The organism is Bacillus sp. RB3, assembly GCF_030164735.1.
Classification (GTDB): Bacteria; Bacillota; Bacilli; order Bacillales; family Bacillaceae_G; genus Bacillus_A; species Bacillus_A cereus.
Map to the genome: position 1 here is coordinate 1 of NZ_JASNGE010000017.1, position 57,671 is coordinate 57,671.

Sequence of the window (57,671 nt, forward strand, 5' to 3'; positions counted from 1 at the left end):
GGAGATAGACTTTGCATCTAATCTAGTAGCAGAAGCTACCCTGTGGGAATGCGACTTCTTGTCGCACCATATTTTTCGTTATTGGAAGACAACTATTTTTATAAATACAAAAGGCAGAAAAGTATATAGATTCTACAAAATATTTTGATTGTGATACATTTACAGAATCTCTTATTTTATAATTAATGTCTTATTATTTTTTGGAGGGAATTCGATGAAAAAGTTTGTTTTGATATTTGGGCCACAAGCAGTTGGGAAAATGACAGTTGGACAAGAACTAGCAAAGATGACTGATTTAAAATTATTTCATAACCATATGACAATTGATTTATTGGAGCCATTGTATGGATTCTCTTCGGAAATGTGGCGATTAACCCATCTTTTCCGAAAGGAAATATTTCAATCATTTTCAAAGAGTCAACATTATGGAATGATTTTTACATACGTATGGGCGTTTAATGAAAAGAAAGATTGGGATGATGTTGAAAGTATATGTAATATTTTTCGTTCCCAAGGGGTTGATATTTATTTTGTTGAATTAGAAGCTGATGTAGAAGAAAGACTTCAACGAAATAAAACACCTCATCGACTTGAACATAAGCCAACGAAAAGAAAGATTGAACAATCTGAACAAAATTTATTAAGCACATTTGAAAATTTTAGATTAAATTCAAGAGAAGGAGAAATTACAGAGAAAAATTATATAAGGATCAATAATACGAATTTAAATGCTACAGAAGTAGCTGAAATTATAAAGAAAGAATTTCAACTATAGTTTTTTTTAACAAATTGAACAGTTCGGATTTTATGAATATCGTATACATTTCTAATTAACATAACGTCTCATTATCGGTTGCAACAAAAAGGAGGATTCCTTACTCTCAGAAGGAATCCCTTTTTTATTTTCTATCACTCGATTCATCTTTTTATACATTCCTATCCTGTGATGGGTTTTATGGTTCTCGTTTGTTACTGGATTAGCCAAAAAACGTTATAAAATTTTGTATACTCTTTACTTGTTTTTTCAAAAAAGCTGGCGGTATCCCCTCTTTAAGTTTATTAAAATACTTTCCACAATTTTTTCCGAAGCTATTACTTAAAATCACCTTTTATTACGATGCCCCCTCCCGCCTTCTCTCCAAAAAGGTAATACTCTCAATCACAACTTCAGTTCTATATATTCTCTTGCCTTGTTCATCATCGTAATTACTAGTCTGAATACGCCCTGTAATCCCAATGAGTGATCCCTTCTTACAATATTCAGTTACATTCTCAGCCGATTTGCGCCAAACAACACAATTAATAAAATCGACTTGTTGTTCACCTAAACTATTTCGAAATCCTCTATTCACCGCAACACATATTCGTGCATAAGCGACGCCTTGTTTTGTGTAGTATAATTCTGGCTCCTTTGTCAATCTACCGATTAATACAACTCGATTCATCATAAGTTATACCACCTCACATGTTTTTCTTCATTGTAAGGAGAAATGTTTGAATGGTAAAAAGTACAAAATGATATATCCGTAAGTAAAAAGTATTATTTTAGACCTTACAAAACAAAAAAAGAAACCATACATAGTTCAAACATGTATAGTTTCAAAATTTATTACACTTCAGTACAAGATATGTAATATCCTCCGCGAGCCATCTTTATTTCAGCACGGTACATTACATTTTCTAAGTAGAAAGTAATCGGTTTAACTTTACTCTCAAATTTTAGTCTTTCATTGCATTCAGCCGCATATCTCTCTATTGCTGAAGTAATGACTTTTGATGATGGATACGTTAAAGCATCATCTAGTTCTATGAAAAAACTTTTAGAAAATAGCTTTTTCATAATCCCTTTCTTCTCTTTCATCATATTCCATCCCCCCTTAACTCAAGTTACCAATATCCATATTATACCATGAAATCAATTTATCTTTAAAAATAAAAAAATCCTGCATTTCTCATGCAGGATTTTTTTATTAGTCATTTTTCGTAAAGTAAGAAACGAAACGAAGAATTTCTAAGTATAACCATACTAATGTAAGCATTAGTCCCATCGCAGTGTACCACTCCATATATTTCGGAGCTTGACTACGTACACCATTTTCAATTAAATCGAAATCTAGTAATAAGTTTAATGCAGCAACTACAATAACAACTGCACTAATAATAATACCGATTGTACCACCTTGGTGAATGTATGGAACAGTTACGCCAAACATATTTAGTAGGAATACGACTAAATACATAACCATAATTCCAAGTGTTGCTGCCATCACGCCTGTACGGAATTTATCCGTTACTTTTACTACGCGTGTTGCATATAACACTAACATTGCAAATAGAATTGAGATTGTTAGTAATACAGCATTTAAAACGATAGAATCGCCAAATTTCATTGTATAAACTGCTGAAATACTTCCTAACACAACCCCTTCTACCGCTGCATAGATTGGTGCACCAAAAGGTGAAATGCGCGGGAAGAACATAGACGCAAATGCGATGATTGCCGCAACGATTAAAGCACCAATTAATACTGGCATCTTCATCGTCCCCTGCATCATCTGTATGTATGAATAGACAGACGTTGCAAGTAGCAAGATAAGCATAATAAACGTTTTGCCTACTGTTCCGCCAATCGTCATCGCAGAAGCACTTGCTCCCTCTTTACGGAATGCCTCTTTTTTCAACATTGGATTAGATGTTCTCATTTTTTCCCTCCTAAAATAGGTTCTACCAATAGTGTAAAGTTTTTCTCTTTACTTTTCAATATATGCAGCTTGTTTTTATTTTAATCCTTCAACGATGTCTGATAGTTCACTCCATCTTTCCATCTTTTTTTCTAGCTCTTCTTCTGTTTTCTGCTGTGCTTCAGATAATTCTTGTGCCTTTGTGAAGTCAGATCCAACTTTCGCAAGTTCTTCTCCAATTGACTCAATTTTTTCTTCAAGTTCGGCAATTGTATCTTCAATTGTTTCCCATTCACGCTGCTCATTGTATGAAAGTTTACGTTTACGTTGTTGTTTTGGAGCTTCTTCTACTACTTTTTTCTCTTTTTGAACTTCCGCTTTCTCCATAAGTTCTCTCGTTTTTTCCATTTCTAAATAATCTGTATAACTACCTAGGAATTCACGCACTTCGCCTCCGCCAGTAAAGATGAACAGTTCATCTACTACTTTATCTAAGAAGTAACGGTCATGCGATACAGTTAAAACGACACCTGGGAAATCTTCTAAATAATCTTCTAGTACTGTTAATGTTTGTGTATCTAGATCATTCGTAGGTTCATCAAGTAAAAGTACGTTTGGTTCTCCCATTAAAATACGTAATAAATATAAACGTCTTCTTTCACCACCAGATAGTTTACCAAGCGGTGTACCATGTGAATGCGTCGGGAATAAGAAACGTTCTAACATTTGAGATGCACCAATTACTTTTCCATCTGTCGTATGAATAACTTCTGCAATCTCTTTAATGTATTCAATCATACGCTGATTTAAATTCATCTCTTCATTTTCTTGCGTATAATAAGCAACTTTTACAGTTTGCCCAACTTCAATTTCACCACTATCAGGAGATAACTTACCTGCAAGCATATTTAATAGCGAAGATTTCCCGCTTCCATTCGCTCCAATAATTCCGATGCGATCGCCTGGTTTCACGATATGATTAAAGTTGTTTAATACCGTTTTATCACCAAATTTTTTCGTTACATCTTTTAACTCAAGTACTTTTTTCCCAAGACGGCTACCGCTAAGTGCAATATCAACTGACTGTTTTGCAGCTGGTCCTTCTAGTTCCTTTAGCTCATCAAAACGCTGAATACGCGCCTTTTGTTTCGTAGAACGGGCTTTTGCACCACGACGAATCCAAGCAAGTTCACGACGATATAAATTTTGGCGTTTCGATTCTTGTGCCAATTCTTGCTCTTCACGAAGTGCTTTCGCTTCTAAAAATGTACTATAGTTTCCTTCGTAGCTATATAATTTACCATTATCTAATTCAAAAATACGGTTCGTCACACGATCTAAGAAATAACGATCATGGGTTACAAGTAATACCGCACCTGTATATCTTGCTAAATATTCTTCTAACCATTCAACTGTCTCATGGTCAAGATGGTTTGTAGGCTCGTCTAAAATTAATAAATCAGGTGTTTCAATAAAACATTGTGCCATTGCGATACGTTTTTTCTGTCCACCAGATAAATTCCCAACAATTGCAGTGAAATCTGTAATTCCTAATTTCGTTAAAAGAGATTTCGCACTTGCATTTGCTTCCCATGCACTCATTGCATCCATACGTTGCTGCACTGCAAATAATTGTTCCTGTACTTTTTCATTACTTGGATCTTTTTCAATATTTAATAGTGCTTTTTCATAATCACGAAGAAGACGAATTAAAGGTGTATCACCATGGAACACTTGCTCTAATACTGTTAGTTTTTCATCAAACTCTGGTTGCTGTGATAAATAACTAATTGTATACCCACGTGAATGCGTCATATCACCTGTATCAGGAGTTTCTAATCCTGCAATAATTTTTAATAATGTCGATTTACCAGTTCCGTTTACACCGATAATTCCGACACGTTGTCCTTCTGTAATACTACATGATAATCCATCAAATAACGGCTTTTCCCCATATGATTTTGATAAGTTCTCCACAGTTAACATTTTCATATTTGTGCATTCCACTCTTTCATAAATTGTTCAATAAACTGTTCCATATAACGATGACGAATTTCAGCCTCTTGTTTTGCTGCATTCGTATTCATTAAATCTTTTAATTTCAAAAGTTTTTCATAAAAATGATTTAAAGATGGATCATTATTTTTTCTATATTCTTCTTTCGTCATTTCTTCACGCGGCGGAATAGTTGGGTCATACATTAATCTCCCTTTCGCCCCACCATATGCAAATGTACGAGCAATTCCTATTGCACCAAGAGCATCTAAACGATCCGCATCTTGAACAATTTTCCCTTCAAGTGACTCTACTGTGCCGCCATGGCCACCTTTATAAGACATATTGGCGATGATATGAAGAATATGTTTACTTTCCTCTTCTTCAACCCGTAGCTCTTCTAACCAATCAGAAACTTTTTTCATTCCTGCTTCTTCACTTTCATTTAGCTTTTCATCTGCCACATCGTGAAGTAATGCTGCCATTTCAATTATAAAACGATTTCCACCTTCTTGCTCAGATAAAGAAATCGCCATTTTATGTACACGTTCAATATGATACCAATCATGCCCACTCGCATCTTTTTCTAAAATATGTTTTACAAAAGTAATTGTTTTTTGAATTTTTTCTTGTTTTGTCATTTTATCTTCACCCAGTTACTTATTGTAACACGCCCGCATTTTTTCATCACATATTTTCTTGTCCGCCCATACACTAGGTGGTAGGCATCATCATGAAGGAGGAATAAACATGTTCTATAATAATCAACCGCCTTATCCAAGGCAACCATTGTATCCTCAACAACAAGAACAGAGATACACAGAACAATACGAAGAACAAGAGTTACAACAGCAAGAACCACAATATGACGAAAACCCATATGCAACAACGCAAAACCAAGAAACTGAATTTCAACAAAATCCATATGACACACGTCCAAATTATGAATATCCTCAAAATCCATATGCAGCACCACAAAATCAAGAACAGCGATATCCTCAAAATCCATATGTAATACCACAAAACCAAGAACAACAATATCAACAAAATCCATATGCAGCACCACAAAACCAAGAACAACAATATCAACAAAATCCATATGCAGCACCACAAAACCCATACACAACTCAACCACAACAACCGCAATACCAACAACAAATGTATCAACCAAACTACGACGCACGTGTCTCACCACCTAAACCACCAACAATAGATCCAACTCAACCACAAATCTTACCACCTGGACCAACACTAGACATTACACAACCACAAATCTTACCACCTGGACCAATTACTGAACCAACACAACAACAAATTCAACAAGTTGTCGGTACACAGTTTTTACCTTTCAAGAAACCCGTACTAGATTTCGTAAAACCATGGGTAGATTACGGTTTAAATGAAGCAAAACATACATCACATGAACACGCATTAACAGAAGTTGCTGCGATTATGTTTTTAGTTGGTAAAGGCTTCAATCCGACGATCGCACATTATATCGTTGAATCTTGGGAGAAGAATGAACAGTTTTAGAATTGTTTATTTGATAAAATATAAAAAACACAAAAGTGCCAAACCCCTTATACCACAAGGGTTTTGGCACTTTTTAATATCTAAAACAAATTTTATTGAAATAATTATTTTTATAGATTTTCATACTTTTTTATATAGTACGTGAACATATACAGTACAAAATTACACCTTTGTATACACATTTTTAGAAACATCTTACGTTTATCAAACAATAACCAAAAGACGTACCTGCAACCTCATCATATAAATAATAGATATTAAAAAGAGGACACTATAAGCGCCCTCTTCCTTAGGTTTTAAATATGTTCTCCATGATCCATAAACACTTCAATTGCTTCGTTTTGTGGTATGTCTTTTACATTAGTAAGACCAAAAGTAAAAACAGCGGATAACATCATCATTAATAAGATTGCTTTTTTCATTTTAGCGCCCTTCTTTCTATGCTCTTTTTGTCTGCATCTAAAGCGATGTGCAAATACTTGCTTGCTTTTCTGTGATTTTCTGAACCATAGAATCTTTCACCTAAAAGAGAAGCATATTCTTTTACCCAATCATATAATTCTTCTTTTTCAAAATACGAAATACCTTCTATAACCACATTTTCTAATTCTTCTTGCGGTACATAGTTATGTACTGCTTTTAAAATTCGGAAATGATGACGATAACATAAGTCGCTAATCTTATAGCCATTCTCAATATATTCATTAGCGATATGACTATAACCTAACTTAAAATGTTCTCTTGCTAAAAGAAACATAGTTTTAGCGTTATTTTCTAATGAATCCTCTAAGTGTTTAATTGCTAACTCTGGCATGTTTTGACTTGCGTATAAAAGTCCTAAATTATGCTTAACTCGTTTAATAAGAAGTTCATCATTAGATTTTTGGAAGGTACCTAGTGCTGAAAGTAAATATTCCTCTGCACTTTCGAATTCATTTAGTCGAATGTGTGCCATTCCTAAAGTATTTAAGCATGCTGCAGTTTTTAATTCATACCCTGGACTAATTGAAAATACTTCATTCGCCTTTGTAGCAAATTGAACTGCTAGGATCGGTTTTAATACGTGATAGTAATGGACTGCAAGCCAATAATTAAATTCAGCTTTTTCAATTTCATCATGCATGTACTCTAAAAACGTTTCAGCTTTTTCAAATTGCATTCTTGCTTCACTATGGTTTGCTTTATTAATAGCGTAAATTGCTTTAAATAAATGATGATAGTACTCTAAAAATGTTTCTGTAGACTCTGGTAAAGGCTCGATTTTGTCCAGAATATCTTTTGTACTATCCATATCCCGAATTAGCAGTTTATACCGTGCATTCAATAAAGCGTAGTAGACTAATATTGTTTGGTCTTCCTTAATATTATTGATTTTATTTGCAATATCTTCTTTTATTTTCTGAGACTGTAATACACGTTGTGAAATCATAGCTTGATACCATTCGTTTAATAATTTTGTGATTTCTTCTTTAGAAATAATGTCAACACTCATCTACTTCTACCCCCTTTTGTTAAATGTTATCATGACATGCTTGTTTGCATAAATAAGTTTTTGAATATTCTAACTTGAAAAAATTATTTTTGAATATTCATGTTAACAAAATGGTCCCTTTTCAAACCTTAAAAAAGAACACATGTTTGTTTTTAGTGGCGTTAAAAAAACAAAAGTGAGGTATTACATCATGGGATATAACAGCTTTCCTGTAGTACGTGGAAGAGGTATGGTGAAATGGAATCCGTTTGCTTCAATACCGGAGCAATACGAGGAAATACATAGAATGTTTGAGGAACAATATAAAGTACCTAAACCTTTTTTAACACAAGATACTATGGAACGAATAGAAAGAGCGTTAATGCAATCTTTTCACGAGGAAGAAGAAATACATATCTCATACTATCGTGATGGAATGGTGCAAGACATGTACATAAATGTATTACATATTGAACCGATGACGAAAACTATATATTGTACAGATGCCTTTGGTTTGAATACTAAGTTTAAGTTTAATGAATTGGTGAATATAAATTAAAAGAAGCCGCCCGACAGGACTGAAGTGCACCCCAATTGTTAGACACAGTCTAACAATTGGGGTGCACTTCACATATATAGGTGGCTTTTGTACGACAAAAAAAAAAGAGCTCTGCTATACAGCAGAGCAAAAGAAAAATATATAACCCTATAAAAATAATACAAATTATTGATACTTTCAAAAGACGAAATTTAAATTTCCATCACAATAATAGCTATGTTTAAGTATGAAACATTCTACCTTCACTATAGCTATGAATATTCTTATTTTAGAATTCCATAGTATCCAAATAGCTCTTTGAGAGATACCTCAATACCGAACTTCTTCAAAGAATCTTTTCTTTGTTCAAAGAGAAGTTCTAAAACTTTTTTCTTATCTTTGTCTCTTCCATAATGAATCAACCTATGACAGTTCGGACATATACTAACTATATTTCCAACAACATCTAAACTATTTTCAAAATCATGTTGCATTCTTAACGGTATTAGATGATGGGCCTCCATATAATTTTTTCGGCTGGCTTCCGATACAAATGTTTCATGTGTGTCATCTATTTCACATTTAAATTCTGCCTGTTTAATAGCTTGTTTAGCTTTTTTCGGATCACGAGGCCATACTTCCCTACCAGATTCCATTTTAGTTTTTTTTTCGATTTTCCGGTTTCTCTTCTTCTGCAATCTTTACTTTACTAAAATCCGAATCAATATTAGCCTGATACATATCTTCCTCTTGCTCATCCTCAGAAAGAATAAAGCTCTCATTCAACGCTTTAATAATATTATCAATAGATTTATATTTTGCTAATTTTGTTGAATCAATATATGAATATATAAATTTAAAAGATTAAAATAAAAATAAGTACACATGTTTTATTAGGAGGTATATGTATGTCCAACAGCACTTCATGGCTAGATGAAATTATAGCAATATTAACCGAACTAGATGGAGCAGGAACACTGAATCAAATTAAAACAAAGGTTATGGAGCGTAATAAAATTGACTTGAATAGATACCAACACGAACAGTCTATAGCTGCAAGAATTAGAAAGACCATTTATCAGGTAAACTATCATAAAAACGTTCAATGGCCGCTACTAAAACTAAATCTTCTAAATGAGCAGTTTTAAGGTTGTTTATTTTTAAAAACATCAAAAATGCCAAATCCCTTATATCACAAAGGATTTGGCATTTTTAAGTATCTAGAACACGCGCTAAATTTAAGGAGAAATTAACAGACATGAGTCCGGTATAATGCCGTGTCCACACCCAAGGATCGGTTACATAAAATAGCGTATCTAACCTGGGAAGTCTATTGGCCTTTTTCCCTTATAGTAACGCTCTCTTCTACTAAGACCTTTTCTTTCTAGGGCCTACAATTAATTTAATCGCTGTTCTTTCTTCATTATTGATAGAAATCTCTTGAAACGCTGGAACAAAAGCTAAGTCAATACCACTTGGAGCGACGAACCCTCTTGCAATCGCAATTGCTTTAATCGCTTGATTTATAGCTCCAGCCCCAATCGCTTGAATTTCCACATTACCACTTGTTCTTAGTACTCCTGCTATTGCACCTGCGACTGAATTTGGGCTTGATTTTGAAGATACCTTTAATATATTTTCCATGTAAGTTGCTCCCTCTATTATTTAATCTCTCTTTCGTTACAATTTTAAATATTTTAGCGTATCTTTAATTACTATTCACACCAAAAACAAACGATGCTTCATATGTATATTATTCTATATTTTCTGACTTTCCCCTGCTCAGCTACGCAAATAAAAAATAAACTTAATAACCTAATATAAATATATCTAAATATTATAATTTCACCAAATGATAACATCCATACAGCTAAAGGTAATATTTCTGTTTTGTCAGACTAAATAAATATAGTAAAGTGAAATTTTAATGAGTGGGGGTTTAATTCATCCCCCACCTAACTTCTTTGCTTTCGCTGAATTTTGAGATGGGAGTCTTACTGCTCGGAAAATAGCGGGATAAACGTTTCCTCGTTACTTCAATCTATTTAGAAATTCCATTTATTTTTCTATCAAATTATAAACCTTATCATCTTCAAAAGGTGTTACAGGTAATACCCAAATACTACACTTCATTATTTGACCACTTTATATTCCAAATCTATTTCCTTTTATAGTACAAGCATACACGCCAATTGTGATTCATCTTCATAAACTACTATGTGGTTTAAATTTATTAAGAATAGGAGGTAATATTTTGGGTTCATACTATCATTCTTCAAACTCGTATAAAAAATGCTCATGCAAATCTTCTTCCAGTTCAAATAAAAAATGTTCATGTGACCATTCACATAAACGAAGCTGTCCTGCATACGGAACTTTTTGGCAAACTGAATTTATAACTGTTCCTTTTGGAGATCCTTTTCCATTTAATCACGTTGGACCTTTAGCAGGAGGTGTTTCCTTACTAAATCCTACTACTATACACTTTAGACAAGCTGGTGATTATAGAGTTTCGTTCATTTCCAGTATTAATACTACTTTAAATCCTGTATTTCCACATATCCCAGTCATAACTATATTTTTAAATAACAATCCACTTGCTAATAGTCAAGGTGACTTCGCTATTCAAATGAATACTTCATCAAATAACGAATGCCTTCAACTCGTTGGCGAAACGATTGTTACAGTGCCTGCTAATTCAACTCTTCAACTTAGAAATAATAGTGGTTTTAATCGTCAAAGTATTGTAACTTGTGACAATGGTATAAATTCAGTTGAATTAACAGTTACAAAACTAAGTTAAAATTATTTCTTCACATTCAGATGCTATTTCAGCATCTTTTTTTATTGAATAACAGTTTTTTCAACTTTTATTATCTCTCCCCACATAAAAAAGTGTAGAATTCTTTCTAACACAAGATTTCTGCACTTTTTTATTATACTTATTTATTCTTCCTTATTTCTCTACATAAACCGACTTAACAATCGTACGATTATATGGTTTTCCTTCTTTATTCATCCCTTTTATATCCATCGTAACGTTATATACTCCCGGTTGTTTTATATCTTTCAAAGCACCTGTAAATGTATTCGTATTAACATTTTGTAATTCATTAAATTCAGAGACTAACTTACCTTCTTTATTAACGACTCTTACTGTTATGGAAAGATCCCCTTTCATTTCAGGTGCTACAGGTGATTTTTTCAGTTTATACTCAGGTTTATTTATTTTAACTTTTGTAGGCATTCGAAGAACAAATGGTGCGTCATCCTTGTAATCGCTTACAACTAAATATGCATCTTTCGACTGCTTCGCCATCATTTTGATTTTCCATTCGCCTACTTCTAATTTATCAAACTTAAACGTTCTAATTGTCGCCCCATTAAAAAAAGATTCGCCTTCACCAGTAGTTATAGCGCTATCTTTATTTGCATAGATTTTTCCTTTTGGAGATACCATTTGTACTTCTACATCAGAAGAAGCAGTTAGTACAGAAACTATTCCTTCAGCCTTTTTATCAACAGAAATACTTTGCTCTATCCACTGATTTTGTGGTAATTCGCCTCCTAAAATATTTTGATTTGAAGTTGTATTTAATTGTTCTAGATTTTCATTTGAACTAGTGCTGGATGCTACTAAAGCTGGTAATCCCACATTTGTCGTACGTAAATATGGTTCAATTCGTGCAAAAACAGCTGATCCTTTTCTTATATTGTCATGATCAAATCTGGAATCTGTAAATAAATGTGTACCGTACGATAGCTTCGCACTCCATTCATTTACTAGTCCATCATTTGAACCGTAAGATGATAAATATAACCCGCCCATAGATAATGCAGAAAATGTTGGCCCCCAGCTAGTTCCAGTAGCCGTATAGTAACGGTTTAATTTGGCTGCTGGGTTGTTATCTATTATTGAACGAAACTTTGCCATTTCACCTATTTGTAACGAATACGTACCATCATCTTTTTGACCTAATATAGAAGCAAGCCACCCTGCCCACCAACTATATGACAAATCTGCTAAATTTGAGCCGTGATGCGGTGTAGCAAGTGTAATAACATTTCCAACAAATCGATTCGCACCATATTCAACTAATGCGGCTTGTGTATCAATACCACCTTTACTATGCGCTACAATATTAACTTTTTTACCGAAATGATTATATATTTCTTCAAGTTTTTGTGCTAACAATTTTCCGTTATCCCACTGACTAGCCGAACCTTTCCCTGCAGCATCATACAATTGTATAAACACTGTTTGATAGCCTGCTTTTAAAGCATAATCATACATATCATTTATATCATGATATACTGTCTTTCCATACCAACTATCAGCATTACCATTTCTTCCTTGTACAAAGAGAATTGGCGGTTTATTCTCATCATAATTAGCAGGTTTTTGGCCTAAAAACCATTCTCCAGGTGTGAATACTTCTGTATCAGGAAACCCCTTTCCAAGCTCTTTTACAACTTCTGCCTGTACATTTGTGCTAATCGTTGGAGCCATGATAAAAAATACAATTAGTAAGGCCACACATCTTCTCATCAGTCGCATATTACTCCCCCCTATTTTTTTGAAAGAAGGTGTTCTTTATAATATTTTATATTTTCCCTTCCTTAATAATAGCTAATCTTTTATTTTAAAAAGATGTTAGCCCTATTTTTAGAAGGTTACTAGTTGTATACCCTCTTCCTTAACTCTCGTTATTCTCTTTGTTTCTACCTCTTCCTTTTGATAGAATACGACAAAAAAGTTTCTCAATAATTGTTAACTTCGCTACACCCAGATATTTTTTAAATCATTATTGTTTATATAAAGCATACAAATCTTGAAAAAATTTTAGTAAAAAAACATTTTATTACTAGTTAGTTATTTAAAATATAATAAAGATATGTACTTTCTTTTCATTAAATACAAACTAATTTTAAAGGAGCTTGTATTATAAGACTTTCCTACGATTAAAAATTAAACTGAAATTTCCGAATAGAAAATCATATTTCCAGAAACATATATTATGATAATTTCCGCACACTTGAATTAACTTTTTAGAAGTACTAACCTATCGGTGAGCAGAAGAAAATTCTGTAAAAAGAAAGGAGAATACTTTATGATGACCAAATTACAAAAGGAGTTTTTTAAACGCTTAGAAATTCCTGCAAAAGAAATAACATTTGATGATTTAGATGAAATTCTCTTAAAAATGGGAATGATTCTCCCCTATGAAAATCTTGATATTATGGCTGGTACTATTAAGAATATCTCAAAAGATAACTTAATAGAAAAGTTACTTATTCAAAAACGAGGTGGACTTTGTTATGAATTAAACTCCCTATTGTATTATTTTTTAATTGATTGTGGGTTTCAAGTATACAAAGTAGCCGGTACTGTTTATGACCTTTACGATAATAAATGGAAACCCGATGATGGTCATGTCATTATCATATTAAGTCATGAGGATAAAGCTTATGTTGTGGATGCAGGTTTTGCATCTCATCTCCCTTTACATCCAGTCCCTTTTAACGGAGAAGTCATCTCCTCTCAAACAGGAGAATATCGAATTCGTAAGCGAAATACTCGAAAAGGTACGCATATTTTAGAAATGAGAAAAGGAGCTAACGGGGAATCTACAAGTTTCTTACAATCTGAACCTTCAAACGAATGGAAAATAGGCTATGCTTTCACTGTAGATCCAATAGATGAGAAAAAAGTGAATAAGATTCAAAAAGTGATTGTAGAGCATAAAGAATCTCCTTTTAATAAAGGAGCTATCACTTGTAAATTAACTACTTATGGTCACATATCATTAACAAATAAAAATTATACAGAAACCTTTAAAGGCACCAAAAATAAACGACCAATAGAATCTAAAGATTATGCTCGCATTCTTCGTGACTCTTTTGGAATAACGCAAGAGAAATATGTAGGAAAAACACTAGAAAGAGGCTAGTTAACTACAAGTATTTCATAATAAAGCAGATTCTATATTTAGAATCTGCTTTATTTTATATTTTGTTATAAATTAATTTAATTTTGTTGTTACCCTTTAATTTTCAATTATATACTCATCATCATATTTATCGTATTGTAGCCCTTTCCCTATCTTTGACTCCGTAACTTGATCTCTTAAAAACGGTGCAGCATCCATTTTACTAGTTGCAATTTCAATTCCATATTTTTTCGTTAAATGAGCTAACTCTATTAAAAACCACTCTCTTCGCAATGTAACTGGAATATCCAATGTTTTTCTTTTCATATATAATAGCACCTCTTTTATTTTCATAGCTTAAAAATATCACTGGATGCACTTATTAAAACTACCTTTCACCGCTAACATCCAATGAAACATTATAGTATATGCATGTCCATTTCAAACGTGCTATCACAAATATGATATTTAAGTTTACATAATTATATTATGTAATAGTAGAAGAGGAAGGCATGTCCCTTCCTCTTCTACTATAGATTTAAATTAAGAACATCTTGGTACACCTAAAGCTAAAAATAAACCTGCTACTCCCGCAGTAATCGGTACTTTTAACGTAATAACATCATCTACCTTCGTTACTAAAAAGTAAGCATTACCTTCTTGTAATATACAAGTTACCAACAATTGAAATTCCATTCAAATCTCCTCCTTTCAATCGATATACTATAATTTATGAAATCTCTTTCAAAAAGTAATAGGAAATATATCCATTTTTCCTTATATATAAAATAAATGTTTATGAGTCTATTAAAAATATTAATTTTCTAAATTTATACAAAACGTGTAATATCCAATAAATTCCTATATAATCAATAAGAAGAATCTTACAAATGGAGGTATGAAAATGTCGATTTTAAGTAATATTGGTGCAGCTTTATTTTTTATTGCTTTTATTCTTTTAATCTTATGTATCATTTCATTCTTTAAGAAAAATGGAAAAGCAAAACAATATGGACGTCCTACCGTTATTCTTTTTATGATTTCTATTATATTAATAACGGCCGGTACAACAAAATCGGAACACCCCGTCGTCGAGTTTTTTTCTACTTTAAGTTTCATTCTATTTATATTCTTCCTTGTTCTAGCAATCTTATCTGTTATTAAGAAAACAGGTGTAGCGAAAAAACAATTTATTATTACAGCTGTATTATTTGTCATTTTTGTTGCGTTATTAGGTATTTCAGCTCCTTCTTCTGAAAAAACGACAGCAACTAGTACAAAAGTTGCCTCTAATAATGAAGAGCCAAAAGATAGCGAACAGAAAAAAGAGCTAGAAAAGAAAGAGGCGGACGAAAAAACTCAAAAGCAAGAAGATGAGAAGCGTCTAGCCGAAGAACAAGCTCGTAAGCAAGAGGATGAAAAACGTCAGGCTGATGAACAAGCTCGTAAGCAAGAGGATGAAAAACGTCAGGCTGATGAACAAGCTCGCAAACAACAAGAAGAACAAAAACGTCAGGCTGATGAACAAGCTCGTAAACAACAAGAAGAACAAAAAGCACAGCAAGCTCAAACACAACCAGCTAATGGTAATACTGATAGTGCATACTACAAAAATTGTGCTGCAGTTAGAGCAGCTGGGAAAGCTCCTTTACATAAAGGGCAACCAGGTTATAGCTCTCATCTTGATCGTGATGGCGATGGAATTGCATGTGAAAAATAGTAATAAAAAAGAAGCTTTTACTAAGCTTCTTTTTTATTAACGTAAAATATTACCACTTATTACTTTCCCCCTTATTTTAATAACATTCTTCTTATTATTCTCAAAAACGACACAGAATAAGTGATTTCAATCACTACATAGATTTTAATTTATCGCTATTCTTAATTCAGATATTACATTAAAATTTTATGGAGGCATTCATATGGAACATACATTTACTGAAACTTCAATTGTTGGTGAGATTGTTACACAATTTCCGAAAGCTAGTGATCTTTTTAAATCATATAGAATAGATTTTTGTTGTGGCGGTAATAAGCCACTTATTGATGCAATTCATGAAAGAAATTTATCAGCTACTGAAGTGCTTACAGAGTTAAATACGCTTTATCATAATACGAAACGATTAAATGAATCGGAAATTGATTGGAAAAATGCTTCTTATCGTGAATTGATTGATTATGTCATAAATAAGCATCACCGCTATTTAAATGAAGAATTACCACAGTTAAGTCCATATGTGACAAAAGTATTACGTGTTCATGGGGCAAGTCAGCCTCATTTTGCTCAAATTCATAAGCTATTTCATGAACTTAGAATGGAATTAGAACAGCATTTAATTAAAGAAGAAATGGAAGATTTTCCATTAATTTTAGAATTTGAACAAAATCCAACTAATGAAAACTATGCTAAGTTACGTAAAGTAGTAAATGAACTAGAAAATGAGCACAATCATGCTGGAAATATTATAAAAGAACTTCGTAAAGTGACAAATGACTTTACTCCTCCAGAAGGTGCTTGCGGTACTTATCGACTTGTTTACCAACGCCTCGAAGCGCTAGAGTCTGATTTATTTGAGCATATTCATTTAGAAAATAATATTTTATTTCCGCGTGCCATTACGAAAGCATAAATCAAGTGCAGGACATGAGTGTAAATACTTATGGCCTGCTTTTTCGTTTCGCGAAAAATATTCACATCCCCTTCACATAAAACCGAATTTTAACAATTTGTGAATCATTATAAAGATGTGATAAATATCACATCTCCCCCTTATTTGATTTTCTATAATAAAAATATAATCCTTTGTTCAATATTTCACATAAAAAGGGGAAACGAAAATGAAAAAACGTTTAGTTATGATCGGAAATGGTATGGCTGGCATTCGCTGTATGGAAGAAATCTTAAAACATGATAGTGATTCATATGAGATTACTATTTTTGGAGATGAACCGCATCCAAACTACAACCGCATTATGCTCTCTCATGTTTTACAAGGCAAAACAAATATACAAGATATCATTATGAATGAATACAGTTGGTATGAAGAAAACGAAATAACTTTGTATACGAATGAAAGAGTTCAACGTATTAACCGAGAAGAAAAAATTATTATTACAGAAAAGAAGCGTACTCTTACATACGACAAGCTCATTATCGCAACAGGTTCTAGTGCTTTTATTTTACCTGTTGAAGGTTCCGCACTTTCTGGTGTAACAGGATTTCGAACTATTGAAGATACACAATTTATGATAGATACCGCTAAAGAAAAGAAAAAGGCCGTTGTCATTGGTGGCGGGTTACTCGGTTTAGAAGCCGCAAGAGGTCTAATTGATTTAAGAATGGACGTACATGTTGTTCATTTAATGCCTAGCTTAATGGAGCAACAACTAGATACGAAAGCAGCTGCTCTTCTGCGTGAAGATTTAGAAGCACAAGGCATGAAGTTTTTAATGGAAAAGAAAACTGTAAAAATTCTTGGTACAGACCATGTTGAGGGCATTCAATTTGAAGACGGTGAAGTTGTAGATTGTGATTTAATCGTAATGGCTGTCGGAATACGGCCAAATACGCAAATAGCAAAAGATGCTGGTCTAATTGTAAATCGCGGTATTGTAGTCAATGACTATATGCTAACAAATGATGAGTCCATTTATGCAGTTGGAGAATGTGCAGAGCATGACGGTATCGCATATGGACTTGTTGCTCCTCTTTATGAACAAGGTGCGATATTAGCAAAACATATAACAAATTTACAAACTGATGGATATTCGGGCAGTATCGTCGGTACACAATTAAAAGTTGCTGGTTGTGATTTATTCTCTGCTGGCCAAATTTATGAAGATGATCAAACGAAAGCAATATCCATCTTTAATGAATGTAAACGTTCCTATAAAAAAGTATTAATTCGTGATAATAAAGTCGTCGGTATCGTTTTATACGGTGATACAGCTGACGGTACCCGCCTCTTTAGCATGTTAAAGAAAGAAGAAGATATACAAGAATATACACCAGCTTCCATTCTTCACAAAGCTGGTGAAGAATGTGAACTTGACGTTGCTACTATGAGTGCGGATGACACAATTTGCGGATGTAATGGTGTTACGAAAGGCACAATCGTTCACGCCATTTTAGAACAGGAGTTAAAGACTTTTGAAGAAGTTAAAGCCTGTACGAAAGCCGCAGGGTCTTGTGGTAAATGTCGTCCGCTTGTAGAACAAGTTTTATCTCATACACTTGGAGATGCTTTTGATGCTTCTGCACAGTCTACCGGTATGTGCGGATGTACACCTTTATCACGTGATGAAGTCGTAGCGGCCATTCATGAGAAAGGTTTAAAATCTCCAAAAGAAGTACGAAACGTTCTTGGTTTTGTACATGAAGATGGATGTTCGAAATGTCGTCCTGCTTTAAACTACTATTTACGTATGGCGATTCCAGAAGAATATGAAGATGATAAATCATCCCGTTTCGTGAATGAAAGAATGAATGGTAACATCCAGCACGATGGTACCTTCTCTGTTATTCCACGTATGTACGGAGGCGTTACAACAGCAGATGATTTAATGAAAATTGCTGAAGTTGCGAAAAAGTACGATGTTCCACTTGTGAAAATTACAGGTGCGAGCCGAATTGGCTTATACGGTGTTAAGAAACAAGATTTACCTAACGTATGGGCTGAATTAAATATGGCTTCTGGATATGCGTATTCAAAATCTCTTCGTAATGTAAAATCATGTGTTGGCTCTCGTTTCTGCCGTTTCGGTACGAAAGATTCATTAGGACTTGGTATGTTGCTTGAACAATCATTAGAAATGGTAGATACACCTCATAAAATGAAGATGGGTGTAACGGGCTGTCCACGTAACTGTGCGGAAGTACTGACGAAAGATTTTGGCGTTGTTTGTGTCGAAAATGGATACCAACTTTATATTGGCGGAAATGGTGGTACGGAAGTACGCGAAGCTGATTTTGTAATGATTGTCCCTACTGAAGATGATGTCCTTCGCATCGCTACAGCTTACATGCAATATTATCGTGAAACTGGTATTTATGGAGAGCGTACTGCCTACTGGACAGAACGATTAGGCTTCGATCACATAAAGGAAATACTGCAAGATGCAAATATGGTCACTAAGTTAAATGAACGTTTCCAAAAAGCTCGTGGCACATATAAAGAAGCATGGGGACAAGCACTAGAAACGAAATCATTAAAAGCGATGTATGAAGTAGAAACTGTGAAATAAGGAGCTGTGATCTATATGATACAAACGAAAGAAAAAATAAAAGTTATGCGTGCAGAAGACCTTCCTATTCAAATCGGTAAAGAGGTGCAAATGAAAGGTATGTCTTTCGCCCTATTCCGCCTTTCAAATGGCGATATTCGAGCTGTAGAAAATCGTTGTCCTCATAAAAAAGGGCCATTAGCGGAAGGTATTGTATCTGGAGAATTCGTCTTTTGTCCCCTACATGATTGGAAAATTTCACTACTAACAGGTGAAGTTCAAAAACCTGATGACGGTTGTATTCAAACGTATGAAGTAGAAGTTATTGACGGGGATATTTATATATACATGTAATTTAAAAAAGGAAGCCTCCCCTGGCTTCCTTTTAAATAAAAATAGACGAGGTGCGAATATGAACGGATATGTATATTTAGTTGGTGCAGGACCAGGTGATGAAGGGCTTATTACAAAAAAAGCGATAGAGTGCTTAAATCGTGCAGATATCGTCTTATATGACCGCTTATTAAACCCTTCCTTTCTTAATTATACAAAAGAAACATGTGAACTTATTTATTGCGGAAAAATGCCAAAGAATCATACTATGCGTCAAGAAATGATTAACTCACACCTCCTTCAATTTGCGAAAGAAGGAAAAATCATAGTCCGCTTAAAAGGCGGAGATCCATCTATTTTTGGCCGTGTTGGTGAAGAAGCAGAAACTTTAGCATCAGCAAATATTCCATATGAAATTGTACCAGGTATTACATCTAGCATCGCCGCTAGTATCTATGCAGGTATTCCCCTCACCCACCGTGACTACAGTAATAGTGTCACTTTATTAACCGGACATGCAAAAGGTCCTTTAACCGATCATGGAAAATATAATTCATCTTACAATAGCGACACGATTGCCTACTACATGGGTATAAAAAACTTACCTACAATTTGTGAAAACTTACTACAAGCAGGAAAAAAAGAAGATACGCCAGTAGCAGTCATTGAATGGGGTACAACTGGTAAACAGCGCGTTGTCACAGGGACACTGTCTACCATTGTTTCTATTGTCAAAAACGAAAATATTTCTAATCCTTCTATGACAATTGTTGGTGATGTCGTTTCCTTACGGGATCAAATCTCTTGGAAAGAACGCAAGCCATTGCACGGCAAGAAAGTTTTATTTGCATCTGCAACAAATAAAAAAAGCGCAATAAAGCAAATGTTACAAGAGTCCGGTGCAGAAATATATCAAATTCCAACTTTCAAAAAGAAAGAATACACATTAACCTCTGAACAAATCAATATGATTTTTACCGTTGATCGTCTTGTATTTTGTTCCGCTGACAGTGTAGACATCTTAATGCAATCATGCAGTAAATATCATAAAGATATTCGTTCCTTACAGGCAGAACTTCAGTATATGAATCTTTCTATTCAAGAAAAGCTCATGCAATATGGATTGTTAAGTAAACCTGCGCAATTTTCTTCGAATTCAACGATTTATTTAGGACGAAACATTAACCGAATTGCTGTTATTCAAGAAAAAATTGGTGCCGGTTCTTATATGATGACTCATGCGTATACTATTGACGATCGCTTCGATGAAGTTCATTCTCGTATGCTTTCTGAATTCTCATGGGGAAGCATTGTGTTTGAAGGGCGTGCCTCAATTGATACATTTTTATCAGAAATAAAACGACTTGGCTTTATCGATATCCTTACTCTCCCTTTCTCGTATACCGACGTTCCAACTTTACACTATGCGAATAAAGTTGGATTTCATCATGTAGATGAGCAATTACAAAACATGATTATGAAGAAAGATTTGGTGCTGCGATGAAAGGAATTATATATGTTGGGCATGGGAGCCGGCTACAAGAAGGTAATGAACAATTCATTCATTTTGTTCAATCTGTTATAAAAGAACGTAACGAAAGAATTCAAAAAATTGCTTTCCTAGAACTAACGACACCTACCATTTCGGATGCAGTTACAGAAACATTACTAGAGGGCGCAACTGAAATAATGATTGTACCTGTTTTATTATTTGCAGCAGCTCACTATAAACGTGATATTCCTTTTGAAATAGAACAACTACAAAAGAAATATCCACAAATAACATTTTCAGTTGTACCTCCTTTTAGTACACATCCACATATGGTGGAACTTGTAGTGAAAAGAATACGTGAAGCTATGCCAATGCAAAATAGTAGTATTTTACTCGTAGGACGAGGCAGTAGTGATACACAACCGATACATGAGTTACAACAAATCGGAGCAGCCATCGAACGAAAACTTGGTATGCCAGTATCCTGTTCCTTTTTAACGAAAGGAACTCCCTCTTTTGCTGTTGAGCTCAAGGATATAACATCGACTGCGTCCCATGTATATGTCATGCCATACCTTCTCTTTACCGGATTATTACTTCAAAAAATTGAATTGCATACAAAAAAATACAATCATGTTACGACTTGTAATTGTCTTCAGTTTGATACATATATGAAACTAACATTGTTAGAACGAATGGAGGAATGCATATATGTATAACATGTACCCTCTTATGTTTAATCTACAAAATAAAGTGGTTGTTATCATTGGTGGAGGTAAAATTGCATATCGAAAAGCGTCTGGATTAAAAGATACAGGCGCTTTCGTCACTGTTGTCAGTCCAGAAATTTGCGAGGAAATGAAGGAACTTTCTTATATTACTTGGAAGCAAAAAGCTTTTAGTAATGATGATATTAAAGATGCTCACCTTATTTATGCAGCTACAAATCAACACGCTGTAAATATGATGGTCAAACAGGCCGCTCATGATTTCCAGTGGGTTAACGTTGTAAGTGATGGTACAGAATCATCTTTTCACACACCTGGCGTTATAAGAAATAATGAATATGTTGTCACTATTTCAACTTCTGGTAAAGATCCATCATTTACGAAGCGTTTGAAGCAAGAACTAACATCTATATTGCCTAAACTTATAAAAAAGATTTCTCGTACACATAAATTGTAATCTATTTCTTAGTTAAAATAGTAATTACCTTTGGACAAACGTTTTTTAGGGGACGTTTGTTCTTTTTGTTGTAGTTCCGTTCTTTTATTTCACAAGCAATCTATGAAGAAAATAAATGGTGTTTGCAACTTGTAAACAAATAAATTTCATGACAAGTGTAACATTACGAGCAACTCTTTCTATTCAGTTTTTATATTGGATATTCATTCAACCAAATTAGCGCTTGTTCATAATCATCAAAAAACTCCACGGATTCTTTTGTATTGGATTGTTGCAAATACTTCAGTATCTCTCCTTCTTCAAGAAGAAATGCAATTGCCTTACTATGATTCAAAATGGTTTCATTGAAGAACTTATCTTTCCATACTTTTTGAACAGAAAAATGATTTGGGGTATACCCTTTTCTATCCACCAACAATTTGTATTTCCGACCCTCAGAAATAAATTGCTGACAAACCTGCTCAAAATCATTAAACCATTCATACACATCCTCTGTATTAATCTGGCCAATTAGATGGGTAACAATCAAATCTCCTGAAACTATTGTGCTGATATTCTGTTTACTCAACTTTTAATCATCTCCCTTAGTGGCAATTATGCATAAAATTCTTACTTGACACTCCCACCCCATCGCTATCACCCTAAGCTCATATAACTTTAATTATAAGCGAGATTGTGTCTTTTTTTCGCAAGTCTATATGTAAATACTTTAAAGATTTCCATACGAAATAAACCCTAATAAGTTTCTTTTTTTGAATTAAGTCACTAGATTTTGAAACATGGTACAATTGTAAACGACACCCAATATATGAAAGACTGCTTTCTTCTCATATCTATAGGACTTCTGTCCATCATTTACCGCCTCAAATCTTTTCGTTTTTGCACGTATATTCAAAACAAAATATATGATAAATAAATAACGACAGTTACTGTAATAATGCTGAAAATTGTTGAAAATAAAACGATTTGTGCATGTAATTCAGGCTCTATTTGATATTCCATAGCAATGGTTGATGTATTTCTTGAAGTAGGAAAAGAACTTGCAATAAATAACGATTGTGCAACAATACCATCGATGTTTAGTATGTATATTACAGCAAGTGCTAATAATGGTCCCATCAGTAACCTTCCAATTAAAGCCCATGTTATGACTCGATGGAAAAAATTAAGTTTAATGTTGGATAATTGCGCCCCTAGCAATATGAGTGCTATTGCAACAAAACCATTCGCAAGCTGATTAAGAGGTAGCAAGATAGAATTAGGTATTTGAATTTTAAAAGATTGAAAGAGAACCCCTAATACGAGCGCATGAAATACAGGCAGTCTTAGAAATGATTGAATAATACCTCCGATTGTTTTTGTTGCTGATAGTAAGTTATATATCCCATATGAATAAGTTAAAAGATTCTGGAAAATCACAATAAAAATCTGAATGGAAACCCCCACTGGATTGTGACTGAAAATCAATTGACTTACTGGTAACCCATAATTACCGGAATTCATTAACGAAATGCTATTTTTTAGAGCTGCACTTTCTCCTTTTTCTAACTTTAATGTTTTTGAAATGAAATGACTTACTATGATCAGACTCAGACTATAAAGCATTAAATAGTATATTATTTGGAGCAACAAACCTGTCTCTATACTAATATCATATATATTCACAAATACAGCCGCTGGCATTAAGCAATAAGTAATAAGTGTAGAAAGCTGCTTTAAGTTAAATTGGAACTTTCTTTGTAAGATTGCACCAATCAGCATTAATATTAATATTGGTAATATTACGTCTAGTATAATAAAAACAAACATTTAAAACCTCATTCTAAATATATTTTAGTTGGATTAAACACTTTACTAAATATGAATCACATTTAATTAGTCGGAAACCCCTTCAATTCTCAATAATCAGAAAACTTAAACCAATAATATGAAAATGTGCATCAAAAATTCTTATTTCATTTCCCCTCTCCTCTCTTTTCTTTAACATACCAAATATAACTCAGAAAGAAAATTATGGATTATTTATACAAATTCATAATTTTATCTTATTGACCTAAACTATCTTCTTTATTTTAAGTATACTTTTTCACAATATCCATTAACCTTACCAAAAAATTTGCCCCTAAAAAAATCTGATAATGCAGTTACTATGCGAAGGATACTTGCATCAATCCTATACTTGTCGCTTAAACTACCTAACACACCTGATACTTGTTTATCTTGAGTGGACTTATATTTTTTTCATCTAAACATCCCGATTCAATTAAATATTTGCATTCTAAAAATGAGTTCGATCTTTAGAATAGATTTAAGATTTCCTTAACTAATCTGCCCTTTAATTGAATAACTTTTGACATCTTCATTTTAAAAGCACATTCTTATAGAAAATAAGCGTTTATTGAGAGATCAATAAAAACATGTTGAAGCCTATTACTAAAAGAACCATCCCAAAATACTTTGGGATGGTTCTTTTTCCTTATTAATGATTCTTTAACATCACTAACAGCTTTTCTTGACTATACATCCACACTGTAATGATTAAACAAGCAAGTGCGACTTCTGATAATGCCATAAATCCAATTGCATAATGGCCTGTTAGTTGGAATAGTAATGTTAAAATTAGGGGCGGGAAGAACCCTCCTAGTCCACCTAAAGCTGAAACGAGTCCATTTACAATACCTGCTTGTTCTGAGAAGTACATTGGAACGAGTTTAAAGATTGTACCATTACCAATGCCTGCACAAAATGCGACTAGTAAGCAACCAAATGTATACACGTTCATACTAGGCATGAATGATAAAATAATACCTGAAAGTGTTAAACCGATAAATACGAAGATTAATATTTTAAATGGATTAAACTTATCGCCGAGCCAACCACCAATCGGACGCATAATTGTTGCGAGTACGATGAATCCTGCAGTTCGCATACCAGCATCTACTTTCTCTAATCCGAAGTGAGATACTAAAAAGTTTGGTAAGTATACTGTAAATGCGACAAATGATCCGAATGTTAAAAAGTAAAAGATACATAAAAACCAAAGTTTCTCATTTTTATATACACCTTTTATTTGTTCCATTAATGGTGTATTCACCTTTTTCTCCCTACGATCACCTAATAAAAAGTTCATAAGTGCAAATGCTGCAAGTAAAACTAAATAACATTGTACTGTCGTTCTCCAGCCAACTGAAGTTGCGATAACAGGCGCTAAAAATGAAGTAATTGCTGTTCCGGCGTTACCGACACCGTAAATACCATTTACAAAACCATGACTCTCTTTCGGAAAGTATTTTGGTAAAGAAGTTACTCCTACAGAGAATACAGCACCACCGATTCCTACAAATAATCCACCAATAATTAAATCCATCATAGAATTGGCAACACTAATATAAAAGACAGGAAGTAATAATAGAATAAAACTAATAAAGAATAATTTTCTTGCTCCGAAACGATTTGTCCAATAACCAATTGGAATGCGAAGAACAGAACCTAAAATAACGGGTACTGCTGTGACCATAGAAATTTGCCCCGCAGTTAATGGGATATCCACTTTAATATAAGGCATTAATGATGATAAAATGACCCATACCATAAAACCTATAATTAGATTAGAAGTTTGTAAACTTAATTGAAAATTAGGACTTTTCATCCTGTTCCCTCCTATGTATGCATAGTTATATTCATTCTCTCCAGCCTAATCACGTCGTAACATGATTAGGTCGAAAAGAATCAACCACCACTTACTGGCGGAATCATCGCCACAGTATCACCAGTTTGAATGATGTCATTCTCATTTGCATACTCTTCATTTATAGCCACCATGATTTCATTTGAAATCGCTACGTTGTATTTCTTAATGAGTACCTTCTTTAGTTCAGCAACTGTAATATTTTCACAATCGATTTGTAATGCTGGCTTACTTACTTCTTCTTGTAAATGTGCAAATAATAGTACTTCAATCATATTCTCATCTCCTCTTCAGGCTCACCATTCTCATATGCTACATTCTCTAACTGATCACCAACCCATGATTCACCATCTTCCCAAAATTCTTTCTTCCAAATTGGAACGATTTGTTTTATACGCTCCATAATATATTCGTTCGCCTCATAGGCTGCTTTCCGATGTGGTGTAGAAACAGCGACGACAACAGCAAGATCAGAAATTTGTAATGTACCAATGCGATGTGTAATGGCGACAAATGTCCCAGGCCACCTCTCTCCTACTTCAGTACCAATTCTCTCAAGTTGTTTTTCTACCATTGTTTTATATGCTACATACTCTAAATGTAGCGTACGACGCCCTTTCGTAAATTCTCTAACAGTACCAACGAAAGTAGTAACTGCGCCACACTCACGACGAATTACTTTGTTTGTAACTTCCTCAATTGAAATAGGTGTATCAATTACTTCATAATACGTATGTGTCATTTTGCACCTCTTATCTTTGTATAAGTTAGCAATCTATTTTCTATTATTTATATGATCGAAGCGGTTCATCCCACGGCCACTCACTTCCGACGTTTGATTCTAATAACAGTACCGAAACGATTATTCCGGCTTCAAATCCTCTCGTTCCCCCCGGCAAAACGATAAATGCATTCGCTTCTGCAAGTGAAGAAATTGCGCTAGATTTATCTAAACCAACTGGTGTAACTTGTAATTGACCATCTACAAATTCCACTCTCCCTCTTACAAAACGAGTAAACGGATTTGCTTTCGAAAAGTCTTTTTGTAAAATTGCTTCTGCACGATAAATGTGTGGATCTTTCCTATGCAAATATGTTCCAATGACTGGTCGAACATATAACTCACATCCGACATAACAAGCAGAAGGATTACCAGATAAACCAAATAGTAGTTTTCCTTCTACCTCAGCTACAGTTGTCACACTTCCTGGTCGCATCGCTATTTTGTTAAAAAGTATATTAGCTTGTAACCTCTTATGAATAGCAGGTAAATAGTCATAATCTCCTACCGAAACGCCACCAGTTGTAATTAAAATATCGACTTCTTTCATCGCTTTTTTTACAGTGTTATAACACGTCTCTAAATCGTCAGCGAATTGCCCATAATACTGTACAACTCCGCCGGCTCGTTCAATTTGAGCAGCAATCATATAAGAGTTACTATTTCGAATCTTCCCTAGCTTTAATTGTTCATGTACTTCAAGCAGTTCGCTTCCTGTTGTTACAATTCCAATAACCGGCTGTTTTATAACATGTACGGAACTATAACCAAACGTAGCAAGAAGCGCTGCTACTCCAGGATTAATAACAGTCCCTTTTTTCACAAGGATGCTATTTTGGTTTACATCTTCCCCTTTAAAAGAAATGTTATCGCCAGAAGAGAAAGAGCGTTTTAATACCATATAAATCTTTTCGTTTTCTTCAAATCCTTCCGTTAGCTCTAACATAACAACCGCATTACACCCTTCCGGAATTGCGGCACCTGTCATAATACGGACAGCTTGAAATTCTTTCACTTCTTCTGTAAAAACAAAGCCTGCTCCAATTTCGCCAATTACTTCAAATTGAATGGGGTTACTACTACTCGCTTCTTTTGTATCTTCCGCTCGAATCGCAAACCCGTCGTATGGAGAGCGATCAAAATGCGGAACATCATGATCTGCAATAACATCTTCTCCAAGTGTTCTACCGTAGCTTTCTATAAGAGAAACCTTTTCCATTTCACCTTGGCAGGCATATTTCATTACACGAGCAACTGCTTCTGCTACTGGAATTGGTATACGTTTATCTAACATTCTTTTTCACCTCGTTTTAATAAGGAAAAAACGATTTTTCTGTTCATCCTATATATTTGGCGTATAATCGTTTTGCTATTTTCACATCATTTGTCCCATGAATAAATGCCCTACCGTCTATAAATAAAACAAAACGATATTCATCAACTAGAAATGATAGTAAGTAAGGCGTTTTTTTGACATGTACACTTTTTTGTAATCGTTTTTGAATTTCGGTTAAATTAAGATTTCTCTTTATTCCTGAACGGATTTGAACTGTATTCCGTCCGCATAACACTTCCGTTTTCATTTGCGCTTCAAATATTAAGCTTGGATACGTTCGTGATTTCCCACAAGAAGGACATGTACTTTTCTTCTGTCTATTTACTTTTAATGAGAGATATTGATTGTTCCAAATATCAAATGACAACATCGTCCCTCTTAATGATTCATAATCACCCACCAATATTTTCATCGCCTCTGTAACTTGGTGAGCAACGACCATTTGTACAGCTGGCTGAATGATTCCGGCTGTATCGCATGTTGCACCGCCCATAGGATGATCCATTAGACAGCGAAAACATGGTGTTTTCCCAGGAAGAATTGTATACGTTACACCGTAACTCCCAATACATCCGCCATATATCCAAGGTATATTTTCTTTTTGTGAAATGTCATTTATAAGTAGACGCGTATCGAAATTGTCAGTCGCATCTAATATGAGATCCACATCTTTTGTTAACTCTTCTATTTCTCGCATTGTGACATCTGTTACAACTGGTACAATTTCCACTTCAGAATTAATCTTTCTTACATGTTCTGCTGCTGCAATTGCTTTTAGTTTACACTGCTGCGCATCTTCTTCTGTATATAACTGCTGCCGCTGTAAATTACTCCATTCGACGTAGTCACGATCAGCAATTGTCAATTTCCCAATTCCCATCCTAGCAAGTGCTTCTGCATTCGCAGCTCCTAGCGCACCCGCACCGATTAGGAGCACATGCTTTTCTCTTATTTTTCTTTGTCCCATTTCACCAATTCCAGAAAACAACACTTGTCTTGAATAACGCTCTTGCATAAGAAATCCTCCTTTCACTATCCACCAATGTAAGACATTTCAACTTTTGGACGTTTACTTGTATTCTCAACCGTTCTTTCATCTGAATATCGATCTGTTCTATATCGCCATGTATCATTTAAAATTTTTAATAGTGATGCATCAGAAATATTTTCTCGAAGAAGCGTTCGCAAATCCGTTCCTTTCGCTCCAAATAGGCATGTGAAAAACTTGCCGTCTGCCGAAATACGAGCTCTCGTACAAGAAGAACAAAATGACTCAGAAACAGAAGTAATAAATCCAACTTCTGCATTACTCCCTACATATCGATACAATTTCGCAACCTCTCCAAAATAACGAGGCTGAGCGGGCTCAATTGGATATACACGATTAATTTTCTCTATTAATTGTTCCTTCGTAATGACTTCTTCAAAATTCCATCCGTTTGTACTGCCTACATCCATAAACTCAATGAAACGGAGCTGAATTTCTTTTTCTTTAAAATAACGCGCCATATGAAGAATTTGACTATCATTCATCCCTTTTTTTACGACCATATTTACCTTTACTTCTAATCCAGCAGCATTTGCTGCTTCTATTCCTTTCAGTACAGGTTTTGTACTTACATTTCTTCCGTTAATTTTTTTGAAGACATGGTCCTCTATCGCATCTAAACTAATATTTACACGTTTTAATCCCGCGTCTTTTAGCGCCTTAGCTTGTTTTGCTAAATGAATTCCGTTTGTTGTAAGTCCAATATCTTTTAAGCCTTCTAGATTTGTAAGTCTTACAATTAACTTCGGTAAGTCTTTACGCAATAAAGGTTCACCGCCAGTAAGCCTAATTTTATTAACTCCCATACTTATAAATAATCTCGCTAACCTTTCTATTTCATTAAATGTTAATAAACACTCTTCCTGTAAAAAAGCATAATCAGGTCCGAACACTTCAGCAGGCATACAATATATGCACCTAAAATTACAACGATCAATAACTGAAATGCGTAAATCTTGAAGTGGCCGCTTTAAAGAATCTTTCATATTCTCGTGCATCTCTATCCCTTCTTTTCTGCTGCAATCCTTAGTAAGCTTTCATTTTTTTATTTGCCTTCATTATAAAAAAGAAGCTACATATTCAATGTGACTTTTCTCACATCACTTTCCCCATTCAAAAAATTTTCACAAATCCGTTCGCATTTTGTTCACATCTTTAGCCACTCCTCCTTACGGTCATTGAAATTTCAATTTATTTTTAAATAGCTCTTGCATTTTCATCATACTTACACTCAAAATAGGAAATGTATTGCTTATAAGAAGAAAGGTGATCACTGTGGCAAACAGTATGACATTATCTCAAGATTTAAAAGAATTACTTGCATCTGTTGAATATAAAATGCAGATAAAAAAAGGTAGTTTTATTTTTCAAGAAGGTATGGAGGCAACAGAACTCTATATCATTCACTCAGGGAAAGTACAAATTAGTAAACTTAGTGCTGACGGACAAGAATTAACACTTCGAATTTGTTCGAAATATGACATTATTGGAGAATTAACATTGTTCACGGATAATGCAAAATATTTATTAAACTCAAAATGTCTTGAAGATGTTGAAGTAGGTGTAATAAAACGTGAAGCGTTAGAAAAAGCATTACTCCAAAAACCCGCTCTTGTATTTGAATTTATGAAATGGATTAGTGAACATTTAAGAAGAATGCAAACGAAGTTCCGAGATTTAGTATTACACGGCAAAAAAGGTGCCCTGTACTCTACTCTTATACGAATGACAAATAGTTACGGTGTATTAAAAGAAAATGGTATTCTCATCGATTTACCATTAACGAATCAAGAACTCGCTAATTTCTGTGCAACTTCACGTGAAAGTGTAAATCGAATGTTAAATGAATTAAAAAAGCAAGGTACAATTTCAATTCATAAAGGAAAGATTACAATCCACGATTTACAATTTTTAAAATGTGAAATTGCTTGTGAAGATTGCTCTGCTTCTGTTTGTAGCATTGATTAGCATCTTATTTAGATGCTAATCTTTTTTCAATTTAAACTACTTATTAACGTTTATTGCCTATGTAAACAAAAACGAGGCCTTCCATATTAGACCTCGTTTCGTTTTAACCATTAGCTCCTATCCGTTTACAGCAGTATTATTTTTTCAACTCATTAGGAATACGTCTTCTGTAAATCACATAACTACGGCTTACATATTTAATTGGGGCACTAAATACATGTACAAGTCTTGTAAATGGCCACACTGCGAAAAGCCCCATCCCTGCGAGAATGTGAATTTTAAACCATATTGGTACTTCCATCATATATTCAACTTTCGGTTGGAAAATAAAGAGACTTCGGAACCAAGGGCCAATCGTTGTACGATAATCAAATCCTTTTGAATCGATATTTAAAAATGTTGAAGAAAGTCCTGCTAGCATTACGATAAGTAATAAAATAAGCGCAATATAATCTCCCTTTGTACTCGTTGCAATGATACGTTTTACAGTTACGCGGCGGTACGTTAATATAATTAAACCGATAATAGAAGCAACACCTGCCGGAAGTCCGAAACTAATTGCTACTACATGGTACACATGCTCAGAAATACCTACTGAACGGTATACAGCTTCTGGAATTAAAATCCCCATAACATGACCGCCAATTACGAACATGATCCCAAAGTGAAATAATAGACTTCCGAGTCGGAGCATTTTCTTTTCTAATAGTTCACTAGATTTTGATGTCCATCCAAATTGATCATAGTTGTATCTAAAAATATGTCCACCGATAAAGATTGCAAAAATGATATAGGGAAACAATACCCATAGAAATTGATCCATCATTTTAACAACTCTCCTTTCTAATTTGTCTGTACACCCCATGTTTCGATAGCGAGTAGAACAGCCGCAAGAATTGGTTCATACATACTGTCTGCTTCTTTTAATTGAACGTGTAACGCTTGTATATTCTCCGTGTATTTACTCATAATTGGTTCACTGTCTATCTCATTTGCATTTGCAAAGAACTCAAGCAATAGCGGTAAATAATCAGGTAATTCTTTATCTGTTACTTCAAAACCAGATTTTTTATAATGCTGTTTTAACTCCAGTAATTCAATACCTCTTTCTCTTTGTTCACCAGTGTTCATATAAGTAAGATACATATTTGTTTTCTTACCAAAATCGAATGTATATACGTAACTATCAATGAGTTGATCATTCGTTTTATCTAGCGCTTGCTTTATAAAGGCTGTAAGTGACGCTTTAACGTCTTCCTGTTCTATTGTTTCAACCTCTTCTTGCAATTCAGTTACAGCTTCTCTCCACCCTAGTTCAGGATAGGAGAGAAGAAAAGAAGAACAAGAAAAAGCTGTTTGTAAACTTTGTCTCATAATTTTCTGCCCCCTTTATTTAAGAAATTGTCATACAAGAGCCTGGACCACCTGTGAATGATAAACCACAGCTTCCTTGTTCGCTATATAAATCTGCCACTTGTTCACGGTGAGATGTCGGGATAACGAAGCGATCTTTATATTTCGCAATGGCAAGAAGACGATACATATCTTCTACATCCTGTTTCGTTAAACCAAGTTCTTTTAATACAGCTTCATTTGGCTCTTTATTAATTTGCAGTGCTCTCATATATGTTCGCATAACAGCCATTTTTTTCAATGTAAGACGAATGTGTGATTCATCCCCTGTAGTGAGTAAATTCGCTAAATATTGAATTGGAATACGCATATTATCAATTGCAGGGAAAACCTCTTCTGCTTGCCAGTTACTACCTTTCCCTTCCACCATGTTCATAATTGGGCTAAGCGGAGGGATATACCAAACCATCGGCATTGTACGATACTCCGGGTGAAGAGGCAGAGCAATTTTCCAATCGATAATCATTTTATAGATAGGTGACTGTTGTGCTGCTTTAATCCATTCTTCAGGAATGCCTTGTTTTTTCGCTTCAGCTGCTATTTCTGGATCATTTGGATCTAGGAAAACAGTAAGCTGCGATTCATATAAATCTTTTTCGTCTTCAACAGAAGCTGCTTCTTTTACTTTATCAGCGTCATATAGCATTACTCCAATATACCTGATACGTCCTACACATGTTTCTGAACAAATTGTTGGCATACCAGCTTCAATACGTGGGAAGCACATTGTACATTTTTCAGCTTTATTCGTTTGCCAGTTAAAATACACTTTTTTATATGGACAAGATGATACGCAGAATCTCCATGCGCGACATGCATTTTGATCTACAAGAACAATTCCATCTTCTTCACGCTTATACATCGCACCAGATGGACAAGATGATACGCAAGATGGATTCATACAATGTTCACATATGCGTGGTAAATACATCATAAAGACGTTTTCAAAATCTGTTTTAATTTCTTCTTCCATTTTCTTTACGTTTGGATCTTGCAATCCAGTTATATGTCCGCCTGCTAAGTCATCTTCCCAGTTTGGACCCCATTCAATTTTGTCGATAAATTCGCCTGTAATTGCTGATTTCGGACGAGCAACTGGCTGATGCTTACGCTGCGGACTATTTGTTAACGTTTCATAATCATAGTTCCAAGGTTCAAAGTAATCATCAATCGTTGGTTGATCTGGATTGTGGAAAATATTCATAAGACGTTTCATTTTCGAACCGGATTTTAGCTGAATTTCACCATTTTTCAATTCCCAGCCGCCTTTATATTTCTCCTGATCTTCCCATTGTTTCGGATAACCAATACCTGGTTTCGTTTCTACGTTATTGAAATACATATATTCAGCACCTGGACGATTTGTCCAGGTGTTTTTGCATGTTACGCTACAAGTATGACAGCCGATGCATTTATCTAGGTTCATTACCATTCCGACTTGTGCTTTAATCTTCAAGCCAATCTACCTCCTTCAGTTTACGGATTACAACATTTAAATCACGCTGGTTCCCAGTTGGACCATAATAGTTAAATCCATAACTTAATTGACCATATCCACCAATCATATGTGTCGGTTTTACGTGAATTCGAGTTGGACTATTATGCGTTCCCCCGCGATTACTTGTTAATTTCGTACCAGGTACGTTAATGTGACGATCTTGCGCATGATGCATAAATGCCATTCCTCTCGGTATACGGTGCGTTACAACAGCACGCGCTACAACAACACCGTTACGATTAAAGCACTCAATCCAATCATTATCTGCAACACCCGCTTCAGCAGCGTCCTCTTTATTCATCCAAACAGTTGGACCACCTCTAAATAGCGTTAACATCGGTAATGAATCGAAGTACATACTATGAATCGACCACTTATTATGCGGTGTTAAATAGTTTAATGTAATTTCTTTCCCTTCTACTTCAGGTCGTGATTTACGGAACGGTTTATGTTGCAGAATTGGTTTAAATGTTGCCATCGTTTCACCAAATTCTTTCATCATGTCATGGTCTAAGTAGAAAGATTGTCGACCAGTTATCGTTCTCCAAGGGATGAGACGTTCCACATTTGTTGTAAACGGTGAGTAACGTCGTCCACCTTTTTCTGAACCTGTAAAGGCCGGAGAAGTAATTACGGTTTTCGGTTGTGCTGTAATTTGTTCGAATGTAAAGCATTCTTCTTCACGTTCTTCTGCTAAATCACGTAGTTTTAAATCTGTTTGTTTTTCAAGTGCTTCCCATGCTTTTACTGCCATATGACCGTTTGTTGTAGAAGATAGTGTTAATACCGCTTCAGCAGCATTGATTGCTTCTTTGATGTCTGGACAACCTTTCGCGATAGAATCCGTTCGAACGACTCCTAATTTGCTCTTTAATTGCTCATACTCTTTTTCTGCTGACCAAGAGATCCCTTTCGTACCAATCGGTTGTTTTCCGGCATTTGGTCCAAGCGCAGTCATTTTGTCATAAATCGTTTTATAATCCCTTTCAACAACGTGAATTTGTGGCATCGTTTTACCCGGGATTGGTTCACATTCACCTTTACTCCAATCTTTAATCTTGCCAAGTGGTTGCGCTAATTCTTGCGGTGTATCATGAAGAAGTGGTGTTGCAACAACTTCTTTCATTGGTTCAAGATCAATTTTCTTCGCTAAATCTGACACAGCTTTAGAAAGTGAAGTGAAAATATCCCAGTCAGAGCGCGCTTCCCACGGTGAACCGATTGCCGGATTAAATGGATGTACAAATGGATGCATATCTGTACTGCTTAAATCGTGTTTTTCGTACCAAGTTGAAGCAGGTAAGACGATATCAGAATACAGTGCTGTTCCAGCCATACGGAAATCTAAATTAATGAGTAAATCAAGCTTCCCTTCTGGCGCTTCTTCATGCCACTTTATTTCTTCTGGTCGTAATGAATCACTGTCGTCATTCATTAACCCGTTTGTTGTACCTAATAAATGTTTTAAGAAATATTCATGTCCTTTACCAGAACTCGAAATTAAATTCGCACGCCATACGAATAAATTGCGCGGGAAGTTGTTATTGTTATCTGGATCTTCAATCGCAAATTTCAGTTCTTTTTCTTTTAATTTTTGTGCAACATATTTTCCGATTTCTTCTTGCGTTGTTGCACCAGCAGCAACAGCCTCTTTATATAATTCAATTCCATTTTTCTCGAATGTTGGATAAGAAGGTAACCAGCCAAGTCGTGCAGCTAATACGTTGTAATCACCGTGATGTTGATAACGAGAGTTACCTTCAACTGGTGATGCTAAATGTCCAACAGGTGTATCTTCATAACGCCATTGATCTGTTACGAAATAGAAGAAGGATGTACCGTTTTGTAATTTCGGTGGACCTTGCCAATCTTTTGCCATCGCGATTGTTTGCCATCCTTCTGCTGGTCTTAATTTTTCTTGACCAACATAATGAGCCCAACCACCGCCGTTTACACCTTGTGCTCCAACGAGAAGAACAAGATTTAAAACGGCGCGATAAATCGTATCAGAGTTAAACCAATGGTTAATACCCGCTCCGACAATTATCATTGAGCGACCATTCGTATCAACAGCATTTTGTGCGAACTCACGAGCGATTTGAATAATAAGCTCACGTTTTACTCCTGTCATTTTCTCTTGCCATGCAGGTGTAAACGGTATGTCATCATTGAAGTCTTTCGGTTCTTGTCCGCCAAGCCCGCGGTTCACACCGTAATTTGCTAACGTTAAGTCGTATACAGTTGTAACGAACAATTCGCCCTCTTCTGTCATAACCTTTTTCACTGGAATCGTACGTTCTAATATTTTGTTTCCATCATCAGAGAAGTACGGAATTTGTACAGTTTGAACACTATCCTCCATTCCAAGTAAAGAAAGACGTGGATCAATCTTTTCACCTGTTTCTTCATCTTCTAAACGCAAGTTCCATTTCTTTTCATTATCCCAACGTGACCCCATTGTGCCGTGAGGTGTTGCAAAATCATTCGTATTCTCGTTCCAAAGAACAGGTTTCCATTCCCCTAACTTCGTTTCTCGTCCAATATCAGAAGCATTTAAGAACCGATCAGCAACGAATTGATCTCCTTTTTGTTTCAATGTGACAAAGAAAGGAAAATCAGTATATTGCTTCGCATACTTTGTGAAATATTCCACTTGATTATCTACGTAAAATTCTTGTAAGATTACATGCCCCATTGCCATCGCAAGTGCACCGTCTGTACCTTGTTTCACACTAATCCAATCATCCGCAAACTTTGTTGATTCAGCGAAATCAGGACTGACAGAAACGACTTTCGTTCCTTTATATCGAACCTCTGCTAAAAAGTGTGCATCTGGTGTTCTCGTCATTGGTACATTTGAACCCCATGTCATAATGTACCCAGAGTTATACCAGTCACTACTTTCCGGTACATCTGTTTGATCGCCCCAAATTTGAGGAGAAGCTGGTGGTAAATCCGCATACCAATCATAGAAGCTAAGCATCGGTCCACCCATAAGTTGCATAAAGCGACTACCAGCAGCATGACTTAACATCGACATAGCTGGAATTGGTGAAAAGCCAACATTTCGATCTGGCCCGTATTTAATTACTGTATAAAGTAGAGAGGCTGAAACGAGTTGTAATACTTCATCCCAATTCGCACGAATGAATCCCCCTTTACCACGCGCCTGCTTATACGTACGTGCCTTTTCACGGTTTTCCACAATGCTTTTCCAAGCCTCTAATGGTGACTCGTTATTTTGCAATTCTTCTTGCCACATATTCCAAAGAACACCACGTACATACGGGTATTTCACACGAAGTGGACTATAAATGTACCAAGAAAAACTTGCTCCACGTGGGCATCCTCGCGGTTCAAAATCTGGCATATCAGGACCTGTAGTCGGATAGTTAAGCTCCTGCCCTTCCCAAGTTACAATTCCATCTTTCACATATATATTCCAGCTACATGAACCAGTACAGTTCACGCCGTGTGTAGAACGAATTACTTTATCATGCTGCCAACGCTTTCTGTACACATTTTCCCATTCGCGATCTTCATATGTTTCTTGTGTATGATTATCGTTATAACGATCTATTGGTGAAAAATATTTTAAACGTCTCATTAGTGCTGAAGTTTTTTTCTTCATACTGTTCACTCCTTTAATACGTCTCTCTTACATACCCTTACTATAAGAGAGGTTGTAAAATACAGATGTGACATTTCGCACAGTTCAAGAGATTGTCAAAAATTTATTAGAGAATAAGTTTGTGAGAAAACCTTTTGTTCCGTTGTGAAGGTTATGGTTAATCGTGATTATTAGGAGAATGGTATTTTGAGGTATCGACTATTTTGCAAAAGAAAAAGAGTTTTGATATTATTTCAAAACTGCTATAAGGAAAAGAGTATAAATTGTATGTAAAAAAATTTTTCCCAATGTTATTATTTTATATCGAGTCTGATTTTACATAAAACTACAAATCATTATTTACTGTATTGCCCTTAGTTACGGAAACAATTATACTAGATGTAATCGAAATAAATAATCTGAATATTCTCAGAATTTAAGGTAGACCTTTACTGTCTACATATAGAATTAGAAATATGTCCACTAAATTGATTAGAAAACGATAATAACATTAGGAGGATTACGATGCCCCAGCTTGATTCATTACATCCCACTGTAGAAAAAATAATCAATAATATTGAAAAAATAATGGTCGGAAAACGAAAAGAAACCATCTTAGTTTTGACAGCTCTCTTAGCTGAAGGTCATGTGCTATTAGAAGATGTTCCTGGTGTCGGGAAAACAATGCTAGTACGTGCTCTTTCTAAATCCATTGATGCTGATTATAAGCGAATTCAATTTACACCTGATTTATTGCCGTCAGATGTAACAGGAGTTTCTATTTATAATCCGAAAGAGCTCCAATTTGAGTTCAAGCCTGGACCAATTATGGGGAATTTTGTACTTGCTGATGAAATTAATCGTACATCTCCAAAGACACAATCTGCTTTACTTGAATGTATGGAAGAAGGCAATATTACAATAGATGGCATTACAAAGCCTTTACCAAAGCCGTTCTTTGTCATGGCTACACAAAATCCGGTCGAATATGAAGGAACATATTCTCTACCAGAAGCTCAGCTCGATCGTTTCTTATTGAAACTAAAAATGGGATATCCTACACCAGAGGAAGAATTTGAAATTTTAAACCGGATGAAAAAAACAAATCCACTCTCTCAATTACAGACCATTACTACAATAGAAGAATTACTTTATTTACAACAAAGCGTACGGGTAGTAAGTATGGACAAAGCAATTAAGCATTACATTGTAAAGCTTGTTAATCAGACTCGTACGTACAGTTCTATACAGTTAGGTGTAAGTCCACGTGGTTCGATTGCTTTAATGAAAGCTTCACAAGCTTATGCATTTATCCATGGCAGGAATTATGTTATTCCAGACGATGTTAAACTTTTAGCCCCTTACGTTTTAGCACATAGACTCATTATAAAAATGGAAGCAAAATTTGAAGGAATAACTGGCGAACAAGTTATCGCAAAAATCGTTGCACGAACTACCGTGCCTACTCAAAGGACGATGAACCCTTGATGAAACGAATGCTGCGAGCGCTATATCACGTTATGAAGTTATTGCTACTCCCTTTATGCCTAGTCTTAACATTTGTGTACGCTATGTTTCAAGGAGGGTTTGTAAGTTGGTTTTTATTTTACAGCATAATTCCCATTGCTCTTTATTCACTACTACTCCCCTTCTACGCTTTACGGGACGCTGAAGTAAAGCGAATAACAAACCAAAATGGATATGTAGTAGGAGAACAATTTGTAAGCACGATTACAATAAAAAGAAAATTTCCTTTTCCCTTACTTTATTTAGTTATAGAAGATGAACTGCCACCACAATTTATAAGTTGTAAACAAATAAAGATGAATAAGGTAGTACTCTTCCCAGGATTGAAACGAAATATTTCGTTTCAATATGTTATTGACACAATCCCTAGAGGCGAGCACACTTTTTCAAGCGTTCGTGTCAAAACTGGCGATTTATTCGGCATGATGGAGAAAGAAGTAACTTTTTCAGTTCCAGATACATTTTTAGTCTATCCCCAGTATGTAGATATAGCGTATCGACAATTGGAAAATCATTTCGAACAAGGAGCGCTTTCAGCAAATATAAATTCAGCAAAAGACTCTACAATCTCGGTCGGTGTCAGAGACTATAAACCTGGCGATCGCTTTTCATGGATCGATTGGAAAGCAACTGCACGAACAAACAATATTATGACAAAAGAGTTTGAACAACAGCGCAGCCATAATATCATGATATTCATAGACAGAACCGAGTCTCCTCTATTCGAATCAGTCGTCACATTTACTGCCTCTATCGTAAGGGCTGTCTTGAAACAAAATTCACCAGCATCATTCGTGTCTATCGGAAAAGAACAAACTATTTTCCCTTTAGACAATGGAGATACGCAGTTACAACAAATCCTTTGTCATTTAGCAAAAGTACAAGCAGACAGTGTATTTCCGCTCTCCCAGTGTGTAGACATGGAACTAAGAAAAATTTATGAGCCCGTCACGGTTATACTCGTGACCAGTAATCTTTCTCCCGATATTCAAAAGGCGGCTGATTGTGCTGCTATAAGAAATAGAAAATGTATGGTTTTTGTCGTGAAAGAAAAAGCGAATCAACTTTCACACCGAGAACTCAGTATACTAGAAACTCTAAAAAAACGACAAATATTTGTAAACACGGTTTATGAAAACCGGTATACAAACGTGTTTTTTGAGGTGAGCAAATGATGATATTACAAGCAAAATACAAGTGGGATACGAACAGATTCTTCATGCATGCATGTGTATTTCTTCTTTTACTAGAATGGCTAAGACCTCTTATAGGTATTACAAATGTAGGTAGATTAGATATTTTCGTAACATTTATAGGAATTTGCTTCGCTCTCTCTTTTTTTCAAACGAGGTGGCAGATTCCTATAAAAATTGTCACAGTCTTATTTATCATTCATTCCCTATATTATAAAAATGCTTTTATAAATCCATCTTGGCTAACAACATTCTTTTCTGATATGTTTCGAAATTCCTCCCTGTTTTTCCAAAGGAATTTACTAGATATTTCTCCAGTTTTTCCGACGGTTTTATTTTTTCTCTCATTTTGGTTTTTGAGTTCTTTCACTTCATTTTGGATTATTCATAAAAAACGTGGGTTTCTATTCCTTGTATTGACTATTATTTATATCGCAACTTTTCATAACTTACATTTATACAATGCAAACTACGCTATTATTCGTACTGTTGTCATCGGCTTTTTTATGCTTAGTCTTCTTCAAGTAGAACGAATAAAAGAACGTGAACACTTACAAAATTATGCTAGAGAAATCTCAAAATTACTTAGACCACTTACAATATTTATCGTATTATTAGCAACCATTGCATACTTTGCTCCAAAATTTGGCCCTCAATGGCCAAACCCAATGGATTTTTTAAAATTCAACACATCTGAAGCAAGTAAAGAACAAAAAGTTTCTACAATTGGGTATGGTTTAGATGACTCGCGATTAGGCGGTCCTTTTAAGGCGGATCCTACAATTGTTTTCACAGCACGAACGCAAAACAAACAATATTGGAGAGTAGAAACAAAAGATTTTTATACAGGAAAAGGCTGGGAAATTTCTGAAAATCCGAAAAAGATTTCTTTTAAAAATAAAAACGACGTCGTAAGCTGGTACGAACAAAATACAAAAACGAAAACGACTGAGGCAACAATTACCATGCAAAAAAGTTACCCTCACCTTACCTATCCAGCAGGATTAGTATCAGTTGAGGCTGCTTCTGATGTATCATACAGTGTTGACCCGTTTTCAGAAAAAATTTATACAATGAATGGAGACTCTTCTACTACTTTACATTCGTATAAAGTAACATATGAGATCCCTGAGTTTTCCATAGAAAACTTGAAAGCTGTAAAAACAAATGAAGGTCAAGAAACAAATCCTTATTTTATGACAAAGTACACACAACTTCCCAAGTCATTACCACAGCGCGTAAAAGACTTGGCTGTCAATCTTACAAATGATAAAGACAACCGATATGATAAAGTATTAGCTATTGAAAATTACTTTACAGACAACTCTTTTACATACGAATCAACGAATGTCTTATTCCCTGCCAAAAGCCAAGATTATGTAGATCAATTCCTTTTCGATACAAAAAGCGGCTACTGTAATAATTTTTCGACGTCTATGATTGTACTACTTCGTTCTGCCGGGATTCCTGCTCGCTGGGTAAAAGGCTATACAGAAGGAACTCTTGACAATACACTTGCCTCTGCAGAAGGTGAGGATGTTTATACAATCACGAACGATAACGCACACTCTTGGGTCGAAGTATATTTCCCAGGATACGGATGGATTCCATTCGAACCAACAAAAGGATTTACTAATCCCTATAATTTTATAAATAATACGCCTGCTCCTATTTCACAAAATAGCGAAGCAAATAATTCTAATAACACGCAAATACAACAACGAAATAATGAAGCAAAACTTAAAAGTTTAATAGAAAATACAGAAGAAGCTTCTACTAAAAAGGTCACAAATTCTCAAACTAGTTTTTCTTGGTGGTACGTATTCCTCTCTACGATACTAATTAGTATTATGGGATACATTCTCTTCACCACTAGAATGATATGGAGGACATTTCTTATTATTCATTTCTATAAATACCGAAAAGATGATGCTGTTTATCAAAAAGCTTACGGTGCACTTTTAAAACAATTTGCGAGAATTGGCATGCCACGGGGTGAAAGTCAAACATTCCGAGAATACGCTCTCCATATCGATACACTTTACAACTCGGCCGATATGCAACAACTTACTGCCAGTTATGAGAATGCTATGTATAAACAGGGGCAGGCTGCAGCAGAATGGAAGAAATCCGTACACTTATGGGAAGTGCTTATGAAAAAAGCAGCTTCTCTACCTAAATCAGATGGCTTTGATACAGTAATTTAATCTTGAAAATGTGAGTTTAAAGAAAACGTCTCAAAGAACTACATTGTTCTTTGAGACGTTTTTTAATAAAGTGAAACTCCTAATTATTCTCCAAGTACCTTCTCAATCTCAACCTCTAAATCTACCGGCTTCGTCTGCGGCGCAAAACGCCCTACTACTTTCCCGTCTTTTCCAATTAAAAACTTCGTAAAATTCCATTTCACTGCTTTCATACCGAGTAAACCTGGTGCTTGTTCTGTCATGTATGTATATAAAGGATGAGCCTTATCACCTTTCACATCAACCTTTGCAAACATTGGGAAGTTTACACCGTAGTTTAATTCACAAAAACTAGTAATGTCCGCTTCTGTACCTGGTTCTTGTCCTCCGAATTGGTTACAAGGGAATCCGAGTATTTCAAGTCCTTGGTCTTTATATTTATCATACACCTCTTGTAATCCTTTATATTGCGGTGTGAAACCACATTTACTAGCTACATTTACAATAAGAAGTGCTTTTCCTTCGTAATCTTTTAACGATTTTTCTTCACCGGTAATTGTTTTAGCTGAAAAATCATAAACTGTCATTATCTTTGCCCCTCTCTTCACTATCATTCTATGTTTATACTATACTACATTCGTGAATATACATCTCTTATTACGTACTTATAAGATATAATGATAGCGCTTTATTTCCGTTCAAAATTCGACACATACTACTAGACTTTTATGATGGAAAGTTTTACAATTGAAATATGAACAAAATGTGACAGTTTATATTCCATTATAAAAGAAAAGGATGGTGTCCATTATGAAAACTGCACAACATGAAACGATTTCAAATCGCGAGTTTTATTTCGTACTATATATGATGTTATTGTATGTTACTGGCTGGGTAATCGATGTAAATGGTTTATTCTTAAGCTCCTACTTTAATTTAGCAGGAGAAATTATGCTTCCATTAGTAGGCGGGATTGTTGGACTGTTCATTATGTCTATTAATAAACAACAAACGAAATAATAATATTACAAAAAGGCAGAAGACGAGCTTCGTTTTCTGCCTTTTTTCTATTTTAGCGTATAATAGAAACATGCAGTATATAAGGAGTGGTAAATATGAAAAAAGTAGAGCAATTATCTTCTCACCTATATCTGATTGATGATTTCGATTTACAACATAATGAACGAACTGGTACGTACGTTTTATTAGGTGACGATATTACTTTAATTGAAACTTGTGCAGCCCCTTCTCTTCCGTATATTTTAGAAGGCTTACAACAATTACATATTGATTTAAACGCAGTTAAAAACATTATCGTTACACACGTTCATTTAGATCACGCAGGGGCTGCTGGTTTAATGATGGAAAAGTGCCCAAATGCTACGTTATATGTGCATTCTCGTGGTGCTCGTCATATGATTGATCCAACAAAACTTATTTCGGGTGCAAAAGCTGTCTACAAAGAAGATTTCGATAAACTCTTCGATCCAATTCTTCCAATTGAAGAAGAACGTGTTCATATTGTACAACATGGTGATACGTTAAAAATTGCAAAAGACCGCACCCTTACATTTTATGATACACCAGGACATGCGAAGCACCATATTAGCATTCATGATTCATTAACAAACGGGATTTTTACTGGCGATACAATTGGAATTTATTATAGAGAACTCGCAGACGTTGATGTAGAATTATATCTACCATCAACGTCCCCTTCACAATTCCAACCAGATGCGATGATTACTTCTAAAAATCACATTCAAAGTATGAATGTAGATACTATTTATTTCGGTCATTACGGCGCATCCTCTCATGTTACAGAAGTATATAATCAACTGGAATATTGGCTACCTATTTTCGTTCATACTGGTAAGGAAGTCTTTGAAAAGTATAATGATTTCGATGAAGCAACTAAAGCTTTACAAACTTTGTTAATGGATAAAATATCTTCTCATCTTACAAAGTTAAACGTTCCATCAGATCATTCTGTTTACAACATTTTACATCTAGATATAGAAATTAGCGCAATGGGCATTATTGATTATTTCACGAAGCAAGAAAAAGCAAACTCCACTATTAACTAACAGTAAAAGAAGAGATATACAACAGTAGTTATTGTATATCTCTTCTTTTTTTGAATATATTTTGAGTAAAGGATGGTGGAATATAATGCAAAAAGTGATGCTATACCTCTGCTTTACATTATTTATCGTCTTATTATTATTTGTAGGAGTAAAAATTCAATTTTATTTAGATACAGACACGCAAGTGAACTTTAACGTTTATCCAAGATTATTCTACTTTACACTCTTCCCTCTTATAGTTGGCATTTTATTACGATTCCTTCAATCTATTAATCGCGAAACAAGTAAACAAAACTGGAGCTTTCAACCGGATAAATTTATTGCTATTACAGTACCTACACTATTCATTTCCTTTTCCCCAGCACTACTCTTTTCACCACTTGCAGAATACCTACCTTATTTAGTTAATATTATTCTAATAAATACAACTTTTGTTACGATAATTAGTTTAATAGCTGGTTATTCCCTTTTAGATTGTTTTATACAAAAAGATAATGCAAATATGAAAAAGTATAATTGAACACTCTTTTTTGTTTCAATAAAAAAGCTCAAAGCTAAGGCTATGAGCTTTTCTAATTATTGCACCTTTTCATTTACATATTCCATAAACTGCTCTGCTTTAATAAATCTTTCTTTGTACGCTTCAGGTACTTCTTCTATTGTTATCCCCCCACTCGATTTCGTTTTTACTAAAACGGTTTGATATGACATTAATGCTTCCATATATTGTTCATACTCTTCAGGAGTTAATACCTCTTTACTAGACTTATGGCCATTTAATTTATCAAAATACGGATGAAGCTCCATTACCACCTTTTTCAATTCCTCTTTTTTAGCCGGTAATAATTGATCATAATCAATATTACCGTTCGAATCTCCGTACGTAAGTTTTGCATTTGTTAATTTTTTTAGTTCTTTTGTAAACTCTTCATATTCCTTCGTACCCATTTCATCTTTCGCCTCTGATAATTTTGCACTAAAACGCATATACGCCTCTAATGTCATCGTTCCGGCATGTTTTTTTAAATTCTCGAAAGATCCGTATATACCATCCGCCATAATAGATTGATACGCAAAACCAGTCGTCGGGATTAAAAGAGCTGCTGCAAGCACTCCTGCAATAAGACGCTTCTTCCTTTTGTTCCCTCCGCGATTCATTTTAATCTGAACAATTACTTTTTCTTTTAACTCCGGCGGGGCAACAATTCCCTTCGATTCTTCTTGTATAGATTCTCTAACTCTACAATCTAAACTCATTTCACATTCCCTACCTCTCCTAAAAAGATTTCTTCTACTTGCTCTTTTTGACGTAGTTTCTTTAATGCCGCATGAATTCTAGATTTCACAGTACCAATTGGAATATGTAATATTTGTGCTACTTCTTCTTGTGAATAATCATGTAAGTATCTTAAGATAATAACTTGTTTCAATTTATACGGTAATTTATGAATGAGTTCAATTAGTTTTTGGTTTGATATTTTACTTACAACATCGTTAGAAAAATCAATTTGTACTGACTTTCTTTGCTCTTCTGCTTTTTTTATAATTCGTAGTCGTATCCACCTCTTTCTTCTATAAGAGTGAATTTGTTTAATCGCAAGTCCAATTAGCCAAGGACGAAATGGCTTCTCGCTATCATACTTACGAAGCGATTCATATAGTTGTATGTATATTTCTTGAACGACATCATCTACATCCGTTTTATCCTCTATTAAAAAATGTGCTGTTTTATATATTTCTTGAATCGTTTTATCATACAACTTGCTATATGCTTCTTTATTTCCTGATAAAGTTAATTGGATTAAATGTGCGTAATCTATTTCACCCTTCATATTCCAGCCCTCCTTTGTCTTACACTATATATTGGCAGGTAATTCATATTTCGTTCGATTTTTTTAAAGTTTTTTTATATAAATTAATATTATGATTCATTGAGTTCATAAGCTTCACTTATAACCACACATAACTATTATATATTTTTCCAATTTCTGATAAAGATTTAAAATAATTTATATAGTCAAATTTAGGAGGATATATGATGAAAGCTATCGTTGTAACGTCGTTCGGTGGTCCTGAAGTGATGAAATATACAGATTTGGATATACCGTCTATTTCAGAAGATCAAGTTTTAATTCGCGTTGTTGCTACTAGTGTAAATTTCGCTGATATTAAATCACGTTATGGTAAAAAAGGAAATAAAGCACTACCTTTTATTCCAGGTATAGATGCCACTGGTATTGTAGAACGTGTCGGTTCTCATGTGAAAAATATTCACCCTGGACAACGTGTCATTGCTTTTCCTCAAAATGGATCTTACGCAGAATACGTTGTTGCAAATGAAAATCTTACTTTCGTATTACCCCATGAAGTTGACTTTCAAACTGCAGCCGCTTGTCCAATCGTATCTTTTACAAGCTATAATTTACTCGCAAATGTTGCAAGGCTTCAACAAGGTGAATCTCTACTCATTCATGCGGCTGCTGGCGGAATTGGCACTACTGCTATTCAACTTGCTAAACTATTAGAGGCTGGAACAGTTATAGGCACTGTCGGAAGTGAAGCAAAAAAAGAAATTGCTTTAGATGCTGGAGCTGATTATGTTATTTGTCATCAAGATGAAGATTTTGTAGAGAAAGTCAATGAACTGACAAATGGTGAAGGGGTTGATGTAATTTTAGACTCTATTTCTGGAACGGTTTCTGAAAGAAGTTTAAACTGCCTTGCTTATTACGGTCGCCTCGTTCATTTCGGTAATGCTAGCGGTGAAATTGGTAACTTTCAAACGAAAGATTTACATGCAAGTTGCCGCTCTATACTCGGTTTTAGCTTTGGAACCACACGAAAAAAGCGTCCTGAACTGCTCCAAGAAACTGCAAATGAAGTTTTCCGTTATTTGCGTGACGGACGTTTACAAATTAAGGCTACGAAATCTTTTCCACTTCAAAATGCAGGGAAAGCACATGAATGGGTCGAAAGTAGAAAAAGTACAGGGAAAGTAATACTAACTGTTTAGTCCTCTTCCTGAAATGAATACTGGAAACAGAGGTGGCATTCATGGGATCACGAATTATGCATGTTATTATCGCTAGTGGTATTGCTGAGAAACTATCAATTCACGATAAGACTTCTTTCTTACTTGGAGCTGTAGCCCCTGATGCTGTTCATTCAAAAAAAGAAAAAGGAACCTCACATTTTTATGCCGGTACAACGAAGAACTATACGAGAAGAATAGATTATGATTCATTTTTTCATAAATATGAATCACATATAGATTCCCCATTTATTTTAGGCTATTATACCCACCTCATTGCCGATGATAATTGGCTAAGTGGATTTTTTCTACCTTGGCTAAAAAATAGAATAGAGAATGACGAAACTATCGCACCCCTGTACTATAACGATTTTAAATTGTTAAATGCAAAGTTGCTTCATCATTACGATCAAGAACAACAGCTTTTCTCTCTTCTCAATCAAGAGGCTCACATTGTGGATATTGAAGAGGTTTCTAAAGAAAACGTTTTAGCTTTTCGAAAGTATCTTTTTGAAGATATGTTGTATCCAAAGCAACATTTGCATGAAGACTTACAAGTATTTACGTTTGATCAAATCGTTGGCTATATTGAGACAGCTATTGAAAAAGGAGTATTTTTTATTAAACAACTCTCTAATGAAAAATCCACTTCAAAAATTTAATCCCCCTCAAATATATTTGAGGGGGATTTTCACATAGCAATATTATTATTGGTTCTTCTCCATAACCGCAAAATAATTCCCTTCGCTATCAGCAAAGTTAAACACTTTACCAGAAGGCATAGTTACCATTTCTCCAACAGTAACATTTTTATTTGTTAAATCTGTATATAGTTGATCAAGATTTTCTGAGAAGAACATTAAAGACGGTGTACCAAGATTCAATTCTGGGCTCATTTTCGAAATAACTTCTTTATTATGTAATATAATGCTCGTTTCCGCACCGCTTTTCGGAGCGATTTCAATCCATCTCATTCCTTGCTTATTATCTTCCTCTGCAACTACATGAAACCCTACCTTCTCCGTCCAAAAATTTACTGCCTCATCTTGATTATTTACATATAACATAATTTGTCCTACTTTATGGATCATTACATTTCCCCCTAATGGTTTTTATATTCTATGTAGCTTTCTACAAATACTATCGTTATTCCTTTTGAGTTGGTATGTACTTCTTTGCAAAATTTATCGACTGACTCATCCCATCCAGTTCATCAAAATAATCATTTCTTTCAATCATGTTATATCCGTCGAATCCAATTTTATCTAATACTTTGAAGAATATATCGAAATCTACTTCACCATTCCCTGCTGCGACTTCTATATACTTAGTTGAACGATCACTTTTCACTTCTTTACAATCTTTAATATGAGTTTGTACTATATAATCTTTTAATAGTAATAAACCTTCTCCCGGATTTTCATTTACATCACTTATTAAATTTGCTGGGTCAAAGTTAACAGCTAGTCCTTTCGAGTTTGCAGTTTCTAAAAATCGTTTTAATACTATTGCTTTTTCAGATCCCGTCTCAATGGCGAAGAATCCTCCAAATCTGAACGCTAAGTCCCCTATTTCATTACAAACACGTAGCATTTTATCATAGTACTCACTATTTTCATCATCAGGGATTTTCCCAATATGGGCTGTTACTATGTTAGCTCCTAACCTTAACCCTTTATCAGTAATATATTTAAAACTCTCTATTACACATTCAGCTTCAGTTCCTATTATTCCATTTTCTCCGAAGCTAATTGCTAATGACGGGACTTGAATCTCATTAAAAGATAAGTTTTCTTTTAATGTATTCCATTGTATCTTTGAGATGTTAGCTAAGTTGAAAGTCGGATTCATAGCATATAATTGAATATATTCTAAATCCCATTCCCTTGCTTTTTGTATTCCTTCGTTTACTTCAATATATTTTGTATTCAAAAACATTCCTAATTTCCTATCCATATGTGTACCTTCTTTTTATTATTTCGCATCATTTTAATATTCGACTTTTTTATATTATTTCCTCGTATAAACCAAATAAATAAACTACCCTTTTTTCGATACTCCCAGTAGAAGCATATATATGATAGGCACATTAAAAACACTAATATAATTCCCATTATCACTTGTTTACAAACAAAAAAGACGTAACTACAAATAGTTACGCCTTCTCCATCATTTATCTAGGCTTTTTCTTCCCAGTAAATGCTGGTTTCTTTTTCTTTGGTGCTTTCGGTTTCGTTTCTACGAATGATCCTTTGAACATTTCTTGCTTCGTAAATACGATGCCTAGTTTTTTCGCAAATTGCAGTAATTTGCGCTCTTCTTGTGGAGTTACAAGAGATACGACAGTTCCTTCTTTACCCATACGTCCAGTACGTCCTGAGCGGTGAATGTATTGGTCTACTGTGTCTGGTAATTCTAAGTGAATTACATGTGTTAAATCGTCAATGTCGATACCGCGCGCTGCAATATCAGTAGCAAGTAGAATTTCTAATTTCCCTCCGCGGAAAGCACGCATTGTCGCTTCACGCTCTTGTTTACTTGCTTCTGCATGAAGAGCCGCCGCTTTCATTTTACGGAATTTCAATTTCTCAGTAATTTCATCTAAACGGAATGGATCGTTTAAGAAAGCAACTGCTTTTACATCGCCCATATGCATAATTCTTCTTACGTAATCATTTTTTTCGCGTCGCTCACAAATGATATACGTATGCTCAACTAAGCTTTTTGATTCTGCACGTGTTACACGTACTAATTGTGGTTCCACTGCTAAATCACGTGCCGCATCTTCTGCCGCTTTTGTCATTGTCGCCGAGAAGAATACTAATTGACGATCGCGCATCGTTGATTTAATTACATCTTGCACTGCGCCCATCATTTTTTGCTTTACAATTTGATCAAACTCATCAAATACAATTGTTTTTACTTCATGCATTTTTAGCTTTTTCATACGAATTAATTCTAAAATACGGCCTGGTGAACCGACAATTACTCTTGGGTGTTTCTTTAATTTTTCAACTTGGCGCTTAATATCTGCACCACCAATTAAAGATGCACCTGAAATTTCAGTTCCTGCTGTAAACTTTTGAACCTCTTCATGAATTTGCATTACAAGTTCACGTGTTGGCGCTAAAACAACAACTTGTGGCTGTTTTACTTCAGGATTAATTTTATGTAAAAGTGGTAATAAGTACGCTAATGTTTTTCCTGTTCCAGTTGGAGATTCAGCTATAACGTCTTGTCCTTCTAAAATAGTTGGAATCGCTTGTTTTTGAATTTCAGTTAACTCTTTAAAACCAGCCTTCTCCCAAGCTTGTTGTAAAAATGGTTGCATATCTTTTATCATTTGTTTTTCTCCTTTATCTCTATTTTTGAAGAAAATGCTGTATTGTTCGCACCGTTTCTATCATGTGTGAAATAACAGCTATTAAATCATCAACATGGTCTTCTGTAATCGCTTTTTGAAATAGAACCTCTACCTTATTATGATATGAAATCGCTTGCTTATTATATTCGTATGAAACTTTCTGCATAATCATTCTTTCTTTTCCCCATATAGAACGCATTAATGTTTCAATTCCTTCGCATTTTACTTCTGGTTGTTCTAACGGGAATAAAAATGCTAGCTTCATTTCACAACCTGGTGTAAACTGAGGCACTTCTAGTATTTCACCAGACAAGTTCTTTGCATCCACAGATAATGAAAATGTTGCTTCTACTAATGGTTCAAACGGTTCTGTTAATTGAAATGAGATATGATATATACGACTTAATGAAGCAAGATCCATCATATCTTTTCGATCTGTTACAAGAATATCTCCATGTAGATCAAAATCATACACAGCACCTTCTACGATTACTTTTAAATTGTCAAAAGCAGTTGGATCAAACATAATTTCCTCCAAAAAACAGGCGCCTTTCGATGGAAAGGCGCCACTTGATGTATATATAGTTTACAGATAAACGAGATGAATTACAACCTTTTAGAATAAACCTACTGCTTTTCCATCTTCATTTACATCCATTTGAAGTGCTGCTGGTTGTTTTGGAAGACCTGGCATTGTTAACATTGTACCTGTTAACGCAACGATAAAGCCTGCGCCGATAGATGGTTTTAACTCACGAATTGTAACGATAAAGTCAGATGGACGACCTAATTTTGTTGCATCGTCAGAAAGAGAGTATTGTGTTTTCGCCATACAAACTGGTAGGTTACTCCAACCTTCTCCTTCATATTGAGCTAATTGCTTACGTGCTTTCGGAGCAAATTCAATATCTTTTGCGCCATATACCTTTTGAGCAATTGTACGAATTTTTTCTTCTAAGGGTAATTCTAATTCATAAAGTGGTGCGTAGTTGTTTTCACCTTTTTCGATTTCTTTTAGTACTTTTTCAGCAAGGTCAACTCCGCCTTGGCCACCCTTCTCCCAAACTTCTGTTAAGGATACTGCATAGCCACGCTCATTACACCACTCTTGTAAGTATGTAACTTCTGCATCTGTATCTGTAATGAATTTATTAATTGCAATTACGAAAGGCACACCGAAGCTTTGAATTGTTTCAACATGCTTCTGTAAGTTTTCCATACCTTTTGCTAATGCATCTACATTTTCTTCTTTTAATTGATCTTTTGCAACGCCACCATGCATTTTAAGCGCACGAATCGTCGCAACAATAACAACTGCTTCTGGTTTAATGCCAGCTGCACGAGCTTTAATATCTAAAAACTTCTCAGCGCCTAAATCAGCACCGAATCCAGCTTCTGTAATAACATAATCACCTAATTTTGCTGCCATTGTTGTAGCGATAACACTGTTACAACCGTGAGCGATATTCGCAAATGGTCCGCCATGAATGATAGCTGGTGTATTTTCTAACGTTTGTACTAAGTTCGGCTTTAATGCGTCTTTTAATAATAGTGTTAACGCACCTTCTACACCTAAATCTTTAACCGTTACAGGTTGATTTGCAAAGTTATAGGCAACTACGATGCGAGATAAACGTGCTTTTAAGTCTTGAATATCTGTTGCAAGGCAGAACACGGCCATAATTTCAGATGCTACTGTAATGTCAAAACCGTCTTCACGTGGTACACCTTGTACAGGTCCACCAAGACCAATTACTACGTTACGAAGGGCACGATCATTTAAGTCAACGCAGCGTTTCCAAACGATTTTACGCGTATCAATTCCAAGTGTGTTTCCTTGTTGGATATGATTATCAATAAACGCTGCTAATGCGTTATTGGCAGTTGTGATCGCATGGATATCTCCAGTAAAGTGAAGGTTAATGTCTTCCATTGGTACGACTTGTGAAAAACCGCCACCTGCTGCTCCACCTTTTAATCCCATCGTCGGTCCAAGAGATGGTTCACGAAGTGCAATTACTGTTTTCTTACCAATTTTGTTAAAAGCTTGACCTAAACCAACTGTTACTGTTGATTTACCTTCTCCAGCTGGAGTTGGGTTAATTGCTGTTACTAAAACAACTTTACCGTCTTTCTCATCTTGTAAGCGCTTAAAAATATCAAGAGATAACTTACCTTTATAATGCCCGTATGGCTCTAATTCATCTTCTAAAATATTTAAATCAGCTGCAATTTCTTGAATCTTCTTCATACTCGCTTCTTGTGCGATTTCAATATCGGATTTCACTGTTGTAGTAGTTGTCATATACCCTAGTCCCCCTTTAATTGGTTCTGATGATATTGTATCAGTTTTTTGTATTTTCTGCACTTATTTACCTCCTAAAAATTCTTTCATTTCTTTATACGTTTTTTAACATAAATACCCATAAGAATGTTAACGATTGTTGTAACTCTGTAGGTAGTTGACCTAACATCTTCTCATTTACTCCGCGCTTATATACGCCGATGCCATCTACAACTTTAAAACCTTGTTCTTTCGCTAACTGTTCAAATTCCCAAGGCATCATCGTATTACAAACAACGTCTTTTCCGTACAAGCGAGGATAACTGTTCTCTCGTGGCTTTGCTGTCGGTCCTAAAATTGCAATACATGCATATCCATCTTTCTTTAACACACGCTTTATTTCATTTAACGCTCGTAATGGCTCTTCCGTCCATTCTAAAGAATTAATTGCCATAATTGATTCGAATTGCTCATTTTCAAATGGTAATGCAGAAAGATCTCCTTTTATAAAAGATAAATTCGGTCCTTCTCCGCGTTCCTTACCTTTTTGAATCATCACTTCCGATAAATCTACTCCTACTGCTTTATAGCCTGCGCGACTTAATTTATATGTACCGTAGCCATCACCACAACCAACATCGAGCACTTGTGCTTCTTTCTTCACGTATTGTTCAAAAAACGGAATAATTGTACTTCTGCTACCACTGTCCCACATCTCTTGACTATTTTGATTCCAAAACTCTGCGCTACTATCCCATTTCTTCTCCGCTGACTCGTGCCAATTAAATTTCGTCATACATTCCCCTACCTTCACGTATTATCATTCATTTCATTCTACATCATTTTCCAAAATTCCTGTTTTATCCCGCTTGCAGTAAGACACCTACCTCAAAATTCAATGGATGCGGATCAGTTAATGGGAGAGAACTGCTCATAAAAATCCAATTGTTGCTGGCTGATAATCAGTCCTAGTGGAAAAAATCCCACACTTTATCTTCAATAGGAGATGGATATGTTAACGATGGAATGCGTATTCTCCAATTTTTGCTTTACTTGGGTTTAACTCATACTCATGCTCTTCTCATTTTGAAAGATACTATAGATACACCCAATTGAAAGAGAGGGATGTACATGCGAAGAAAGAGAAATCATCATTTTAAAAGTGGTGAAAAAAACGAAGAGTATGCTGCTGAAATATCACCAGCTGGCATTCCAATTAGACATAAGCGTAAAGAAATTGCAAATGAGATAGAAGGTACAAATACCGGCACAATGGTAGGCTATGTCGCTTTATTTCTTTCGTTATTCTCCATTGCTTTTTATCCAGTTACGCTCGGCTCCCTAGCAATTTTAGTTGGCCTATTAGCTGTCAATTTCGGAGCAAGAACACTTGGATATACAGCAATTGGTTTTGGTAGTTTTTCTGTTTTATTTACTTTACTTTATCCGCTTGCTTTGTCAGCGTTTTAAAAAAACACACCAAGTTATACTTGGTGTGTTCATTCATGATACAACATAATATGACCGCATCCACAACAATGTTTCGCTGTAATTTCTTGAAACACTGGATAATTTTCTTCATCTCGATGCTCAATAAATACTTTTTCAAATCGATACATGTTTGGTGCATATGCCCAATCTTGTTTCGTACGTGCATATAACGTTGAGGAAAAAAACTCCTCACCACCGCAAACGATACATGTGTTCTTCATCGCTACCCCTCCTATGCTTGTCTTACTTCATCTATATGAACATAAGCATAAAAAAAAGACCTTCTATTACTAGAAAGTCTTCTCTGAAACAAAAAGAAATGTACCAAACATTCCTACTCCGCTATATTCTTTTGAAACACCAGCTTCTGTTTTAAATGTTTGCTTTACAGTCATAAAGAATACACCATTTCGTGCATCTGTACTTTCAAATTGTAGTTTTTCTTTTTTACCATCTACATTTTGCGTGCATTCAAAACTACTCTCATTACAATTCAACGCATACTTATCCTCTACATACACTTTAAAATCTGATTCTTTCGGACAAGTTATAAGTAATATTGCCACGAGAATAATACTTATAATACCCACAATTGTATAATATTTCTTCATTTGTACTCCTTTCAAATGACAAGAAAACTTGACTTCATACGCCAAGTTTTCTTAGTCAACAACCCATTGCCACTCTTGTTCTTTCTTATCAAAAATGAGCCAACCTGTTTCTGTTGCTTCCTCTTTCAATTCATCGATATTATCTAACACCTCATCCGTACTTTCATACGAACCAACTACATATACCGGAATTTCAAGACCTCTTCTTGACTCAATCTTCCCTGCTAGATCTATGTAAAGACCATCTTCCATTAGTGGAATCAGTCCCATGATCAATTCTTTTGAAATTGCTGGGAAAATTTTTGATTTTTGGAAGAAAGAAAAACGTTTCTTACCGAAAGCACCGAGTTTATACGGAATGACTTTACTTAACATTCCTACAAAATCAGCAATTCTACGATAATACACTTTGTTGTACCATCCGTCATCATGTGAAAAATAAACAAATCGATTTTTCAACAGCGGAAAGAATGTTCTTGCAAGTGGTTCTTTTTTGTGAGCCAAATATAATAATTCTGCAATTTCTTTCGGCTCTAATTCATCTAAATCGCTTGCATCATCAAAATCTACCCAACAAAATTCATCAAATTCATCAATCTCTGCTTGAATTAACTTATGTATATTTTCTTCCTCAACATATTCAAATAAAGTATGATAATGAAAATCCGTCCATTCAAAGTTGTGCTTCAAAAGCAACACTTGATGAAGCGGTGAAGGGATGTTACTCGCAAACTCTTTAAACGTAATTCCTGATGTAATAAAACAATGACCTCGACGATTACCATTAATATATATCATATTCTTTACTTGGTCAGATCCTCCAGACAAAGCACCTAGCCACCTTCGTTTTATATGTTTCAATTCTATAGCATATTTTAACATGAAAAATTTTAGAAACATAGAAAAAACTTCAAAAACTATTTACAATTTCATGTGTTTTATTACATAGTGATTACAAGAAAAAACGCCTGCTCATAAGCAGGCGTTTTTAAAGGATTTCATCAGGGTTTTGAGGATGATGATTTCCCTCTTTCTTTTCTTCTTTTTGGAACATCGATTGAATTTTATCAATTGTTTGTGGAGCTAATTCAATCATTTTTTCTGCTAAATGTGTCGCATTTTGTAAATGAAGAATATTTACTCCATCTTTATTCACCACAAGAAATGCTACTGGTGTAATAGAAACACCACCCGCGCTACCGCCACCAAATGCAGCGTTACCGTTTGCTCTTTGTCCATCATTCGTTTGGAAATCAGAACCTCCTGCTCCAAAACCGAACGCTACTTTAGAAACCGTTAACACCACACCACCGTCAGCCGTTTGAACAGGCTCTCCAACAATCGTATTTACATCAACCATTTCTTTTAAATTTTCCATTGCTGCTTTCATTAACCCTTGAATTGGATGATCCACCGTTCATAACCTCCTTTGTCATATCTTTCCTAGTTTTTCCGAAAGTTTGTTAACTAAACATAAAATTTTATATTGATTTCAAAAAACTTAAGTTGTAATATTTAGAAAAATAAAAAAGAGGTCGATTCGTTATGATGCGAAAATTAACAAAGAAAGATCATGAACAAGTATTCGCTTATCTAAAAGAAGAAGCAGCCCTTAACTTGTTTATTATTGGAGATATTGAAGCTTTCGGTTATGACACAGATTTTCAAGAACTATGGGGAGTATTTAAAGAGAATGGAACATTAAAATCAATTTTACTCCGATTCCACGATTCATTTATACCATATAGTAAAGAAGACTTTGTTACCACTGATTATGAGGCACTTCTTTCCGCATATAAGCCACTTAAACTCTCTGGTAAGTCAACCATTGTAGAAAAGTTTGAAACTGCTCCAAGTCTACAATTAGGCGTCAAAAATGAAATGTATTTTTGTGAATGTCTAAATGACAACAACTTACCTGACACGCCTATTCATGAAACGATTAAACTTGCGTCACTCGATGATATAGAACGAATTATGAAATTACGAAGTGACATTGCTGAATTTCCGACTACCAATGAATCAGAGAAAATATTAAGGCAGGCTATCGAAACGAATACAGGACGCACATACTATATTGAAAAAGACGGCGTGATCATCGCATCCACCTCTACTTCCGCTGAAAATTCATTATCCGCTATGGTAGTTGGTGTATGTACACACCCGAATTATCG

61 protein-coding genes and 1 pseudogene (1 of these 62 running past the window's edge) are annotated in these 57,671 nt (G+C 34.9%); 24 read left to right on the plus strand and 38 right to left on the minus strand.

The window, feature by feature from the left end:
• Positions 1-214 precede the first annotated feature (214 nt).
• The gene (locus QO049_RS20140) at positions 215-775 is read left to right on the plus strand and encodes an AAA family ATPase (RefSeq protein ID WP_246962617.1); all 561 of its coding nucleotides are present in this window, start codon (positions 215-217) and stop codon (positions 773-775) included.
• Positions 776-1,112: 337 nt separating this feature from the next.
• Here QO049_RS20140 and QO049_RS20145 read toward each other — a convergent pair whose 3' ends face one another.
• From QO049_RS20145 to QO049_RS20165, 5 genes are all read right to left on the minus strand, one after another.
• A complete protein-coding gene (locus tag QO049_RS20145) occupies positions 1,113-1,448 on the minus strand; it encodes a single-stranded DNA-binding protein (RefSeq protein ID WP_061655194.1) in 336 nt (111 codons plus the stop codon).
• 161 nt (positions 1,449-1,609) lie between these two features.
• Positions 1,610-1,864, minus strand: a complete 255-nt coding sequence (locus tag QO049_RS20150; RefSeq protein ID WP_000975130.1) for a DUF4318 domain-containing protein — start codon at positions 1,862-1,864, stop codon at positions 1,610-1,612.
• Positions 1,865-1,970: 106 nt separating this feature from the next.
• Entirely contained in the window at positions 1,971-2,702 is a 732-nt protein-coding gene (locus QO049_RS20155; protein ID WP_001260655.1) for a Bax inhibitor-1/YccA family protein, read from the minus strand.
• 75 nt (positions 2,703-2,777) lie between these two features.
• Entirely contained in the window at positions 2,778-4,673 is a 1,896-nt protein-coding gene (locus tag QO049_RS20160; RefSeq protein ID WP_000783178.1) for an ABC-F family ATP-binding cassette domain-containing protein, read from the minus strand.
• Positions 4,670-5,317 carry an HD domain-containing protein gene (locus QO049_RS20165; protein WP_000165966.1) on the minus strand — a complete coding sequence of 216 codons (648 nt, stop codon included), beginning with the start codon at positions 5,315-5,317 and terminating at the stop codon, positions 4,670-4,672. The genes QO049_RS20160 and QO049_RS20165 overlap by 4 nt, the downstream gene beginning before the upstream one ends.
• Before the next feature lie 109 nt (positions 5,318-5,426).
• Between QO049_RS20165 and QO049_RS20170 the strand changes: the two genes are divergently transcribed.
• Positions 5,427-6,209, plus strand: coding sequence for a hypothetical protein (locus QO049_RS20170; protein ID WP_000499720.1), 783 nt, complete (start codon positions 5,427-5,429; stop codon positions 6,207-6,209).
• Positions 6,210-6,505: 296 nt separating this feature from the next.
• On the opposite strand, the gene QO049_RS20175 is transcribed toward QO049_RS20170, so the two are convergent.
• Positions 6,506-6,631 carry a hypothetical protein gene (locus QO049_RS20175; RefSeq protein ID WP_000709202.1) on the minus strand — a complete coding sequence of 42 codons (126 nt, stop codon included), beginning with the start codon at positions 6,629-6,631 and terminating at the stop codon, positions 6,506-6,508.
• Positions 6,628-7,701 (minus strand): response regulator aspartate phosphatase, encoded by a 1,074-nt coding sequence (locus QO049_RS20180; RefSeq protein ID WP_000109862.1) that lies wholly within the window; start codon positions 7,699-7,701, stop codon positions 6,628-6,630. The genes QO049_RS20175 and QO049_RS20180 overlap by 4 nt, the downstream gene beginning before the upstream one ends.
• A 190-nt stretch (positions 7,702-7,891) precedes the next feature.
• Here QO049_RS20180 and QO049_RS20185 point away from each other — a divergent pair, with 190 nt between their 5' ends.
• Complete coding sequence (locus tag QO049_RS20185) at positions 7,892-8,239, plus strand: YolD-like family protein (protein ID WP_000541074.1); 348 nt, start codon at positions 7,892-7,894, stop codon at positions 8,237-8,239.
• 263 nt (positions 8,240-8,502) lie between these two features.
• Here QO049_RS20185 and QO049_RS20190 read toward each other — a convergent pair whose 3' ends face one another.
• On the minus strand, positions 8,503-8,916 hold the full coding sequence (locus QO049_RS20190) for an HNH endonuclease (protein ID WP_232487518.1): 414 nt from the start codon (positions 8,914-8,916) through the stop codon (positions 8,503-8,505).
• A 210-nt stretch (positions 8,917-9,126) separates the two neighbouring features.
• On the opposite strand from QO049_RS20190, the gene QO049_RS20195 reads away from it, so the two are divergent.
• The gene (locus tag QO049_RS20195; protein WP_000071988.1) at positions 9,127-9,366 is read left to right on the plus strand and encodes a hypothetical protein; all 240 of its coding nucleotides are present in this window, start codon (positions 9,127-9,129) and stop codon (positions 9,364-9,366) included.
• Positions 9,367-9,586: 220 nt separating this feature from the next.
• Here the strand turns inward: QO049_RS20195 and QO049_RS20200 are convergent, their stop codons facing one another.
• Positions 9,587-9,862, minus strand: a complete 276-nt coding sequence (locus QO049_RS20200; protein WP_000427801.1) for a stage V sporulation protein S — start codon at positions 9,860-9,862, stop codon at positions 9,587-9,589.
• A gap of 610 nt (positions 9,863-10,472) precedes the next feature.
• On the opposite strand from QO049_RS20200, the gene QO049_RS20205 reads away from it, so the two are divergent.
• On the plus strand, positions 10,473-11,021 hold the full coding sequence (locus QO049_RS20205; protein ID WP_000536153.1) for a hypothetical protein: 549 nt from the start codon (positions 10,473-10,475) through the stop codon (positions 11,019-11,021).
• Positions 11,022-11,174: 153 nt separating this feature from the next.
• Here the strand turns inward: QO049_RS20205 and QO049_RS20210 are convergent, their stop codons facing one another.
• The gene (locus QO049_RS20210; RefSeq protein ID WP_097861828.1) at positions 11,175-12,776 is read right to left on the minus strand and encodes an esterase/lipase family protein; all 1,602 of its coding nucleotides are present in this window, start codon (positions 12,774-12,776) and stop codon (positions 11,175-11,177) included.
• A 553-nt stretch (positions 12,777-13,329) separates the two neighbouring features.
• Between QO049_RS20210 and QO049_RS20215 the strand changes: the two genes are divergently transcribed.
• A complete protein-coding gene (locus QO049_RS20215; protein WP_246962615.1) occupies positions 13,330-14,169 on the plus strand; it encodes an arylamine N-acetyltransferase family protein in 840 nt (279 codons plus the stop codon).
• A 96-nt stretch (positions 14,170-14,265) separates the two neighbouring features.
• Here the strand turns inward: QO049_RS20215 and QO049_RS20220 are convergent, their stop codons facing one another.
• Complete coding sequence (locus QO049_RS20220; RefSeq protein WP_000824207.1) at positions 14,266-14,475, minus strand: hypothetical protein; 210 nt, start codon at positions 14,473-14,475, stop codon at positions 14,266-14,268.
• A gap of 216 nt (positions 14,476-14,691) precedes the next feature.
• Entirely contained in the window at positions 14,692-14,844 is a 153-nt protein-coding gene (gene exsG, locus QO049_RS20225) for an exosporium protein ExsG (protein ID WP_000395679.1), read from the minus strand.
• 208 nt (positions 14,845-15,052) lie between these two features.
• Here exsG and QO049_RS20230 point away from each other — a divergent pair, with 208 nt between their 5' ends.
• The 7 genes from QO049_RS20230 (at position 15,053) to QO049_RS20260 (ending at position 22,381) form a co-directional block, all read left to right on the plus strand.
• A complete protein-coding gene (locus QO049_RS20230; RefSeq protein ID WP_221826464.1) occupies positions 15,053-15,868 on the plus strand; it encodes an excalibur calcium-binding domain-containing protein in 816 nt (271 codons plus the stop codon).
• 202 nt (positions 15,869-16,070) lie between these two features.
• Positions 16,071-16,778, plus strand: a complete 708-nt coding sequence (gene ric, locus QO049_RS20235; protein WP_061654572.1) for an iron-sulfur cluster repair di-iron protein — start codon at positions 16,071-16,073, stop codon at positions 16,776-16,778.
• Positions 16,779-16,986: 208 nt separating this feature from the next.
• Positions 16,987-19,392 (plus strand): NADPH-nitrite reductase large subunit, encoded by a 2,406-nt coding sequence (nirB, locus tag QO049_RS20240; RefSeq protein WP_246962613.1) that lies wholly within the window; start codon positions 16,987-16,989, stop codon positions 19,390-19,392.
• Between the two features lie 15 nt (positions 19,393-19,407).
• Positions 19,408-19,725 (plus strand): nitrite reductase small subunit NirD, encoded by a 318-nt coding sequence (gene nirD, locus QO049_RS20245; protein WP_000616682.1) that lies wholly within the window; start codon positions 19,408-19,410, stop codon positions 19,723-19,725.
• Between the two features lie 58 nt (positions 19,726-19,783).
• Positions 19,784-21,208: a uroporphyrin-III C-methyltransferase gene (locus tag QO049_RS20250; protein ID WP_098283103.1), complete on the plus strand. Its 1,425-nt coding sequence runs from the start codon at positions 19,784-19,786 to the stop codon at positions 21,206-21,208.
• Complete coding sequence (locus tag QO049_RS20255) at positions 21,205-21,915, plus strand: sirohydrochlorin chelatase (protein WP_000676191.1); 711 nt, start codon at positions 21,205-21,207, stop codon at positions 21,913-21,915. The genes QO049_RS20250 and QO049_RS20255 overlap by 4 nt, the downstream gene beginning before the upstream one ends.
• Positions 21,908-22,381 carry a precorrin-2 dehydrogenase gene (locus tag QO049_RS20260; protein WP_000282595.1) on the plus strand — a complete coding sequence of 158 codons (474 nt, stop codon included), beginning with the start codon at positions 21,908-21,910 and terminating at the stop codon, positions 22,379-22,381. Before QO049_RS20255 ends, QO049_RS20260 begins: the two co-directional genes overlap by 8 nt.
• Positions 22,382-22,571: 190 nt before the next feature.
• Here QO049_RS20260 and QO049_RS20265 read toward each other — a convergent pair whose 3' ends face one another.
• The 9 genes and pseudogenes from QO049_RS20265 to moaA form a co-directional block, all read right to left on the minus strand.
• Positions 22,572-22,949, minus strand: coding sequence for an STAS/SEC14 domain-containing protein (locus QO049_RS20265; RefSeq protein WP_000043362.1), 378 nt, complete (start codon positions 22,947-22,949; stop codon positions 22,572-22,574).
• 323 nt (positions 22,950-23,272) lie between these two features.
• The gene (locus QO049_RS20270) at positions 23,273-24,190 is read right to left on the minus strand and encodes an AEC family transporter (protein WP_000497508.1); all 918 of its coding nucleotides are present in this window, start codon (positions 24,188-24,190) and stop codon (positions 23,273-23,275) included.
• A 303-nt stretch (positions 24,191-24,493) separates the two neighbouring features.
• Positions 24,494-24,622: pseudogene (locus QO049_RS30975) on the minus strand (PspC domain-containing protein); the annotation flags it as partial.
• Between the two features lie 238 nt (positions 24,623-24,860).
• Positions 24,861-26,030 carry a nitrate transporter NarK gene (narK, locus tag QO049_RS20275; RefSeq protein WP_000841858.1) on the minus strand — a complete coding sequence of 390 codons (1,170 nt, stop codon included), beginning with the start codon at positions 26,028-26,030 and terminating at the stop codon, positions 24,861-24,863.
• An 80-nt stretch (positions 26,031-26,110) separates the two neighbouring features.
• On the minus strand, positions 26,111-26,344 hold the full coding sequence (moaD, locus tag QO049_RS20280) for a molybdopterin converting factor subunit 1 (protein ID WP_000573682.1): 234 nt from the start codon (positions 26,342-26,344) through the stop codon (positions 26,111-26,113).
• Positions 26,341-26,811 (minus strand): molybdenum cofactor biosynthesis protein MoaE, encoded by a 471-nt coding sequence (locus tag QO049_RS20285; protein WP_061655331.1) that lies wholly within the window; start codon positions 26,809-26,811, stop codon positions 26,341-26,343. The genes moaD and QO049_RS20285 overlap by 4 nt, the downstream gene beginning before the upstream one ends.
• 43 nt (positions 26,812-26,854) lie before the next feature.
• Positions 26,855-28,144, minus strand: a complete 1,290-nt coding sequence (locus QO049_RS20290) for a molybdopterin molybdotransferase MoeA (RefSeq protein ID WP_284489412.1) — start codon at positions 28,142-28,144, stop codon at positions 26,855-26,857.
• 43 nt (positions 28,145-28,187) lie between these two features.
• Positions 28,188-29,201 carry a molybdopterin-synthase adenylyltransferase MoeB gene (locus QO049_RS20295; RefSeq protein WP_001158126.1) on the minus strand — a complete coding sequence of 338 codons (1,014 nt, stop codon included), beginning with the start codon at positions 29,199-29,201 and terminating at the stop codon, positions 28,188-28,190.
• A 17-nt stretch (positions 29,202-29,218) separates the two neighbouring features.
• Positions 29,219-30,232, minus strand: a complete 1,014-nt coding sequence (gene moaA / locus QO049_RS20300; RefSeq protein ID WP_098283106.1) for a GTP 3',8-cyclase MoaA — start codon at positions 30,230-30,232, stop codon at positions 29,219-29,221.
• Between the two features lie 277 nt (positions 30,233-30,509).
• Here moaA and QO049_RS20305 point away from each other — a divergent pair, with 277 nt between their 5' ends.
• Positions 30,510-31,202 carry a Crp/Fnr family transcriptional regulator gene (locus QO049_RS20305; protein ID WP_284489413.1) on the plus strand — a complete coding sequence of 231 codons (693 nt, stop codon included), beginning with the start codon at positions 30,510-30,512 and terminating at the stop codon, positions 31,200-31,202.
• A 136-nt stretch (positions 31,203-31,338) separates the two neighbouring features.
• Here QO049_RS20305 and narI read toward each other — a convergent pair whose 3' ends face one another.
• The 4 genes from narI to QO049_RS20325 are packed head-to-tail and all read right to left on the minus strand — an operon-like array spanning position 31,339 to position 37,744.
• Positions 31,339-32,028, minus strand: coding sequence for a respiratory nitrate reductase subunit gamma (gene narI, locus QO049_RS20310; RefSeq protein ID WP_000969223.1), 690 nt, complete (start codon positions 32,026-32,028; stop codon positions 31,339-31,341).
• Positions 32,029-32,045: 17 nt separating this feature from the next.
• Positions 32,046-32,576 (minus strand): nitrate reductase molybdenum cofactor assembly chaperone, encoded by a 531-nt coding sequence (narJ, locus tag QO049_RS20315; RefSeq protein WP_001249923.1) that lies wholly within the window; start codon positions 32,574-32,576, stop codon positions 32,046-32,048.
• A 19-nt stretch (positions 32,577-32,595) separates the two neighbouring features.
• On the minus strand, positions 32,596-34,071 hold the full coding sequence (narH, locus tag QO049_RS20320) for a nitrate reductase subunit beta (protein WP_000692665.1): 1,476 nt from the start codon (positions 34,069-34,071) through the stop codon (positions 32,596-32,598).
• The gene (locus QO049_RS20325; RefSeq protein ID WP_000730780.1) at positions 34,061-37,744 is read right to left on the minus strand and encodes a nitrate reductase subunit alpha; all 3,684 of its coding nucleotides are present in this window, start codon (positions 37,742-37,744) and stop codon (positions 34,061-34,063) included. The genes narH and QO049_RS20325 overlap by 11 nt, the downstream gene beginning before the upstream one ends.
• Positions 37,745-38,248: 504 nt before the next feature.
• Here QO049_RS20325 and QO049_RS20330 point away from each other — a divergent pair.
• From QO049_RS20330 to QO049_RS20340, 3 genes are read left to right on the plus strand one after another with little or no spacing between them, the layout of a single operon-like run.
• The gene (locus tag QO049_RS20330; RefSeq protein WP_246962611.1) at positions 38,249-39,211 is read left to right on the plus strand and encodes an AAA family ATPase; all 963 of its coding nucleotides are present in this window, start codon (positions 38,249-38,251) and stop codon (positions 39,209-39,211) included.
• Complete coding sequence (locus tag QO049_RS20335) at positions 39,211-40,425, plus strand: DUF58 domain-containing protein (protein ID WP_097861834.1); 1,215 nt, start codon at positions 39,211-39,213, stop codon at positions 40,423-40,425. The genes QO049_RS20330 and QO049_RS20335 overlap by 1 nt, the downstream gene beginning before the upstream one ends.
• On the plus strand, positions 40,422-42,650 hold the full coding sequence (locus tag QO049_RS20340) for a transglutaminase TgpA family protein (protein ID WP_246962607.1): 2,229 nt from the start codon (positions 40,422-40,424) through the stop codon (positions 42,648-42,650). Before QO049_RS20335 ends, QO049_RS20340 begins: the two co-directional genes overlap by 4 nt.
• An 83-nt stretch (positions 42,651-42,733) precedes the next feature.
• Here the strand turns inward: QO049_RS20340 and bsaA are convergent, their stop codons facing one another.
• Positions 42,734-43,216, minus strand: a complete 483-nt coding sequence (bsaA, locus tag QO049_RS20345) for a glutathione peroxidase (RefSeq protein ID WP_000219434.1) — start codon at positions 43,214-43,216, stop codon at positions 42,734-42,736.
• Between the two features lie 223 nt (positions 43,217-43,439).
• Between bsaA and QO049_RS20350 the strand changes: the two genes are divergently transcribed.
• From QO049_RS20350 to QO049_RS20360, 3 genes are all read left to right on the plus strand, one after another.
• A complete protein-coding gene (locus QO049_RS20350; protein WP_000844984.1) occupies positions 43,440-43,649 on the plus strand; it encodes a DUF3925 domain-containing protein in 210 nt (69 codons plus the stop codon).
• Between the two features lie 95 nt (positions 43,650-43,744).
• Complete coding sequence (locus QO049_RS20355; protein ID WP_097861836.1) at positions 43,745-44,716, plus strand: MBL fold metallo-hydrolase; 972 nt, start codon at positions 43,745-43,747, stop codon at positions 44,714-44,716.
• Between the two features lie 85 nt (positions 44,717-44,801).
• The gene (locus QO049_RS20360; RefSeq protein WP_001174543.1) at positions 44,802-45,236 is read left to right on the plus strand and encodes a hypothetical protein; all 435 of its coding nucleotides are present in this window, start codon (positions 44,802-44,804) and stop codon (positions 45,234-45,236) included.
• Positions 45,237-45,292: 56 nt separating this feature from the next.
• Here QO049_RS20360 and QO049_RS20365 read toward each other — a convergent pair whose 3' ends face one another.
• Positions 45,293-45,973, minus strand: a complete 681-nt coding sequence (locus QO049_RS20365) for a DUF3600 domain-containing protein (RefSeq protein ID WP_061655336.1) — start codon at positions 45,971-45,973, stop codon at positions 45,293-45,295.
• Positions 45,970-46,548 carry a sigma-70 family RNA polymerase sigma factor gene (locus tag QO049_RS20370; RefSeq protein ID WP_061655337.1) on the minus strand — a complete coding sequence of 193 codons (579 nt, stop codon included), beginning with the start codon at positions 46,546-46,548 and terminating at the stop codon, positions 45,970-45,972. Before QO049_RS20370 ends, QO049_RS20365 begins: the two co-directional genes overlap by 4 nt.
• Before the next feature lie 206 nt (positions 46,549-46,754).
• Between QO049_RS20370 and QO049_RS20375 the strand changes: the two genes are divergently transcribed.
• Together QO049_RS20375 and QO049_RS20380 are read left to right on the plus strand one after the other, a co-directional pair.
• Positions 46,755-47,729, plus strand: coding sequence for a quinone oxidoreductase family protein (locus QO049_RS20375; protein ID WP_284489414.1), 975 nt, complete (start codon positions 46,755-46,757; stop codon positions 47,727-47,729).
• Positions 47,730-47,770: 41 nt separating this feature from the next.
• A complete protein-coding gene (locus QO049_RS20380; RefSeq protein ID WP_000535630.1) occupies positions 47,771-48,409 on the plus strand; it encodes a zinc dependent phospholipase C family protein in 639 nt (212 codons plus the stop codon).
• Positions 48,410-48,454: 45 nt separating this feature from the next.
• Here QO049_RS20380 and QO049_RS20385 read toward each other — a convergent pair whose 3' ends face one another.
• The 6 genes from QO049_RS20385 to QO049_RS20410 all read right to left on the minus strand — a co-directional run bounded on the left by QO049_RS20385 (position 48,455) and on the right by QO049_RS20410 (position 54,191).
• Complete coding sequence (locus QO049_RS20385) at positions 48,455-48,838, minus strand: VOC family protein (RefSeq protein ID WP_000581467.1); 384 nt, start codon at positions 48,836-48,838, stop codon at positions 48,455-48,457.
• 55 nt (positions 48,839-48,893) lie between these two features.
• A complete protein-coding gene (locus QO049_RS20390; protein WP_000375221.1) occupies positions 48,894-49,703 on the minus strand; it encodes a sugar phosphate isomerase/epimerase family protein in 810 nt (269 codons plus the stop codon).
• 217 nt (positions 49,704-49,920) lie between these two features.
• Positions 49,921-51,090: a DEAD/DEAH box helicase gene (locus QO049_RS20395; RefSeq protein ID WP_000588613.1), complete on the minus strand. Its 1,170-nt coding sequence runs from the start codon at positions 51,088-51,090 to the stop codon at positions 49,921-49,923.
• 19 nt (positions 51,091-51,109) lie between these two features.
• On the minus strand, positions 51,110-51,637 hold the full coding sequence (locus tag QO049_RS20400) for a hypothetical protein (RefSeq protein ID WP_000460206.1): 528 nt from the start codon (positions 51,635-51,637) through the stop codon (positions 51,110-51,112).
• Positions 51,638-51,727: 90 nt separating this feature from the next.
• Positions 51,728-53,416 carry a formate--tetrahydrofolate ligase gene (locus QO049_RS20405; RefSeq protein WP_014482011.1) on the minus strand — a complete coding sequence of 563 codons (1,689 nt, stop codon included), beginning with the start codon at positions 53,414-53,416 and terminating at the stop codon, positions 51,728-51,730.
• 94 nt (positions 53,417-53,510) lie between these two features.
• Positions 53,511-54,191 (minus strand): class I SAM-dependent methyltransferase, encoded by a 681-nt coding sequence (locus QO049_RS20410; protein ID WP_000160044.1) that lies wholly within the window; start codon positions 54,189-54,191, stop codon positions 53,511-53,513.
• 335 nt (positions 54,192-54,526) lie between these two features.
• On the opposite strand from QO049_RS20410, the gene QO049_RS20415 reads away from it, so the two are divergent.
• On the plus strand, positions 54,527-54,865 hold the full coding sequence (locus tag QO049_RS20415; RefSeq protein ID WP_001253202.1) for a hypothetical protein: 339 nt from the start codon (positions 54,527-54,529) through the stop codon (positions 54,863-54,865).
• A 29-nt stretch (positions 54,866-54,894) separates the two neighbouring features.
• Here QO049_RS20415 and QO049_RS20420 read toward each other — a convergent pair whose 3' ends face one another.
• The 4 genes from QO049_RS20420 to ytfJ all read right to left on the minus strand — a co-directional run bounded on the left by QO049_RS20420 (position 54,895) and on the right by ytfJ (position 56,911).
• Positions 54,895-55,107 carry a hypothetical protein gene (locus tag QO049_RS20420; RefSeq protein ID WP_000798747.1) on the minus strand — a complete coding sequence of 71 codons (213 nt, stop codon included), beginning with the start codon at positions 55,105-55,107 and terminating at the stop codon, positions 54,895-54,897.
• Between the two features lie 69 nt (positions 55,108-55,176).
• Positions 55,177-55,497: a hypothetical protein gene (locus QO049_RS20425; RefSeq protein ID WP_000761171.1), complete on the minus strand. Its 321-nt coding sequence runs from the start codon at positions 55,495-55,497 to the stop codon at positions 55,177-55,179.
• A 51-nt stretch (positions 55,498-55,548) separates the two neighbouring features.
• Positions 55,549-56,325, minus strand: coding sequence for an oxalate:formate antiporter (locus QO049_RS20430; RefSeq protein ID WP_000014087.1), 777 nt, complete (start codon positions 56,323-56,325; stop codon positions 55,549-55,551).
• A 160-nt stretch (positions 56,326-56,485) separates the two neighbouring features.
• On the minus strand, positions 56,486-56,911 hold the full coding sequence (ytfJ, locus tag QO049_RS20435) for a GerW family sporulation protein (protein WP_000349986.1): 426 nt from the start codon (positions 56,909-56,911) through the stop codon (positions 56,486-56,488).
• 131 nt (positions 56,912-57,042) lie between these two features.
• Between ytfJ and QO049_RS20440 the strand changes: the two genes are divergently transcribed.
• Positions 57,043-57,671, plus strand: the 5' portion of a protein-coding gene (locus tag QO049_RS20440; protein ID WP_016122380.1) for a GNAT family N-acetyltransferase. It continues 157 nt past the right edge of the window; 629 of the gene's 786 nt are visible here — the first part of the coding sequence; the start codon lies at positions 57,043-57,045; the stop codon falls past the right edge of the window.

Excerpts from the sequence above, each read along its gene's own strand:
- moaD (WP_000573682.1), bottom strand. The coding sequence starts at position 26,344 with ATGATTGAAGTACTATTATTTGCACATTTACAAGAAGAAGTAAGTAAG.
- nirD (WP_000616682.1), top strand. The coding sequence starts at position 19,408 with ATGATACAAACGAAAGAAAAAATAAAAGTTATGCGTGCAGAAGACCTT.
- QO049_RS20390 (WP_000375221.1), bottom strand. The coding sequence starts at position 49,703 with ATGGATAGGAAATTAGGAATGTTTTTGAATACAAAATATATTGAAGTA.
- moaA (WP_098283106.1), bottom strand. The coding sequence starts at position 30,232 with ATGCACGAGAATATGAAAGATTCTTTAAAGCGGCCACTTCAAGATTTA.
- QO049_RS20375 (WP_284489414.1), top strand. The coding sequence starts at position 46,755 with ATGAAAGCTATCGTTGTAACGTCGTTCGGTGGTCCTGAAGTGATGAAA.
- exsG (WP_000395679.1), bottom strand. The coding sequence starts at position 14,844 with ATGGAATTTCAATTGTTGGTAACTTGTATATTACAAGAAGGTAATGCT.
- QO049_RS20365 (WP_061655336.1), bottom strand. The coding sequence starts at position 45,973 with ATGAGTTTAGATTGTAGAGTTAGAGAATCTATACAAGAAGAATCGAAG.
- QO049_RS20220 (WP_000824207.1), bottom strand. The coding sequence starts at position 14,475 with ATGAAAAGAAAAACATTGGATATTCCAGTTACATTGCGAAGAGAGTGG.
- QO049_RS20290 (WP_284489412.1), bottom strand. The coding sequence starts at position 28,144 with ATGTTAGATAAACGTATACCAATTCCAGTAGCAGAAGCAGTTGCTCGT.
- QO049_RS20425 (WP_000761171.1), bottom strand. The coding sequence starts at position 55,497 with ATGAAGAAATATTATACAATTGTGGGTATTATAAGTATTATTCTCGTG.
- QO049_RS20140 (WP_246962617.1), top strand. The coding sequence starts at position 215 with ATGAAAAAGTTTGTTTTGATATTTGGGCCACAAGCAGTTGGGAAAATG.
- QO049_RS20385 (WP_000581467.1), bottom strand. The coding sequence starts at position 48,838 with ATGATCCATAAAGTAGGACAAATTATGTTATATGTAAATAATCAAGAT.
- QO049_RS20185 (WP_000541074.1), top strand. The coding sequence starts at position 7,892 with ATGGGATATAACAGCTTTCCTGTAGTACGTGGAAGAGGTATGGTGAAA.
- QO049_RS20150 (WP_000975130.1), bottom strand. The coding sequence starts at position 1,864 with ATGATGAAAGAGAAGAAAGGGATTATGAAAAAGCTATTTTCTAAAAGT.
- QO049_RS20410 (WP_000160044.1), bottom strand. The coding sequence starts at position 54,191 with ATGACGAAATTTAATTGGCACGAGTCAGCGGAGAAGAAATGGGATAGT.
- QO049_RS20165 (WP_000165966.1), bottom strand. The coding sequence starts at position 5,317 with ATGACAAAACAAGAAAAAATTCAAAAAACAATTACTTTTGTAAAACAT.
- QO049_RS20170 (WP_000499720.1), top strand. The coding sequence starts at position 5,427 with ATGTTCTATAATAATCAACCGCCTTATCCAAGGCAACCATTGTATCCT.
- QO049_RS20355 (WP_097861836.1), top strand. The coding sequence starts at position 43,745 with ATGAAAAAAGTAGAGCAATTATCTTCTCACCTATATCTGATTGATGAT.
- QO049_RS20420 (WP_000798747.1), bottom strand. The coding sequence starts at position 55,107 with ATGAAGAACACATGTATCGTTTGCGGTGGTGAGGAGTTTTTTTCCTCA.
- QO049_RS20395 (WP_000588613.1), bottom strand. The coding sequence starts at position 51,090 with ATGATAAAAGATATGCAACCATTTTTACAACAAGCTTGGGAGAAGGCT.
- QO049_RS20210 (WP_097861828.1), bottom strand. The coding sequence starts at position 12,776 with ATGCGACTGATGAGAAGATGTGTGGCCTTACTAATTGTATTTTTTATC.
- QO049_RS20330 (WP_246962611.1), top strand. The coding sequence starts at position 38,249 with ATGCCCCAGCTTGATTCATTACATCCCACTGTAGAAAAAATAATCAAT.
- QO049_RS20370 (WP_061655337.1), bottom strand. The coding sequence starts at position 46,548 with ATGAAGGGTGAAATAGATTACGCACATTTAATCCAATTAACTTTATCA.
- QO049_RS20250 (WP_098283103.1), top strand. The coding sequence starts at position 19,784 with ATGAACGGATATGTATATTTAGTTGGTGCAGGACCAGGTGATGAAGGG.
- QO049_RS20155 (WP_001260655.1), bottom strand. The coding sequence starts at position 2,702 with ATGAGAACATCTAATCCAATGTTGAAAAAAGAGGCATTCCGTAAAGAG.
- QO049_RS20195 (WP_000071988.1), top strand. The coding sequence starts at position 9,127 with ATGTCCAACAGCACTTCATGGCTAGATGAAATTATAGCAATATTAACC.
- QO049_RS20415 (WP_001253202.1), top strand. The coding sequence starts at position 54,527 with ATGCGAAGAAAGAGAAATCATCATTTTAAAAGTGGTGAAAAAAACGAA.
- narK (WP_000841858.1), bottom strand. The coding sequence starts at position 26,030 with ATGAAAAGTCCTAATTTTCAATTAAGTTTACAAACTTCTAATCTAATT.
- QO049_RS20405 (WP_014482011.1), bottom strand. The coding sequence starts at position 53,416 with ATGACAACTACTACAACAGTGAAATCCGATATTGAAATCGCACAAGAA.
- QO049_RS20175 (WP_000709202.1), bottom strand. The coding sequence starts at position 6,631 with ATGAAAAAAGCAATCTTATTAATGATGATGTTATCCGCTGTTTTTACT.
- QO049_RS20340 (WP_246962607.1), top strand. The coding sequence starts at position 40,422 with ATGATGATATTACAAGCAAAATACAAGTGGGATACGAACAGATTCTTC.
- narJ (WP_001249923.1), bottom strand. The coding sequence starts at position 32,576 with ATGAGACAAAGTTTACAAACAGCTTTTTCTTGTTCTTCTTTTCTTCTC.
- nirB (WP_246962613.1), top strand. The coding sequence starts at position 16,987 with ATGAAAAAACGTTTAGTTATGATCGGAAATGGTATGGCTGGCATTCGC.
- QO049_RS20145 (WP_061655194.1), bottom strand. The coding sequence starts at position 1,448 with ATGATGAATCGAGTTGTATTAATCGGTAGATTGACAAAGGAGCCAGAA.
- QO049_RS20270 (WP_000497508.1), bottom strand. The coding sequence starts at position 24,190 with ATGTTTGTTTTTATTATACTAGACGTAATATTACCAATATTAATATTA.
- QO049_RS20160 (WP_000783178.1), bottom strand. The coding sequence starts at position 4,673 with ATGAAAATGTTAACTGTGGAGAACTTATCAAAATCATATGGGGAAAAG.
- QO049_RS20180 (WP_000109862.1), bottom strand. The coding sequence starts at position 7,701 with ATGAGTGTTGACATTATTTCTAAAGAAGAAATCACAAAATTATTAAAC.
- QO049_RS20350 (WP_000844984.1), top strand. The coding sequence starts at position 43,440 with ATGAAAACTGCACAACATGAAACGATTTCAAATCGCGAGTTTTATTTC.
- bsaA (WP_000219434.1), bottom strand. The coding sequence starts at position 43,216 with ATGACAGTTTATGATTTTTCAGCTAAAACAATTACCGGTGAAGAAAAA.
- ric (WP_061654572.1), top strand. The coding sequence starts at position 16,071 with ATGGAACATACATTTACTGAAACTTCAATTGTTGGTGAGATTGTTACA.
- QO049_RS20400 (WP_000460206.1), bottom strand. The coding sequence starts at position 51,637 with ATGTTTGATCCAACTGCTTTTGACAATTTAAAAGTAATCGTAGAAGGT.
- QO049_RS20215 (WP_246962615.1), top strand. The coding sequence starts at position 13,330 with ATGATGACCAAATTACAAAAGGAGTTTTTTAAACGCTTAGAAATTCCT.
- QO049_RS20335 (WP_097861834.1), top strand. The coding sequence starts at position 39,211 with ATGAAACGAATGCTGCGAGCGCTATATCACGTTATGAAGTTATTGCTA.
- narI (WP_000969223.1), bottom strand. The coding sequence starts at position 32,028 with ATGATGGATCAATTTCTATGGGTATTGTTTCCCTATATCATTTTTGCA.
- QO049_RS20260 (WP_000282595.1), top strand. The coding sequence starts at position 21,908 with ATGTATAACATGTACCCTCTTATGTTTAATCTACAAAATAAAGTGGTT.
- QO049_RS20200 (WP_000427801.1), bottom strand. The coding sequence starts at position 9,862 with ATGGAAAATATATTAAAGGTATCTTCAAAATCAAGCCCAAATTCAGTC.
- QO049_RS20360 (WP_001174543.1), top strand. The coding sequence starts at position 44,802 with ATGCAAAAAGTGATGCTATACCTCTGCTTTACATTATTTATCGTCTTA.
- QO049_RS20325 (WP_000730780.1), bottom strand. The coding sequence starts at position 37,744 with ATGAAGAAAAAAACTTCAGCACTAATGAGACGTTTAAAATATTTTTCA.
- QO049_RS20255 (WP_000676191.1), top strand. The coding sequence starts at position 21,205 with ATGAAAGGAATTATATATGTTGGGCATGGGAGCCGGCTACAAGAAGGT.
- QO049_RS20285 (WP_061655331.1), bottom strand. The coding sequence starts at position 26,811 with ATGACACATACGTATTATGAAGTAATTGATACACCTATTTCAATTGAG.
- QO049_RS20295 (WP_001158126.1), bottom strand. The coding sequence starts at position 29,201 with ATGCAAGAGCGTTATTCAAGACAAGTGTTGTTTTCTGGAATTGGTGAA.
- QO049_RS20230 (WP_221826464.1), top strand. The coding sequence starts at position 15,053 with ATGTCGATTTTAAGTAATATTGGTGCAGCTTTATTTTTTATTGCTTTT.
- QO049_RS20380 (WP_000535630.1), top strand. The coding sequence starts at position 47,771 with ATGGGATCACGAATTATGCATGTTATTATCGCTAGTGGTATTGCTGAG.